The sequence below is a fragment of the Mycobacterium szulgai genome, from assembly GCF_002116635.1.
In the GTDB taxonomy this organism is placed as follows: Bacteria; Actinomycetota; Actinomycetes; order Mycobacteriales; family Mycobacteriaceae; genus Mycobacterium; species Mycobacterium szulgai.
The window spans coordinates 1-56238 of record NZ_LQPW01000086.1; the positions used below are offsets into that span (position 1 = coordinate 1).

At 65.3% G+C, this 56238-nt stretch carries 55 protein-coding genes and 2 pseudogenes; 28 read left to right on the top strand and 29 right to left on the bottom strand.

The window, feature by feature from the left end:
* Together AWC27_RS31090 and AWC27_RS13400 are read left to right on the top strand one after the other, a co-directional pair.
* A partial coding sequence (locus AWC27_RS31090) for a PE family protein (protein WP_169726782.1) occupies positions 1-1249 on the top strand: 1249 nt, incomplete at its 5' end.
* Positions 1250-1348: 99 nt separating this feature from the next.
* Positions 1349-1882, top strand: a complete 534-nt coding sequence (locus tag AWC27_RS13400) for an Rv2253 family sensor-like surface protein (RefSeq protein ID WP_085670929.1) — start codon at positions 1349-1351, stop codon at positions 1880-1882.
* Positions 1883-1885: 3 nt separating this feature from the next.
* On the opposite strand, the gene AWC27_RS13405 is transcribed toward AWC27_RS13400, so the two are convergent.
* The 3 genes from AWC27_RS13405 to AWC27_RS13415 all read right to left on the bottom strand — a co-directional run bounded on the left by AWC27_RS13405 (position 1886) and on the right by AWC27_RS13415 (position 4406).
* Positions 1886-2398: a DUF3145 domain-containing protein gene (locus AWC27_RS13405; protein ID WP_083113573.1), complete on the bottom strand. Its 513-nt coding sequence runs from the start codon at positions 2396-2398 to the stop codon at positions 1886-1888.
* A 125-nt stretch (positions 2399-2523) separates the two neighbouring features.
* The gene (locus AWC27_RS13410; protein ID WP_085670930.1) at positions 2524-3348 is read right to left on the bottom strand and encodes a serine hydrolase domain-containing protein; all 825 of its coding nucleotides are present in this window, start codon (positions 3346-3348) and stop codon (positions 2524-2526) included.
* The gene (locus tag AWC27_RS13415; protein WP_085670931.1) at positions 3348-4406 is read right to left on the bottom strand and encodes a class I SAM-dependent methyltransferase; all 1059 of its coding nucleotides are present in this window, start codon (positions 4404-4406) and stop codon (positions 3348-3350) included. The genes AWC27_RS13410 and AWC27_RS13415 overlap by 1 nt, the downstream gene beginning before the upstream one ends.
* Before the next feature lie 101 nt (positions 4407-4507).
* On the opposite strand from AWC27_RS13415, the gene AWC27_RS13420 reads away from it, so the two are divergent.
* Together AWC27_RS13420 and AWC27_RS13425 are read left to right on the top strand one after the other, a co-directional pair.
* Positions 4508-5605: an S-(hydroxymethyl)mycothiol dehydrogenase gene (locus AWC27_RS13420; protein WP_085670932.1), complete on the top strand. Its 1098-nt coding sequence runs from the start codon at positions 4508-4510 to the stop codon at positions 5603-5605.
* Positions 5605-6228: an MBL fold metallo-hydrolase gene (locus tag AWC27_RS13425; RefSeq protein WP_085670933.1), complete on the top strand. Its 624-nt coding sequence runs from the start codon at positions 5605-5607 to the stop codon at positions 6226-6228. Before AWC27_RS13420 ends, AWC27_RS13425 begins: the two co-directional genes overlap by 1 nt.
* Positions 6229-6287: 59 nt before the next feature.
* Here AWC27_RS13425 and AWC27_RS13430 read toward each other — a convergent pair whose 3' ends face one another.
* Entirely contained in the window at positions 6288-7025 is a 738-nt protein-coding gene (locus AWC27_RS13430) for an SHOCT domain-containing protein (protein ID WP_085670934.1), read from the bottom strand.
* 89 nt (positions 7026-7114) lie between these two features.
* Between AWC27_RS13430 and AWC27_RS13435 the strand changes: the two genes are divergently transcribed.
* The 3 genes from AWC27_RS13435 to AWC27_RS13445 all read left to right on the top strand — a co-directional run bounded on the left by AWC27_RS13435 (position 7115) and on the right by AWC27_RS13445 (position 9756).
* Positions 7115-8062 (top strand): SDR family oxidoreductase, encoded by a 948-nt coding sequence (locus AWC27_RS13435; RefSeq protein ID WP_085670935.1) that lies wholly within the window; start codon positions 7115-7117, stop codon positions 8060-8062.
* Positions 8063-8064: 2 nt separating this feature from the next.
* Positions 8065-9156 carry a class I SAM-dependent methyltransferase gene (locus AWC27_RS13440; RefSeq protein WP_085670936.1) on the top strand — a complete coding sequence of 364 codons (1092 nt, stop codon included), beginning with the start codon at positions 8065-8067 and terminating at the stop codon, positions 9154-9156.
* Between the two features lie 81 nt (positions 9157-9237).
* Positions 9238-9756, top strand: coding sequence for a hypothetical protein (locus AWC27_RS13445; protein ID WP_085670937.1), 519 nt, complete (start codon positions 9238-9240; stop codon positions 9754-9756).
* 33 nt (positions 9757-9789) lie between these two features.
* Here AWC27_RS13445 and AWC27_RS13450 read toward each other — a convergent pair whose 3' ends face one another.
* Positions 9790-11634, bottom strand: a complete 1845-nt coding sequence (locus tag AWC27_RS13450; protein ID WP_085670938.1) for an Hsp70 family protein — start codon at positions 11632-11634, stop codon at positions 9790-9792.
* Between the two features lie 107 nt (positions 11635-11741).
* Complete coding sequence (locus AWC27_RS13455; protein WP_085671051.1) at positions 11742-12770, bottom strand: NAD(P)H-dependent amine dehydrogenase family protein; 1029 nt, start codon at positions 12768-12770, stop codon at positions 11742-11744.
* A gap of 119 nt (positions 12771-12889) precedes the next feature.
* On the opposite strand from AWC27_RS13455, the gene AWC27_RS13460 reads away from it, so the two are divergent.
* The 4 genes from AWC27_RS13460 to AWC27_RS13475 all read left to right on the top strand — a co-directional run bounded on the left by AWC27_RS13460 (position 12890) and on the right by AWC27_RS13475 (position 17321).
* Positions 12890-14089, top strand: a complete 1200-nt coding sequence (locus AWC27_RS13460) for an MFS transporter (RefSeq protein ID WP_139836982.1) — start codon at positions 12890-12892, stop codon at positions 14087-14089.
* A gap of 44 nt (positions 14090-14133) precedes the next feature.
* Positions 14134-14472, top strand: a complete 339-nt coding sequence (locus AWC27_RS13465; RefSeq protein WP_085670940.1) for an MmpS family transport accessory protein — start codon at positions 14134-14136, stop codon at positions 14470-14472.
* Between the two features lie 21 nt (positions 14473-14493).
* Positions 14494-15786, top strand: a complete 1293-nt coding sequence (locus tag AWC27_RS13470) for a cytochrome P450 (RefSeq protein ID WP_085670941.1) — start codon at positions 14494-14496, stop codon at positions 15784-15786.
* 149 nt (positions 15787-15935) lie between these two features.
* Entirely contained in the window at positions 15936-17321 is a 1386-nt protein-coding gene (locus tag AWC27_RS13475) for a flavin monoamine oxidase family protein (RefSeq protein WP_085670942.1), read from the top strand.
* Here the strand turns inward: AWC27_RS13475 and AWC27_RS13480 are convergent.
* Positions 17303-17908 (bottom strand): methyltransferase domain-containing protein, encoded by a 606-nt coding sequence (locus tag AWC27_RS13480; protein WP_245847049.1) that lies wholly within the window; start codon positions 17906-17908, stop codon positions 17303-17305. The two genes, AWC27_RS13475 and AWC27_RS13480, sit on opposite strands and share 19 nt — an antisense overlap.
* Before the next feature lie 54 nt (positions 17909-17962).
* On the opposite strand from AWC27_RS13480, the gene AWC27_RS13485 reads away from it, so the two are divergent.
* The 3 genes from AWC27_RS13485 (at position 17963) to AWC27_RS13495 (ending at position 20414) form a co-directional block, all read left to right on the top strand.
* The gene (locus AWC27_RS13485; protein ID WP_085670943.1) at positions 17963-18523 is read left to right on the top strand and encodes an ester cyclase; all 561 of its coding nucleotides are present in this window, start codon (positions 17963-17965) and stop codon (positions 18521-18523) included.
* A gap of 10 nt (positions 18524-18533) precedes the next feature.
* On the top strand, positions 18534-19043 hold the full coding sequence (locus AWC27_RS13490) for a hypothetical protein (protein ID WP_085670944.1): 510 nt from the start codon (positions 18534-18536) through the stop codon (positions 19041-19043).
* A gap of 105 nt (positions 19044-19148) precedes the next feature.
* Complete coding sequence (locus tag AWC27_RS13495; RefSeq protein ID WP_085670945.1) at positions 19149-20414, top strand: MFS transporter; 1266 nt, start codon at positions 19149-19151, stop codon at positions 20412-20414.
* On the opposite strand, the gene AWC27_RS13500 is transcribed toward AWC27_RS13495, so the two are convergent.
* Entirely contained in the window at positions 20409-21542 is a 1134-nt protein-coding gene (locus tag AWC27_RS13500) for a sulfotransferase family protein (protein ID WP_245847051.1), read from the bottom strand. The genes AWC27_RS13495 and AWC27_RS13500 overlap by 6 nt on opposite strands.
* Positions 21543-21553: 11 nt before the next feature.
* Positions 21554-22954, bottom strand: coding sequence for a cytochrome P450 (locus AWC27_RS13505; RefSeq protein ID WP_085670947.1), 1401 nt, complete (start codon positions 22952-22954; stop codon positions 21554-21556).
* A gap of 203 nt (positions 22955-23157) precedes the next feature.
* On the opposite strand from AWC27_RS13505, the gene AWC27_RS13510 reads away from it, so the two are divergent.
* Positions 23158-23457 (top strand): DUF2695 domain-containing protein, encoded by a 300-nt coding sequence (locus AWC27_RS13510; RefSeq protein ID WP_085670948.1) that lies wholly within the window; start codon positions 23158-23160, stop codon positions 23455-23457.
* Here AWC27_RS13510 and AWC27_RS13515 read toward each other — a convergent pair.
* The 5 genes from AWC27_RS13515 to AWC27_RS13535 form a co-directional block, all read right to left on the bottom strand.
* On the bottom strand, positions 23454-24188 hold the full coding sequence (locus tag AWC27_RS13515) for a potassium channel family protein (RefSeq protein ID WP_085670949.1): 735 nt from the start codon (positions 24186-24188) through the stop codon (positions 23454-23456). The genes AWC27_RS13510 and AWC27_RS13515 overlap by 4 nt on opposite strands.
* 40 nt (positions 24189-24228) lie before the next feature.
* A complete protein-coding gene (locus tag AWC27_RS13520; RefSeq protein ID WP_085670950.1) occupies positions 24229-24933 on the bottom strand; it encodes a haloacid dehalogenase type II in 705 nt (234 codons plus the stop codon).
* A 7-nt stretch (positions 24934-24940) separates the two neighbouring features.
* Positions 24941-26437: a PE family protein gene (locus tag AWC27_RS13525; protein WP_085670951.1), complete on the bottom strand. Its 1497-nt coding sequence runs from the start codon at positions 26435-26437 to the stop codon at positions 24941-24943.
* Between the two features lie 371 nt (positions 26438-26808).
* A complete protein-coding gene (locus tag AWC27_RS13530) occupies positions 26809-27588 on the bottom strand; it encodes an Rv3717 family N-acetylmuramoyl-L-alanine amidase (protein ID WP_085670952.1) in 780 nt (259 codons plus the stop codon).
* Positions 27589-27604: 16 nt separating this feature from the next.
* The gene (locus tag AWC27_RS13535; protein WP_085670953.1) at positions 27605-27931 is read right to left on the bottom strand and encodes a hypothetical protein; all 327 of its coding nucleotides are present in this window, start codon (positions 27929-27931) and stop codon (positions 27605-27607) included.
* A 128-nt stretch (positions 27932-28059) separates the two neighbouring features.
* Between AWC27_RS13535 and AWC27_RS13540 the strand changes: the two genes are divergently transcribed.
* The 5 genes from AWC27_RS13540 (at position 28060) to AWC27_RS13560 (ending at position 35854) form a co-directional block, all read left to right on the top strand.
* On the top strand, positions 28060-28482 hold the full coding sequence (locus AWC27_RS13540; RefSeq protein ID WP_085670954.1) for a DUF6636 domain-containing protein: 423 nt from the start codon (positions 28060-28062) through the stop codon (positions 28480-28482).
* Positions 28483-28681: 199 nt separating this feature from the next.
* Positions 28682-28846 (top strand): LuxR C-terminal-related transcriptional regulator, encoded by a 165-nt coding sequence (locus tag AWC27_RS13545; protein WP_085670955.1) that lies wholly within the window; start codon positions 28682-28684, stop codon positions 28844-28846.
* An 85-nt stretch (positions 28847-28931) separates the two neighbouring features.
* Entirely contained in the window at positions 28932-32228 is a 3297-nt protein-coding gene (locus tag AWC27_RS13550) for a LuxR family transcriptional regulator (protein ID WP_085671053.1), read from the top strand.
* Between the two features lie 145 nt (positions 32229-32373).
* On the top strand, positions 32374-34248 hold the full coding sequence (locus AWC27_RS13555) for a serine/threonine-protein kinase PknD (protein ID WP_085670956.1): 1875 nt from the start codon (positions 32374-32376) through the stop codon (positions 34246-34248).
* Positions 34249-34459: 211 nt separating this feature from the next.
* Positions 34460-35854: a wax ester/triacylglycerol synthase family O-acyltransferase gene (locus tag AWC27_RS13560; protein WP_085670957.1), complete on the top strand. Its 1395-nt coding sequence runs from the start codon at positions 34460-34462 to the stop codon at positions 35852-35854.
* Between the two features lie 23 nt (positions 35855-35877).
* On the opposite strand, the gene AWC27_RS13565 is transcribed toward AWC27_RS13560, so the two are convergent.
* The 3 genes from AWC27_RS13565 to AWC27_RS13575 all read right to left on the bottom strand — a co-directional run bounded on the left by AWC27_RS13565 (position 35878) and on the right by AWC27_RS13575 (position 38181).
* Complete coding sequence (locus AWC27_RS13565; RefSeq protein ID WP_085670958.1) at positions 35878-37266, bottom strand: WS/DGAT/MGAT family O-acyltransferase; 1389 nt, start codon at positions 37264-37266, stop codon at positions 35878-35880.
* A 75-nt stretch (positions 37267-37341) separates the two neighbouring features.
* Positions 37342-37797 (bottom strand): VOC family protein, encoded by a 456-nt coding sequence (locus AWC27_RS13570; protein ID WP_085670959.1) that lies wholly within the window; start codon positions 37795-37797, stop codon positions 37342-37344.
* Between the two features lie 15 nt (positions 37798-37812).
* On the bottom strand, positions 37813-38181 hold the full coding sequence (locus AWC27_RS13575) for a SpoIIAA family protein (protein ID WP_085670960.1): 369 nt from the start codon (positions 38179-38181) through the stop codon (positions 37813-37815).
* Positions 38182-38295: 114 nt separating this feature from the next.
* On the opposite strand from AWC27_RS13575, the pseudogene AWC27_RS13580 reads away from it, so the two are divergent.
* Positions 38296-39677, top strand: a pseudogene (locus AWC27_RS13580) (FAD-binding oxidoreductase).
* A 3-nt stretch (positions 39678-39680) separates the two neighbouring features.
* Here AWC27_RS13580 and AWC27_RS13585 read toward each other — a convergent pair.
* The 3 genes from AWC27_RS13585 to AWC27_RS13595 form a co-directional block, all read right to left on the bottom strand.
* Positions 39681-40934 carry a serine/threonine-protein kinase gene (locus AWC27_RS13585; RefSeq protein ID WP_245847053.1) on the bottom strand — a complete coding sequence of 418 codons (1254 nt, stop codon included), beginning with the start codon at positions 40932-40934 and terminating at the stop codon, positions 39681-39683.
* A gap of 63 nt (positions 40935-40997) precedes the next feature.
* Positions 40998-42134 carry a protein kinase domain-containing protein gene (locus AWC27_RS13590; protein ID WP_245847055.1) on the bottom strand — a complete coding sequence of 379 codons (1137 nt, stop codon included), beginning with the start codon at positions 42132-42134 and terminating at the stop codon, positions 40998-41000.
* Positions 42135-42214: 80 nt separating this feature from the next.
* The gene (locus AWC27_RS13595) at positions 42215-42805 is read right to left on the bottom strand and encodes a TetR/AcrR family transcriptional regulator (protein ID WP_085670962.1); all 591 of its coding nucleotides are present in this window, start codon (positions 42803-42805) and stop codon (positions 42215-42217) included.
* 61 nt (positions 42806-42866) lie between these two features.
* On the opposite strand from AWC27_RS13595, the gene AWC27_RS13600 reads away from it, so the two are divergent.
* Both AWC27_RS13600 and AWC27_RS13605 read left to right on the top strand, forming a co-directional pair.
* On the top strand, positions 42867-43295 hold the full coding sequence (locus tag AWC27_RS13600) for a DUF1707 SHOCT-like domain-containing protein (RefSeq protein WP_085670963.1): 429 nt from the start codon (positions 42867-42869) through the stop codon (positions 43293-43295).
* Between the two features lie 155 nt (positions 43296-43450).
* Positions 43451-43679: pseudogene (locus tag AWC27_RS13605) on the top strand (acyl-CoA dehydrogenase family protein); the annotation flags it as partial.
* Here the strand turns inward: AWC27_RS13605 and AWC27_RS13610 are convergent.
* The 3 genes from AWC27_RS13610 to AWC27_RS13620 are packed head-to-tail and all read right to left on the bottom strand — an operon-like array spanning position 43676 to position 45053.
* Positions 43676-44371, bottom strand: coding sequence for a mycothiol-dependent nitroreductase Rv2466c family protein (locus tag AWC27_RS13610; protein WP_085670964.1), 696 nt, complete (start codon positions 44369-44371; stop codon positions 43676-43678). The pseudogene AWC27_RS13605 and the gene AWC27_RS13610 overlap by 4 nt on opposite strands.
* Positions 44372-44397: 26 nt before the next feature.
* On the bottom strand, positions 44398-44616 hold the full coding sequence (locus tag AWC27_RS13615) for a hypothetical protein (RefSeq protein ID WP_085670965.1): 219 nt from the start codon (positions 44614-44616) through the stop codon (positions 44398-44400).
* Positions 44616-45053 carry a protease inhibitor I42 family protein gene (locus AWC27_RS13620; protein ID WP_139836983.1) on the bottom strand — a complete coding sequence of 146 codons (438 nt, stop codon included), beginning with the start codon at positions 45051-45053 and terminating at the stop codon, positions 44616-44618. The genes AWC27_RS13615 and AWC27_RS13620 overlap by 1 nt, the downstream gene beginning before the upstream one ends.
* 120 nt (positions 45054-45173) lie before the next feature.
* Between AWC27_RS13620 and AWC27_RS13625 the strand changes: the two genes are divergently transcribed.
* Both AWC27_RS13625 and AWC27_RS13630 read left to right on the top strand, forming a co-directional pair.
* Positions 45174-46250, top strand: a complete 1077-nt coding sequence (locus AWC27_RS13625) for a DUF5685 family protein (protein ID WP_085670967.1) — start codon at positions 45174-45176, stop codon at positions 46248-46250.
* A gap of 122 nt (positions 46251-46372) precedes the next feature.
* Positions 46373-47980, top strand: a complete 1608-nt coding sequence (locus AWC27_RS13630; RefSeq protein ID WP_085670968.1) for a Na+/H+ antiporter — start codon at positions 46373-46375, stop codon at positions 47978-47980.
* Between the two features lie 7 nt (positions 47981-47987).
* Here AWC27_RS13630 and AWC27_RS13635 read toward each other — a convergent pair whose 3' ends face one another.
* Both AWC27_RS13635 and AWC27_RS13640 read right to left on the bottom strand, forming a co-directional pair.
* Complete coding sequence (locus AWC27_RS13635; protein ID WP_085670969.1) at positions 47988-49238, bottom strand: cytochrome P450; 1251 nt, start codon at positions 49236-49238, stop codon at positions 47988-47990.
* Positions 49235-49771: a TetR family transcriptional regulator gene (locus tag AWC27_RS13640; protein WP_085670970.1), complete on the bottom strand. Its 537-nt coding sequence runs from the start codon at positions 49769-49771 to the stop codon at positions 49235-49237. Before AWC27_RS13640 ends, AWC27_RS13635 begins: the two co-directional genes overlap by 4 nt.
* A gap of 68 nt (positions 49772-49839) precedes the next feature.
* Between AWC27_RS13640 and AWC27_RS13645 the strand changes: the two genes are divergently transcribed.
* Positions 49840-50688 (top strand): TIGR03619 family F420-dependent LLM class oxidoreductase, encoded by an 849-nt coding sequence (locus AWC27_RS13645; protein WP_085670971.1) that lies wholly within the window; start codon positions 49840-49842, stop codon positions 50686-50688.
* Positions 50688-51401 (top strand): hypothetical protein, encoded by a 714-nt coding sequence (locus AWC27_RS13650; RefSeq protein ID WP_085670972.1) that lies wholly within the window; start codon positions 50688-50690, stop codon positions 51399-51401. Before AWC27_RS13645 ends, AWC27_RS13650 begins: the two co-directional genes overlap by 1 nt.
* Positions 51402-51468: 67 nt before the next feature.
* On the opposite strand, the gene AWC27_RS13655 is transcribed toward AWC27_RS13650, so the two are convergent.
* From AWC27_RS13655 to AWC27_RS13665, 3 genes are all read right to left on the bottom strand, one after another.
* Positions 51469-52035: an MPT63 family protein gene (locus AWC27_RS13655; protein WP_085671055.1), complete on the bottom strand. Its 567-nt coding sequence runs from the start codon at positions 52033-52035 to the stop codon at positions 51469-51471.
* A 213-nt stretch (positions 52036-52248) separates the two neighbouring features.
* Positions 52249-53616 carry an HNH endonuclease signature motif containing protein gene (locus AWC27_RS13660; protein ID WP_085670973.1) on the bottom strand — a complete coding sequence of 456 codons (1368 nt, stop codon included), beginning with the start codon at positions 53614-53616 and terminating at the stop codon, positions 52249-52251.
* A gap of 85 nt (positions 53617-53701) precedes the next feature.
* On the bottom strand, positions 53702-54181 hold the full coding sequence (locus AWC27_RS13665; RefSeq protein WP_245847057.1) for a hypothetical protein: 480 nt from the start codon (positions 54179-54181) through the stop codon (positions 53702-53704).
* Between the two features lie 88 nt (positions 54182-54269).
* Here AWC27_RS13665 and AWC27_RS13670 point away from each other — a divergent pair, with 88 nt between their 5' ends.
* Positions 54270-55118 carry a sulfurtransferase gene (locus tag AWC27_RS13670; RefSeq protein ID WP_085670974.1) on the top strand — a complete coding sequence of 283 codons (849 nt, stop codon included), beginning with the start codon at positions 54270-54272 and terminating at the stop codon, positions 55116-55118.
* Between the two features lie 21 nt (positions 55119-55139).
* Here the strand turns inward: AWC27_RS13670 and AWC27_RS13675 are convergent, their stop codons facing one another.
* Entirely contained in the window at positions 55140-56084 is a 945-nt protein-coding gene (locus AWC27_RS13675) for a phosphorylase family protein (RefSeq protein WP_245847060.1), read from the bottom strand.
* Between the last annotated feature and the right edge of the window lie 154 nt (positions 56085-56238).

The following is a 56238-nucleotide window of genomic DNA, read 5'->3' on the forward strand; positions in this document are numbered from 1 at the left end:
GGGCGGGGTCGGGGCGGTCGGCGGCAACGGCGGCACCGGTGGCCAACTGGCTGGCGATGGCGGCAACGGCGGAGCGGGTGGAGCCGGTGTGGCCGGCGGTGGCACCGGCGGCGCGGGCGGCGCCGGCGGCAATGCGGTTGGGCTGTGGGGAACGGGCGGCGCCGGCGGTGCCGGCGGCGCCGGCGGCACCGGTGCCGCGGGCACCAACCCCACCCTCGCGCCCCCGGTGACCACGGCCACCAACGGTGTCGACAACAGCGGCAACCCCGGGGTGCCCGGCGGCGATGCCGCCAGTGGCACCATCGCCGGTCAGGCCGGTGGTGTCGGCGGCAACGGCGGCTCGACCACCAATAATGCTGGTACCGCGATCGGCGCCGCCGGCGGCCAAGGCGGCAACGGTGGCGACGGAGCGCCCGGCGGCGTCGGCGGGACCGGCGGCCCAGCCAACGGATTAATAGCCACCGGCGGCGACGGCGGCGACGGTGGGAAGGGCGGTGTTGGAGCGCCCGGCGGCTCCGGCGGTGCCGGCGGCGTTGCCAACGGCATCAACACCGCCGGTGGCGGCGGGACCGGCGGCGACGGCGGCCAGGGCGGCACCGGCGCGCCCGGCGGCGCGGGGGGGCCGGGCGGCGCAGGTGTGACAGATGCCCCAGGCGGCCACGGCGGTGGCGGCGGGAACGGCGGCCAGGGCGTTGCTGGCAGCACCGGCGGCGTCGGCGGGAAAGGCGGCGCCGGGGGGCACGGCGGGATTCTGGTCGGCGACGGCGGCATCGGCGGTGCTGGGGGCGCCGGCGGGACGGGCGGTGCCGGCGCACCCGGCGCCTCAGGCGGTGCCGGCGGAACCGGCGGCAGTGCCGTCCAGTCGAATATTCAGGGTGGCGACGGTGGGACGGGCGGCGAGGGAGGTCTCGGCGGAGACGGCGGCCTTGGCGGCGACGGCGCAGACGGCGGCGCGGGCGGCGCGGGCGGACTGTTTGGCCACGCGGGTAGCACTGGAGCCGGTGGCATGGGCGGCACCGGCGGAGCAGGCGGCCCCGGCGGAAACGGCGGCGCCGGCGGCAACGGCGGCCCCTCCCGCGGCAGCGCCCCCGCGGGCTATGGCGGCGCGGGTGGCGCTGGGGCAGATGGCGGCAACGGCGGCGGCGGGGGCGTCGGCGCCGCCCTAAGCGCGGGTACGGGAGCGACCGGCCTCGCGGGCGCACACGGCATCGATGGTGCGCACGGGTCGGGGCGGTTACCGCCGCCCTAAAGGCCGGTACCGGCTGTGCGGGATCGATGAATCGGCCGACCGTGTAACGACTGGTGCACTAACTGCGACATCCTTTTAGGCCTGTCACCAGGAGGAAAGATGCCCCGACTTCGCAGCACCGCATTGGCTGCTCTGCTGGCGGCGTCGCTCGGCGCATCGCTCGGTCTGGCGGCTGCGGCCCACGCCGGCGACACCGCGACCTGGAATGGGGACTACATACTGACGCTTTCCGCCAATGCCAAGACCGGTACCAGCATCGCGGCCAGTCAACCCGAACCTGCTAAGCAAATCAGCGTTTCCATGAGTTCGACCTGCGCGACCGGCGTCTGCATCGCCACCGTGAACAACCCTCCCCCACCCAAGAACGACTCAATGCCGACATCGATCGAATTCGTTTGGAACGGTGCGCAGTGGGTTCGGAAAATTGAGTGGAAGTGGGACTGCCTATTGCCCGATGGCACCGTCGAATACGACCCGGCTAAATCGACTTCGGTCTACACGCCCGGGCCGAACGGCAGCTTCACCGGCCTGTTTCACACCGACATCTTCAGTGGCGCATGCGAAGGCAATGTCGACATGCCGCTGTCGGCCAAACCGGCCCCGTCGGCGACCAGTCAAATACCAGTCAACTAACGGCTAACCCACGCCGCGGCTGAGCCAGGTCACTTCACCGGCGTCGCCGCCGTCCCGGTACACCTCGAGCGCGTCATCCCACGCCGTGCCCAGGACCGAATCCAGTTCGGCGGCAAGGGTATCGGCACCCTGGGCCATCAGGGTCCGCAGCCGCATTTCGCCCACCATGATGTCGCCGTTGGCGCTCATCGCCCCGCTCCACAACCCGAGCTGCGGGGTGTGGCTGAACCGCTGGCCGTCGACTCCGGGGCTGGGGTCCTCGGTGACCTCGAACCGCAGCACCGACCAGGACCGCAACGCGTTGGCCAGCCGGGCGCCGGTTCCCACGGGGCCGACCCAATTGGTGACCGCGCGCAGTTGGCCAGGCATGGCCGGCTGCGGCGTCCAAACCAGGTTCGCCTTGGACTGCAGGGTCGACGACAACGCCCACTCGACATGCGGGCACACCGCCGCTGGCGAGGCGTGCACGTATACGACGCCGGTCGTCACGTCGGCGAATTGATTCGACGCATGCATCTGTTGCTCCTTCGGTTCCACGAGGGACGTCTTCCCCAACGACCTGGTGGACCGGCAGAACAGGATGCCTGCATCAATTGTTTGTGTCTTGCGTGTCTATTGTGCCTTGTGATGCCTGTGTTGCGCTAGTGTGCATTTTCCGCGGCGATCACCCGGTCTGAGACGGCCGGCCACAGATCCAGCGCCCACTCGCCGAAATCGCGGTCGGTGAGCACCACCAGCGCCAGGTCAACCTCGGGATCGGCCCAGATGAAGCCGCCTGCCTGGCCAAAATGGCCGAAGGTGCGCGCCGAGTTGCGCGTACCCGTCCAGTGCGGTGATTTCGAGTCCCGGATTTCGAAGCCCAGCCCCCAGTCGTTGGGACGCTGGACCCCGTAGCCTGGCAACACTCCGTCCAGGCCCGGAAACTGCACCGTCGTGGCCTCGGCGTGCAGCTGCGCCGAGACCGTCGACGGACTCAGCAGGTCCGCTGCGAACGCGGCCAGGTCGCCGACCGTCGAGGTTGCCCCGAACCCGGCGGTGGCGGCGCCGCCCTCTAGCCGGGTGGTCCCCATGCCCAGCGGTTCGAACACCGCCTCGCGCAGATAGCTGCCGAACTCGATTCCCGACTCCCGCTGCACGGTTTCGGCCAGCACCGCAAAACCGTAGTTGGAATACATCCGGCGGGTGCCGGGTCGGGCCAGCACCTGATCGGAGTGCATCGCCAAGCCCGAGGCGTGGGCCAACAAGTGCCGAATCGTGGAGTCCGGTGGGCCGGCCGCGGTTTCGAGTTCGACGACGCCTTCCTCGATCGCCACCTGCACCGCCCGGGCCACCAGCGGCTTGGTCACCGACGCCAGGGTGAAAACTTTCGCGGTGTCGCCATGTGTCGCCAGCACGCCGGCAGGCCCGACCACCGCCGCGGCCGCGGCCGGGACCGGCCAGTCGCACAAGGCGTCCAGAGCCGGCATTACTTGGTGGCGATGTAGTAGTTGTTCAGCGGATCCGAGTCGATCTCGGCCACCCGCACCGCGGTGAACCCGGCGTCGTTCAGCATCGACACGGCCAGCTGCGTGCCCCACGCCGTGCCCAGTCCGGCGCCGCCGAGGGCCAACGACACCGTCATGCAGTGCATCAGTGAAGTCGTGTAGAGGTAAGTGCTCATCGGCCGGCCGACGTTCTCCTCTAGGCGGCTCGACGCCTTGATGTCGGCCATCAACAGCACACCCCCGGGTCGCAGCGCACGGTAAATGTTTTCCAGCACCTGCGCCGGGTGCGCCTGATCGTGGATCGCGTCGAACACCGTGATGACGTCGTAGGCCGAGTCTTTGTCCAAATGCGCCAGATTGTGGCTTTCGAAGCCGGCGTTCGTCAGGTGCAGGCGTGCCGCCTCCTGGATGCCCGTCGCGACCGCCTCGTCGGAAAAGTCGATCCCGGTGAACCGGCTCGCCGGAAACGCCTGCGCCATCACGTTGATCGCATGGCCGCTGCCGCAGCCGAGATCGGCCACGTCCGCGCCGGCGCGCAGGCGCTCGGGCAGACCCTCGACCAATGGCAGCACGACGTCAACGAGTGCGGCATCGAAAACGGCGCCGCTCTGCTCTGCCATCAGTGTGTGGAAGCGCGGGTATTCGCTGTAGGACAGGCCGCCACCCGTCCGGAAGCAGCCGACGATCTTCTGCTCGACTTGGCCGAGTAGTGGCATGAACTGCGCCACTACCGCGAGATTGTCCGGTCCGGCGGCTCGGGTCAGCACGGCCGCACGATGGGCGGGCAGCGCATAAGTCCCGGCCGCGGCGTCGTACTCGACGACGTGCCCCGTCGTAGCCCCACCCAGCCACTCCCGGACGTAGCGCTCGTTGAGCCCCGCAGCATCGGCGATCTGGGTGCTGGTGGACGGCGGCAGGCCGGCCATGGCGTCCAGCAGACCGGTCTGATGTCCAATGCTTAACAGCAGCGCGAGACTGGCGCCGTCGAATGTCGCGACGATCCGCTCGCTGAACGCTTCGGTGGTTTCAGGGGCCGTCATGCTCAGGCACTCTATCCCCCCGACACCGCATCCACTGCCGGCATTTAACCCGCATGGGCGCGCTGAGCGCAGGCTGGGCGGCGCACCGTAGGTTGGAGCCCATGAGTCAGACAGTGCGCGGCGTGATCTCACGAAAAAAGGGCGAGCCCGTCGAATTGGTGGACGTCGTCATACCGGACCCGGGACCCGGCGAGGCCGTCGTCGACATCACCGCCTGCGGGGTGTGCCACACCGATCTGACCTACCGCGACGGTGGCATCAACGACGAGTACCCGTTCCTGCTCGGCCACGAGGCCGCGGGCAGGGTCGAAGCCGTCGGCCCCGGTGTCACCGAAGTCGAGCCCGGCGACTTCGTGATCCTGAACTGGCGCGCGGTGTGCGGCCAGTGCCGGGCCTGCAAACGCGGCCGGCCGCATCTCTGCTTCGACACCTTCAACGCCACCCAGAAGATGACGCTGACCGATGGCACTGAACTGACTCCGGCCCTTGGCATTGGCGCGTTTGCCGATAAGACGCTGGTCGCCGCGGGCCAATGCACCAAGGTCAACCCCGAGGCCGACCCGGCCGTCGCGGGCCTGCTGGGCTGCGGAGTGATGGCGGGCATCGGCGCCGCGATCAATACCGGTGGCGTTACCCGTGACGACACGGTCGCGGTGATCGGCTGCGGCGGCGTGGGCGATGCCGCGATCGCCGGGGCCGCTTTGGTCGGCGCCCGGCGCATCATCGCCGTCGACACCGACAACACCAAGCTGGAGTGGGCGCGCAAGTTCGGCGCCACCCACACCGTCAACGCCCGCGAGTTCGACGACGAAATGGGTGTGGTGAAAACCATTCAAGACCTCACCGACGGCTTCGGCGCTAACGTGGTGATCGACGCCGTCGGCCGGCCCGAAACATGGAAGCAGGCCTTCTACGCCCGTGATCTGGCCGGAACCGTTGTGCTGGTTGGTGTTCCGACGCCCGACATGCGTCTGGACATGCCTTTGGTGGACTTCTTCTCGCACGGCGGGGCCCTGAAGTCATCCTGGTATGGCGATTGCCTGCCCGAACGCGACTTCCCCACCCTTATCGATCTCTACCTGCAGGGCCGGCTGCCGCTGGACGAGTTCGTGTCCGAACGCATCGGGCTGGGCGACATCGACGAAGCATTTCACAAGATGCATCAGGGCAAGGTGCTGCGCTCGGTGGTGCTCCTGTAATGGCCGCCATCGACCGGGTGATAACCCACGGCACGTTCGAACTCGACGGCGGCAGTTGGGAAGTCGACAACAACATCTGGCTGGTCGGCGACGATTCTGAGGTGGTGGTTTTCGACGCCGCCCACGACGCGGCCCCGATCGTGGCCGCAGTCAACGGCCGCAACGTGATCGCGGTGGTGTGCACCCACGGCCACAACGATCACGTGACGGTGGCTCCCGAACTCGGCCGGGCGCTGGACGCACCGGTGCTATTACACCCTGGCGACGACGTACTGTGGCGAATGACTCACCCGGAAAAGAACTTTCGCGCCGTATCCGACGGAGACACGTTGCGCGTCGCCGGCACCGAGTTGCGGGCACAGCACACACCCGGGCACTCACCGGGATCAGTCTGTTGGCATGCCCCGGAGCTCAACGTCGTGTTCAGCGGCGACACGCTGTTTTCCGGCGGGCCGGGCGCAACCGGTCGCTCCTACTCAGACTTCCCGACGATCCTGCAGTCCATATCCGGGCGACTGGGCTCGCTGCCCGGCGAGACCGTCGTGCACACCGGCCATGGTGACAGTACGACGGTCGGCGACGAGATCGTGCACTACGAAGAATGGGTGGCCCGAGGGCACTGAGATGCCCTAGTCACAGAGACGCATGTGACGGCTGAGCATTAGCGACCGGAGCCCAGCGCTCACTGCCCATCCAAAATCCGCCGCTTCTCGGCCTGAAATTCCTCTTCGGTCAGCGCCCCCGAATCCCGCAGTGCCGCTAAGGTTTTGAGTCGCTCTAGTCGGACGCCGTCGTCAGTGGGTTCGTAGGCCGCGACCGGCTGCGGCGGCGACAGGTCGTGCAGGTATGGGCTGGCCGCCGGCCGGGCGACGGCGGCCGATACGGCCGTGCGCCGGGTGCGTGACAGCCACATCACCGACAAGGCCAAATCGATCAGGCCGAGGACGAACACGGCGACGAACACCCAGACCAGATAGCCGTATGAACTCTGGTGACCGAAAGCCAGACGCGGGTTGATGTATCCGTTGACTTGGCCGTCTGTGGTGACGTCGTAGGTTCCTTCGGCGGGAACATGCACCATCCATACCCGCACATGTGCGTCGTTGTTGACCGTCGTTGTGCTGCCGATACTTTCCGTCACCGCGGGTTGCGGCATGCCCTCGGGGGGCTTGATCGTGATCCCCAATGGCGGCACCGGCAGGCCACTGCCATCGCCGATCACCAACGTATGCAGGCTGACGGTAACCTCACCGGCGGGCAGGTGCACGCTGCCCGTCCCGGGGATCGGCACCTCGCCGTAGGCGTTGTACTTATCGAGAAAGAAAGCATTGAGCACCAGGGTGACGATGAAGCCGCCCACCGCTACCACCAGCGTCACCACCGCCACAGCCAGCGACACCTTTGCCAGCCGTCTACTCATCCACGCAGTGTAGAAGGCGACTGCACTGCAGCGGCAGCGAGGCAAGGCGCACACTGGGAAACAAAGCGACCGGAAATGGAGTGATACGCATGGCTAACGATCTTGTCGCCACGGTGCCCGATCTGACCGGCAAGCTTGCGATCGTGACCGGAGCCAACAGCGGTCTGGGGTTCGGATTGGCCCGCCGGCTGGCGGCGGCCGGCGCGGACGTCGCGATGGCGATTCGCAATCGCGCCAAGGGCGAGGCAGCGATCAAGGAAATCCGCTCCACGATTCCCGCGGCAAAACTCACCATCAAAGCCCTCGACCTGTCATCGCTGGCGTCGGTTGCCGCCCTGGGGGAAGAACTCAACGCCGAAGGCCGCCCGATCGATATCCTGATCAACAACGCCGGCGTGATGACTCCACCCGAACGCGACACTACAGCCGACGGCTTCGAATTACAGTTCGGCAGTAACCATCTCGGACACTTCGCGCTCACCGCACACGTCCTGCCGCTGTTGCGGGCCGCACAGCACCCGCGCGTCGTCTCGCTGAGCAGCCTGGCGGCCCGCCGCGGCCAGATCCATTTCGACGACCTGCAGTTCGAGAAGTCCTACAATCCGATGGCGGCCTATGGTCAGTCGAAACTGGCGGTGTTGATGTTCGCCCGGGAGTTGGATCGCCGCAGTCGTAAAGCCGGCTGGGGCATCGTGTCCAATGCCGCCCACCCCGGCCTTACCAAAACCAACCTGCAAATCGCCGGACCGTCGCGCGGCCGCGAAAAGCCGGCGCTGATGGAGCGGCTGTACAAGACCTCATGGCGCTTTACGCCGTTCCTCTGGCAGGAAATCGACGAAGGCATCCTGCCGGCGTTGTATGCGGCCGCCACACCGCAAGCCGAGGGCGGCGTGTTCTATGGCCCCCGCGGCTTCTACGAGACCGCCGGCGGTGGCGTGACCGAGGCCAAGGTCCCCGCCCGGGCCGCCAATGACGCTGACAGCCAACGGCTTTGGGAGATATCTGAGCAGCTCACCGGTGTGAGTTTCGCTAGCTAGCCATGGAACCCGATATGCGCGTGCCGCAATCGAGCATCGTGGTGCGCCCGGAGCCGATGGACAGCGCGACCTACACACAGTCGTCGCGGCTGCAGGCCGCGGGTTTGACGCCGGCCGTCGCGCTTTTTGAGCTTGCCGCCCAACAGGTTCCGCTGCCCCAGCCCCCGCAACCGATCGTCATCGCCGATTACGGCGCGGCCACCGGCCACAATTCACTCAAGCCGATGTCCGCGGCAATCGACGTGCTGCGCAAGCGCACCCGCGACGACCACGCAATCCTGTTGGCACACACCGACGTACCCGAAAACGACTTCACCGCACTGTTCCAGACACTGGCCGAGGACCCGGACAGTTACCTGCAAAAGGACAGCGCGAGTTTCCCGTCGGCGATCGGCCGATCGTTCTACACCCAGATTCTGCCGACCAACACCGTCAACCTCGGCTGGACGTCCTGGGCGGTCCAGTGGCTGAGCAAGATCCCTGCGCCGCTCCCCGACCACGTACAAGTCGCCTACAGCAATGACGAGCAGGCCCGCGCGGCCTATGCCCGCCAGGCGGCCACGGATTGGCAGGATTTCCTGGCCTTCCGCGGACGCGAGTTCTGTCCGGCTGGACGTCTGGTGGTGCTGACGATGGCCGTCCAGGAAGACGGCGAGTTCGGCTACCGGCCCTTGAATGAGGCCATCATGGCGGGTCTGCACGATCAGGTGCGGCAGGGCTTGTTGCGCGCCGAAGAGGTACAACGCATGGCGCTTCCCATTGTTGCGCGCAGCGAGAAGGACTTTCGCGCTCCTTTTGCGCCACGCGGGCGGTTTGAGGGCCTGGCGATCGATCACCTGGAGGTGTTCGATGCCCAAGACCGATTCTGGGCTCGCTTCCAAACAGATGGTGACGCAGAAGCTTTCGGTGCGCAGTGGGCAGCATTCGCGCGGGCCGCCCTCTTCCCCACCCTGGCGGCCGCTTTGGACATCCCGCGCCGCGCTGAATTCACGCAGCGCCTGCAGGTCGCCGTCGCACAACGGCTGGCCGCCGCGCCGGAGCCGATGCGGCTTCCGCTGGCCGCGATTGTGCTGGTCAAAAGCGGGTCGGGGTAACGAGCGTTTCGACATTGCGCCGCAGTGGTACCCCCTGCCCAGGGTCGGCTCAAAAATTGCAACTCCACAGGGGGCGAGAGCATGGGCGAGCAGGACAGCGAACCGGACCAAGAACCGGTCGACAAAGCCGACAGCGACCGCACAAACGAGAAACCAGAGCCCGACGACGAAGCCAAAGAAAAGGCCGCCGAGATGATGACGGCCTACGAATACCGCCCGACGCTGATTCTTCCCGGCACCGGTGGAGCGGTTTCCGGCACCGCGGTGGGTGATTGGCTCGACGACGACGGTAATCCCAAGTACGCCGATGACGAGGATTCCCCGGCGAACAAGGCCAAGATGTCGCAGGACGACGAAGCCAAGGATGACACCGCGACCGAAAAGCCCTCCGAGGAAGAGGATTCCGGCGGCAGGGCCTCCCATGTTGAGACGAGCAAGGGCGAGGACGGCAAGACCCGCGGCGAGGCGGCCGAGGAGCGGGAGAAGCAGAAGAGCGAACGCTCGATGGAAGAAATGGCCAAAGACGACAAAGAGTTCAACAAGAAAGCCATGGAGCTGGCTGGGGAAAAAACCGGGGCCGGGAAAGCCGAAGCTAAATAAGGTGCTGAGTGCTTGAGACTGCCGTGAGACTGGCTAAGGCAACGGCGGTGCTGGGACTTTTGGTATCCCCGGAAGCGAAATGCCGGGAATCTGCGGGATCCCCGGAATCTGCGGGATCGGGGGCGGATTCGGCGGCGCGGGTACCTGCGGAGCCGGCGGTTGTGTGGTCGCTGGCGGCTGAGTGGTCGCCGGCGGCTGGGTGGTTACCGGGGGTGTGGTGGTGACGGGCGGTGGTGTGGTGGTCGCCGGTGGCGGGGTCGTCTCGGTCGTCGGAGGCGGGGTCTCCGATGACGGCGTTTCCGAAGGCGGTGTTTCCGACGGCGGTGGTACGGGCGCTTGCTGCGTGGGCGGCGCGGGCTGACCGGTATCAGGAGTCTGCGACGGCGGGGCGGGCTCGCTCGACGGCGCGGGCGGGGCCGAGGTTGCCGACGCGCTGGTCACGCCCGGGGTCGTGGGCTTGTTTTCGGTCGGCTTGTTTTCGGCACTGCGCAATCCGATGACCACCGCGGCGCCCACCAGCAGCACGGCCACGACGGTACTGACAATGATCACCGCGGGCAGGCGGTACCAGGGAATGATCTTCGGTGCCGGCTCGGGCTCGGGGCGAGCGTCATGGTCGAAGCTCAATTGCGGGCGGGCTGACGTGAAGCCGCTACCGCCGGCAGGCAGGACACGGGAGTCGTCGTCAGCTTCCGACCAGGCCAACGCCGGTTGCATCACCGACACCGGAGCATCGTCGTGGCCATTCGCCACGGCAGCAGGCGCCAGGGCCAGTGCCGTCGCCGTGGCAGACGCTGCCGGGGTCACCAGCGTCGCGCTGGCCTCGCCGGGCCCGCGCGCGGCCCGCAACGCACCGCCGATCGCCGCCGTCAACTGCGGACGCGGCGTCGTGATCACCGGAACACCGAAGCGTCCGGACAGCGTCGTGATGACTGCCGGGATGTTGGCGCCGCCGCCCACCGCAACGATCGCCACCAGATTCGTGGCGTGAATTCCGCTGCGCGCGATGGTCTGTTCCATAGCCTGGACAACGCCGTTCAAGGAATCGCGGATCGCCTCCTCGAGCTCGTTTCTGGTGAGCCGCAGATCGCCGCGACCGCCCTGCAACACATCGCTCAGCGTGGCCACGGTGCTCGACGAGAGCTGATGCTTGGCATTGCGGCATTCCGTCCGCAGCCGTGCCAGCGACCCGATCGCCGAGGTGCTTTGCGGGTCGAACGAGCCGGTGTTCGGCAATTCGGACATCAGGTAGGTCAACAATGCCTGGTCGATCAAATCGCCGGAGAAGTCGTGGTGCCGCACGGTCGGTGCGACGGGCTGATACTCGCCGTCGGCATCTACCAACGTGATGCTGGTGCCGCTGCCGCCGAAGTCGCACACTGCGACTATCCCGCGGGCCGGGATGCCGGGGTTAGCCCGCGCAGCGAACAGGGCTGCCGCGGCGTCCGGGATCAGCGTGAGTGGGTGGTCCCCATGCGACCATTCCGTCACCCGGCTCAACGCAGCGCCCAGCGCGTCCACCGCGGCCGGCGCCCAGTGGGCGGGATAGGTCACCGCGACACTTTCCGGCAAGGCGCGGCCACCGCTAGCGGCATAGGCCAACGCCCGCAATGCGTCGGCGACCAGTGCCTCGCTGCGGTGCATCGAACCGTCGGCCGCCACAATGCCCACTGGGTCTCCGACCCGGTCCACGAAGTCGGCGATCACCAAGCCGGGCTCGTCCAGCCGCGGATTCTCCGACGGGACACCCACCTCGGGTGGGCGCTGCCGATACAGCGTGAGCACGGGTTTGCGGGTGAGGGCATGATCGGCCGTGACGGCCGCCAGGTTGGTGGCACCGATAGACAGCCCCAGTGCCGGCCGTGCTCCTTCAGCCATGTAGTCCAATCCCCACTGTGCAGCGGCACGTCCCGGTCATGCCGCCTACCCGAATTCTCTCGGTTATACCTATAGCCAATCTCTGCGTCAGCTATGCGTGAGCTGTATCAGCGGATGGTGCCCGCCCCCGGGATCAGCGGCAGATCGAGTGCGGTGACCCAGCCCGGCGGCAAGTCGTTGACGGCCGCGACGGCATTGAGCGCCCGCATCCCGGTGGCCAGGCAGCCGGCGGCCGCGGCGTCGCGACCGGAGCCGTCGGTGAACCGGAACGCGGTTTCCTGGAAGATGCTCGGCGTCCCCTCGACGTCGACCCGGTAGACGTCGTTGTCGTGGCCGGTTGGCCAGTCGGGAGCGGCGTCGAGTCCGATGCGGTTGACGTGTTCCAGCTGGATCCGGGTTTCGCCCTGGTAGATGCCGTTGATGGTGAACCGGACCGCGGCGACGTGGCCGGCTTTGATAACGCCCTTGGCCGACTTTCGTTCAGTGGGCGTCACCCACTTGTCCCAGGTCGTGGTGATTTCGTCGAGCATGATGCCCGCGGCGTAGGCGATCATGGGCACGGTGGCACCCCAGGCGAAGATCAACACGTCGCGGTTTTCCAGCAACGGGCTGAACTCGGGTTCCCGGCCGATCCCCATCTCGTGTTCGTAGTCGCCTTCGTAGTTGGTGTAGTCGAGCAGCTCCGAGGCACGCACTTTGCGAACTTCCGAACACAGGCCCATCAGCGTCATGGGAAACAGGTCGTTGGCGAATCCCGGATCGATGCCGGTGGTGAAGCATGACGACTCGCCCAGCTCGCAGGCTTCGGTGATCGGGGTGATCCAGTTCGGTGGGTTCAGGTGCATGGTGGGCCAGATCCAGGGCGTCATCGCGGTCGAACACACGTCGATGCCGGCCCGCAGAAACCGCGTGATCAGCAGGATGTTGTCCTTGGCGTGCATTGCGGTCGGGCCGTAGTGCACCAGCGCGTCGGGCTTCAGCGCGATCAGGGCGTCGACGTCGTCGGTGGCGGTGATGCCCACGGGTTCGGCCAGCCCGCAGATTTCGGCCACGTCGAGCCCGACTTTTTCCGGGTTGCTGACCCCGACGCCCACCAACTCGAACAGTGGATGCTTGACGATCTCGGTGAGCACCATTTTCCCCACGAAGCCGGTTCCCCAGACCACGACGCGTTTACTCTTATCCAACCCAGCCACCTCCTGCTCAACCCCGTATCCCGGCTTCACCCTAAGGGCGGCGCACCGGGATCTAGCATCTGAGGGTGCGATCGGCATCCTCGCCGCCGGCGTTGAGCGCCTGGCGATTCGTCGCGGTGTTCGGCGTGGTCAGCCTGCTCGCCGATTTCGTCTACGAAGGTGCTCGCTCGGTCACCGGGCCGTTGTTGGCCTCGTTGGGAGCGACAGGCCTGGTGGTCGGAGTGGTCACCGGCATCGGCGAGGCCGCCGCCCTGGGGCTGCGTCTGGTCTCGGGTCCGTTAGCCGATCGCACGAAGCGCTTCTGGGCTTACGCCATCGCCGGCTATGCGCTGACGGTGATCACGGTTCCCCTGCTCGGTGTAGCGGGCAGCTTATGGCTTGTCTGCGCGCTGGTGATCGGCGAGCGGGTCGGCAAGGCGGTACGCAGCCCGGCCAAAGACACACTGTTGTCGCACGCCACCACCGTCACGGGCCGCGGCCGCGGGTTCGCGGTGCACGAGGCCCTCGACCAGGTAGGTGCGGTGCTGGGACCCCTGACCGTAGCCGCGGTACTCGGGTTCACCGGTAACGACTACGCTCCCGCACTCGGCGTGCTGGCCCTGCCCGGCGCTGCGGCGCTAATGCTGCTGGTGTGGCTGCGATTCCGGGTGCGGCATCCCGAATCCTATGAGCCCGAAACATCCAATCAGCCCGGCCATGTTGTCGCGCAGAGATTTTGGGCCCTTCCAGCGAAATTCTGGTGGTACTGCGGATTCACCTCGCTGACTATGGCCGGCTTCGCCACATTCGGCTTGTTGTCCTATCACATGGTCACGCACAGGGTCGTGACGCCGGCCGCGGTACCGGTGGTCTATGCGGCCGCGATGGGCGCAGATGCGTTGGCGGCGTTGGCGTCAGGCTGGAGCTATGACCGGTTCGGCGCCAAAACCCTTGCCGCCCTGCCGATCCTGTCGATGCTGGTTGTTTTGTCCGCGTTCGGCGGGAATGTAACGCTGGTCGTAGTGGGGGCGCTGTTGTGGGGTGCCGCGGTGGGAATCCAGGAGTCGACGCTGCGAGCGGTGGTCGCCGACCTGGTCAGCACACCCCGCCGAGCCAGCGCGTATGGGGTGTTCGCCGCCGGCTTGGGAGTAGCGGCCGCGGGCGGGGGCGCTCTCATCGGCTGGCTCTACGATGTCTCGACCGCCACATTGGTCGTGGTGGTGGTCGCACTTCAGGTCGTCGCGCTGGGCACGATGTTCGCGATCCGGCTGCCGGAGTAGAAACCCCTGGTGCGCCGACGTGCGTGGTGACAACATGAAGAACCATGAAGCTCCTCAGCGGACCCTCGATTCTGTTGGCTCTCGGCATCGGCTTCACCGCCACCTGCGGGTTGGCTAACGCGGACCCAACGCCGAAAGCCCGCTACGAAGTGAGCGGCAGCGGTATGGCTGAATACATCTCGTATCAAACGGTCGAAGGCCAGCAGCACGCAGTCAACGTGCCGCTGCCCTGGTCCACTGAGTTCACTTCGTTCGGGGGCCAGGTATTCGTGCTCAGCGCACAGGGGCCGGGGTCCATTACCTGCAAGATTTCACTCGACGGCAATGTAGTGAGTCAGCAGACCGCGACCGGGGTGCCGGGTCACACAGTCTGTACTCACTGAGCCACGCGGAGGAGGATCGCCGTGGACCTCAAGACCGGTATTGCTCGCGTGAACGGGCAGCCCCCACCCGAGGTCAAGCTCGGTGACTTCGATCTGGGCTCGCTGGATTTCTGGGGACTCGACGACGATATTCGCGACGGGGCTTTCGCCACCTTGCGCCGCGAAGCGCCGATCTCGTTCTGGCCCGCACTCGAGCTTCCCGGCTTCACCGCAGGCAACGGGCACTGGGCGCTGACCCGTCATGACGACGTCTTCTATGCCAGCCGTCATCCAGATGTCTTCAGCTCCAATCCCAACATCACGATCAACGACCAAACACCGGAGGTGGCTGAGTATTTCGGCTCGATGATCGTGCTCGACGATCCACGCCATCAGCGTCTGCGTTCCATCGTCAGCAGGGCGTTCACGCCGAAAGTGGTGGCCCGCATCGAAGCATCGGTGCGAAATCGCGCCCACCGGCTGGTCACGTCGATGATCGCCAACCATCCCGATGGGCAGGCCGACGTGGTCAGCGAACTCGCCGGACCACTGCCGTTGCAGATCATCTGCGACATGATGGGCATACCCGAGGAGGACCATCAGCGCGTATTCCATTGGACCAATGTGATTCTCGGCTTCGGCGACCCCGATCTGGCGACCGATTTCGACGAATTCGTCCACGTTTCGATGGAAATCGGCGCCTACGCCAGCGCGCTGACCGAGGATCGACGAGTCAATCACCACGACGATCTGACGAGCAGCCTGGTCGAAGCCGAAGTCGACGGCGAGCGGCTGTCGTCGTCGGAGATCGCCTCGTTCTTCATTCTCTTGGTGGTGGCCGGCAACGAAACAACGCGCAATGCGATCAGCCACGGCGTGCTGGCGCTGTCGCGCTATCCCGAGCAGCGCGAGAGGTGGTGGTCGGATTTCGACCGTCTGGCGCCCACCGCGGTCGAGGAGATTGTTCGCTGGGCCTCGCCGGTGGTCTACATGCGCCGCACCTTGACCCGTGACATCGAACTCAGTGGCACCAAGATGGCAGCTGGCGACAAGGTTTCGCTGTGGTACTGCTCGGCCAACCGGGATGAGTCAAAGTTCGTTAATCCGTGGATGTTCGACGTGGCCCGCGACCCCAATCCCCATCTCGGTTTCGGTGGCGGCGGCGCCCATTTCTGTCTGGGCGCCAACCTCGCCCGTCGGGAAATCCGGGTTGTCTTCGACGAGTTGCGCCGCGAAATGCCCGACATCGTTGCAACCGAGGAGCCCGCCCGGCTGCTCTCGCAGTTCATCCACGGCATCAAAAAGTTGCCCGTCGCCTGGACTCCGGCCGGCTGATATCACCTGCGATATCGCATTCCAGAACGCATGCATGATCCAGACAGGCCCGGCTCAGGGCATGACCCCCTTTCAAATGCGATAGCGCATTCGATATCACCAACCGCTGCCCGTTGACTGGTCGGCCCACTGCGGGTAGGCCTTTCAGCATGGCTGATGTCGACGTTTGCGTGGTGGGTGCCGGCTTCGCGGGTTTGACCGCAGCCCTTCGACTCAACCAGGCAGGCCATTCGGTGGCTTTGCTCGAGGCCCGGGACCGGGTCGGCGGCCGCACCTACACCGTTACACGCGACGACGGGTCGTGGATAGACAAGGGCGGCGCCTGGGTTGGGCCGACCCAGGACCGCATCTATGCGCTGATGGATGAGTTCGGCGTCAAAACCTTCAAGCAGTACCACGACGGCGACGCCATGATGGTGGTCGACGGCAAGCAGCACCGCTACGCCGGCACGATCCCGTGGACCATGAGCCCATGGGCGTCGCTGAATCTCGGTGCGGGCTTCCTCGAACTCGGCCAGATGTGCAAGTCGATCCCGCTCGAGGCGCCGTGGGAGGCCAAAAAGGCACACAAGTGGGATCGCATGACATTGGCCCAATGGTTGGAGCGCAATATCAAGTCCAAGGCCGCGCACGACCTGCTCGATACGGCGATCTCGGGCTGCTACACGTCGGCGGCCTCGGAGGTGTCGATGCTGTTCATGCTCTATCAGATGGGATCGGCCGGCGGCCCGGCCTTCGTGCTCGGCGGCAAGGGTGGCTCGCAGGACGCCCGGGTGGTCGGCGGTATGGGTGCGATCTACGGGCCGATGGCCGCCGAGCTGGGTGAGGCCATCCGGCTGTCCCAGCCGGTTCGGTCCATCGAACAAGATGCCGACGGCATCACCGTGCGCTCAGATCGCGACAGCGTCCGGGCAGGCCGCGTCGTCGTCGCTGTACCGATCGCCATCGCCAGCCAAATCGTTTACGAGCCAATGCTTCCCACGGATCGGTCGTTTCTGCACCAGCGGATGCCCAGCGGCGCGATCGTCAAGATCTCAATCGTTTACGACGCGCCGTTCTGGCGCGCCGACGGTCTGTGCGGCCAAAGCGCCGCCCCGGGATCGTTGGCTACGGTCACCATCGATGCCTGCCCCGACACGGGGTCCCCGGGCATCCTGTGTGTGATCATCGAGGGCCCGACTGCCCGGCAGTACGAGCGCCTCGACTTCGCCGGGCGCCGTCAGGCGGTGCTCGACGCGTTGGTGGAACGGTTCGGCCCCAAGGCAGGCCGGCCCGTCGACTACGTCGAACAGAATTGGAGCCGCGAGCGTTACTCAGGCGGCGGAATGCTCAGCCACGCCCCGCCCGGGGTACTCACCCAGTTCGGACACGCGCTGCGCCGGCCCTGTGGGCGAATTCATTGGGCCGGAACCGAAACCTCGGCGCAGATGTGCGGCTGGATCGACGGCGCTATTCGCTCCGGCGAGCGCGCCGCCCGGGAAGTCATGGCCAATCAAGCGCTGCCTTCCCATGACGTCTACTCCTCAAGGCCGTAGACCAGCAACACCCGCGGATACACGGTGAACCATTCCGGTGGCTGCGGAATTCGGGTGATGCGCTTGGCGTTGTCGTCCAGCCAGCGCAGTGCCGCGCGGTAGGCGCCGATGCGCGCCGGGCGAAACGGATAGCGGTAGTACCGGGCGAACAGCTCCACATGGAGATAAAGGACAAGCTTTCCGACCAGCCCGTCGGGCAGATCCTCGAACACGATGATGCTGCGCCGCGCCACTCGGTGGCACTGCTTGATCAACGCCATCGGGTCATGACTGTGATGAAGTACCTCACTGACGACGACGTGATCGAATGCCTTGTCCGGAAACGGAATTGAGGTGCCGTCGAACTCGCGGAACGGGATCTGTGTCCGGCGGAAGTCCTTGACATCCAACCCACTTGGGTCCACGCGATACTTCTCTTGCAAGTACGCCGAGAGGAGTCCGGTTCCACACCCAACATCGAGCAGGCTCTCGCCGCGGCCGAGGTAGCCGGCCAGTGCCTCGGCTTGGTCGCGCAATCTGGCCGCCGGCTTCATGACGTGCAGCGCTTCGGCAACGCGTTGCCGGTGGTCCCGTAGTTTGATGCGCACCCAGTGACCTCCTAGTCGAGGATTTTGAGAGGATTTCGAGAGATATTGTCAAGCATGCCCATCCCAGCGTTTCCCCCTCCCGACGTGTTGGCCGCCCGGCAGAAGCTGGTGCTCGACCACTTTCATGACGAGGTCCGACAAGACTGGGACGACGTATTGTCGACGTTCCCGCATCCGCACTACGAGCTCATTCCGCAGATGACGGTTCACGACGGGGATCGAGCCGTCCGCGGCTACTACAACTACACGCGGACTGCGTTTCCCGACCAGGACCACGAAATCATTGCGTTGCGGCACAGCGCCGACGCGGTGATCGTCGAGTTCTGGCTGATGGGCACCCACCGGGGATATCTGGGCAAGGTGCCCCCCACCGGCAGCCGCTTCCGGGTGCGGATGACGGCATACTTTGTCTTCGATGAATCCGAAACCCTTGTCTGCGAACGGATTTACTTCGACACCCTGACCATGATCAAGCAGCTCTTGGGAGGCCTGGACAAACGCAAGCCGGCCAATTGGCTACTGCTTGTCCGTTGTGTGCGTGGCCTGCTGACGATGTCGGCGGACCCGCCGGACCCCGCACTCACCAATACCGTGCCGCCGATCTTCGGTGACTAGACTTCCTGCCATGGGCGTCCCACGGGCGTTTTGCGGCCTGGCAGCAACGGCACTGCTGGCGGGCTGCAGCACCGACAGTGTCCATACGGGCAGTACTGCGCCAGCGGCACCACCGACAACAGCGGCAGCCACGGCCGTCACCGCCACACCACGGCCCGCTGCCCCGGGTACGCAGAAGTGGATCGATCTTCAGGTCGGCGATTGCGTGACCGACCTTCCGCCGGCCGACCTCAGCCGCATCACCGTCACGGTGGCCGATTGCGCGGCACCGCATTTGGCGGAGGTATACCTACGCGCACCGGTGGCCGTCGATTCTGCCGTCGCAGCCGTCGCCAATCAGGCGTGCGCCGCCGGGTTTGCGCCCTACACGGGACAGGCTCCAGCGTCCAGCCCCTACTCGATAACCTGGCTCATCGATTCCCATCAAGATAGAACCGGCGCCGACCCCACCCCGAGCATCGTCATCTGCATGTTGCAAGCGGCCAACGGTCAACTCGTCAGCGGATCCGCGCGTCGCTGAGCACCCGTGGGTTGTGCGCCAGCTCATACCGGAGGGGCTCAAATCCCTTAATAAAATTACGTGGTGCTACGTTCCCAGTACCCCAAGCGAATCGCACTCGCGTGCATGGTAGGTACCACCGTCGAGTTCTACGACTTCTATATCTATGGCACCGCGGCGGCGTTGACGTTTCCCAGTGTCTTCTTCCCGAACCTCAGCCCCGGGATGGCGACTATCGCCTCGATGAGCACCTTCGCCGCCGCGTTCTTGTCCCGGCCGCTGGGCGGGGCGGTGTTCGGCCATTTCGGTGACCGCCTGGGCCGCAAAGCGACTTTGGTTGCCACGCTGCTGATTATGGGTTTGTCTACGGTAGCGGTGGGACTGACGCCCGGCGCGGCCACGATCGGCCTGGCGGCGCCGTTGATCGTGTTGGTCTTAAGGCTGTTGCAGGGGTTTGCCGTCGGCGGCGAATGGGCGGGCTCAGCGCTGTTAGCCGCCGAACACGCACCGGGAACCGAGCGTGGCCGGTACGGCATGTTCACCGCTGTGGGCGCCGGCATCGCAATGTTGTTGACTAGCTTGACATTTCTGGTGGTCAATTTCACCATCGGTGAAACCAGTGCGGCGTTCATCAGCTGGGGGTGGCGCGTCCCGTTCCTGCTGAGCGGGCTGCTGATCGCCATCGCGTTGTACGTCCGGATCAACATCGACGAAACTCCCGTTTTCACAGAGCATTTGGCCACCGGCGCGCGCCCTCGGGTGCCGCTCGCCGAGGTGCTGCGCCGCCAACCCACCAACGTCATTTTGGCTTCGGGCAGCTTCGTGGCCGTCTTCGCCTTCGTTTTCATGGCCGGCAGCTATCTGATGAGTTATGCCCATGGCCATGTCGGGTTGTCCAGGAACGCAATCTTGTTCGCCGGGATGCTCGGTGGGCTGGCGTGGATCGCGATTGTGCCGATCTCGGCGACGATTTGCGACCGGGTCGGGCGCCGCCCGGTGATCCTGTTCGGGTGGACGCTGGGTCTGCCTTGGTCGTTTGTCGTCATTCCGCTTGTTGACGCCGACAGCCCGGCCCTGTTTACCGTCGCGATTGTCGGCACTTACGTCATCGCGGCGCTGGCTTACGCGCCCATGACATCGTTCGTGCCGGAACTGTTCAGAACTCGGTATCGCTACACCGGCGCCGGCTTGGCGCTCAACATTGCTGGCATTTTCGGCGGCGCTCTGCCACCGCTGATCGCCGGACCACTAATCGCCCACTACGGCACCTGGACCATCGGCGCCATGATGGCCGCACTCGTCGTAATCAGCTTGGTGGCGACCTATCTGCTGCCGGAAACCCACGGTAGTTCGATAGACAGCCCGAACGAGTACGCGGTCGCGGCGCTATAGGCCACACTCGACACTGCCCTGGCGCGAATAGCCGTAGCGGTCCATGACCTCGCTCCAGTGTTCGTCGACGATCGCGCGCTGCTCGTCTGTCAGCCGGTAGGTGTTGGTTTTGTAGTGTTCCCGTTCGGCGAAGTACTGGCGCAGTCGCGGCCGGAACCGCTCGAAGTCGCCGAGGCCCAGGTGGTCGTACAGCCGGCTCAGTTCCCCTTCGGGATCGCTGATCAGATCCTCGTACCGCAATTCGTAAAAGCGTGCCGGATCTACGAGTTCACGCCCTTCGTCTATCTTTCGGTACAGGTCCACGTAGGTGGACAGCACCCTTTCGTCCAACCCCTCGAACGTCGGTCGCTGCAGGCCGTGGATGCGGTACAGCGCCTTGTGCAAATTGATGGTCGACGGATAGACGACGTAGGGATCCCGGACGATATGGATGAACCGCGCCTGCGGAAAGATGTCCTGCAGCACCTTGATTCGGAAGCTGTGCGTCGGGTTCTTGAGTACCACCGCCTTGCGATGACGAAAGTACACCTGCTGCACGAACCGGTACAGGGTCCGTTTCCACGCTTCCAGCTCACGCGAGGTCAACTGCTCCAAATCCAGATACCGCTGGTCCTGAAGTGGCCGGTTCGGGAACGCGATGCTCAGATACGGCGACGGCTGGCCCAGCATGCACCACACGAATTCGTCTTCTTGCGGGTGATGCAGGCTCAAATCCATGTTGTCCATGGCTCGGTGCTTCGATACCAGGAACTCGACGTAAGGTGCGAACCACTCGGTCAGCAGAAAGTGGTGCGGCGCAAGGCATTCGTAGCCGGTGGGACCGGTGTGGTGCTCGTCGAGGGCCAATAGTTCGTGCAACAGCGTGGTACCGGTCCGCCAGTGACCGACGATGAAGATCGGCGGATCGGCGATAGGTGTTTTGGCGACACGTTTACCGAACCAGATCTTCTGCCAAAAACCCAGATACGAGTTGACGACACTGAGAAACGTGTAGAGGACCGCGAAGTGCCATCGACTCCAGTGCACCGCGAAGCGGTTACGGATCAGCAGGCGGATCCAGGCCGAGAAGCTGCAACCGATCCACAGCGGCGCCGCCCACTCATGCCACCAGGAAAGGCGATTGGACATCCCGGGAACGTTCATCGCACTGCGGCTTCCTGTGCCCGCGGTGTCACGGCGACCTGCAACCGGGTCAGGCCGCGAAGATTGGCGTTGGTCGTCCACTCCGGCTGCCCGAGGATCTCGATCCGGTCGATGTTGGTGACGATCTCGCGCAGCACCGCCTGTCCCTCAATCCGCGCCAGCTGGGCTCCGGGGCACAGATGGATGCCGGAGCCGAACGCCAGGTGGCCGACCGGATTGCGTGCTGCGCGGAAGGCGTCGGGGGCGTCATACTGGCGCGGATCCCGATTGGCCGCTCCCCATGCCAACAGCACCAGCGAGCCTTTCGGAATCATCGCGCTTCCTACTGAATAGTCGACTCGTGTGGTACGGCAGATGTTTTGGATCGGCGTCACGAATCGCAGTTGCTCCTCGATTGCCGACGGGATCAAATCTGGCCGCTGCCTGAGGAGTTCGAGCTGATCCGGGTAGTCGGCAAGGGTGAGGAACAAGGTGCTGATCATGTTCGCGGAGCTCTCGTAGCCCGCAACCAGCAACAAGACCGCAAAGAAGAACAATTCCTCACTGGTGAGCCGGCCGCCGTCGGCCTGCGCGGCGAGGCGCCCCAGGATGGTGCACTCGCCCAGCAGCCCATTGTCAAGCCAATGAGTGAACAGCGCGCGCAATCGCCGAAATCCGGTGAAGCCCTGGACGAGTGAGGTTAGCCCGGACGCCGACAACCGGACATCGGTGATACGTATCGCCTGGCTCGACAAGCGGCAGAAATCAGCGACGTCAGGCCCCGATATGCCCAAGACGTTGGTGATGGTGCGCATCGGCATGGGCGCGGAAACGGTGGACACCACGTCCGCCGGTGCCTGAGTCAGCAGCCGGCCGATGAACTCGCGCGCGAGCTCATCGATCATCGGGCGCCAGGCCTCCAACGCGCCACGCGCGACACCCGGCGCCAGCTGCTTGCGCATCCGGGTGTGCGCCGGCGGATCGGAGGTAGGCAGGAAAGGCAGACATATCCGGGAGAAGGTGACTCCGCGGGCGCTGGACAGCGCGTCATGATTTCGCGCGGCCTCCCGGACATCGGCGAAGCGGCTCAGGATGTAAACGTCTCGTTTGGCGTTGTAATGCACTCGTTCGCCGGCCAGCAGCTCCCGGTAATGCGGGTACGGATTGGCCGCCGTTGCGGGGTCGAATGGATCGAAGTCGGTGAGCTGCACGCCCTTTCGGGCGCGTTTGCCAAGGATGCGGGAACGGGTCTTAGCGGCGAGCCTCAGTGCGAGCGACTTGGCAACGTCGGGTCCATACGTCCCGACCGTCTGCGCATCGCGCCAGACGGTTGATGTCGCGGGCTCGGGCATCCTGTGCTCATAGGGACATCGCCCCTCGGATGCCGTCAGCTCATCGGTGAACTGCGTCGCTGTCATCGCCCTCCCGTTTCAGGCAGCGAACGTTTTTAAACACCTGTAGGGTAGCGGCGCTGTTGGCCCTCACGCGGCAGGTTGGGCAAAGTGTCTTGCAAAGGTGTTTTGCAGTCGCCACGCCAGCAACCGTTTGACCGGTCGCCGTTTAACCACTAGAACCGCGTTCAATTTCGTTGAGCGCGAACGCAACTGCTATCTTGCACGCCATGGCCACGTCATCCGATAAGGAGCGGCGCAAGCAACTGCGCGATGCCTACAAGCAAGCTGAGCGCGAAGCCGGCCCGAAGCTGACTCGGATCGACTACGAGCAGCTGGAGGATCTGCTCGATTACCTCGAAGAACAGTTCGACGAGGAGCCGTGCGACCACTCGGCCCGGCACGCCCAACGGTGGGCCGAGTCGCGCCACATCGCGTGGGCCGGACTGGCGCCGGAGCTGCAGGAGTTCGGGGGCTACTGCGACTGCGAGATCGTCATGAATGTCGTACCCGAAGAGGTATTCGGCTAGGCGTTCTGAACGCTGCCCTGCACCCGCAATTGCTCGGCCAGCGAGCGGATTTCGCGTCGCAGCTCATCGATTTCGAACGCCGTCGCGGCCTGGTTCTCGGTGTCGGTTTCCGAGACCCGTTGCACGATCCAGGAGGCCAGCGATGCGGTCACCACGCCGACGAGTGTGATGCCGCCGACCATCAACAGCACGGCAACCACTCGACCGGCGACGGTCACCGGATACAGGTGCCCGTAGCCGATGGTGGTCACGGTGCAGATGGACCACCACACGGCCTGCCCGAAGGTGTTGATCGTCGCGCCGGGCTGATCGCGCTCGGTGTCGAGGATGGCCAGCGACGCCACATAGATCAGCAGCAGCACGGCGGAAATCGTGTACGTCAGGATGCGGCCGCGAACGGCGTTACCGATGGCTTTCTGCAGCACTCCGACCAGCACGACCAACCGCAACAGCCGCAGCGGCCGCATCAGCGGCAGCGCCACGATGAGCAGATCGAACAGGTGTAGCAGGAACCATTGCCGGCGATCGGACGCCAGGCTCAGCCGCACGAAGTAGTCGATGACGAACAGGCTCCATGCGGCCCAGCTCGCCATCCACAGGATGCGTGCCTCCTCACCCAGCGGGCGGGTGAGCACCTGCACCGAGTACATGACCAGCAAGACGATGGCGACCAGGGCCAATGGCCACTCGGTCCGCTGCTCCCAGAGCTGTTCCTTGGTTTTCTTAGCCACGCGGCATTGCCTCCGATGAGATGAGTTCCTGCCGAAATTTCTAGCAGCCAAGCTGTGTGGCCAGGTCGCCGATGTCGGCGGCGTTCACATCGAACTCATCTTCATAGGCCACGTCCGCCGCGCCCCCGACGCCGAATTCCAGCGGACGCGCAATGAACGCGGTGCGGAATCCGATCCGGGCCGCGGCGCGGATGTCGTATTTGTGGCTGGCCACCATCATGATCTCGGCAGGTTCCAGGCCCAGATAGGTCGCGGCCATCCGATAGACCGCCGGGTCGGGCTTGAACACCCCGGCCATCTCCGCCGCGAAGATGGCATCCCAGGGCATTTGGGCGCGCTTGGAGATGTTGATGACGGTGCTGACGTCGGCGTTGGACAGGGTGGCGACGGTGAATACGGTTTTCAGCCGGGTCAGTCCGGGCACCGTATCCGGCCATGGTTTGAGGCGCTGCCAGGCCAGCGTGAGTTCGTCGCGTTCGGCGGCGCTGAGCCCGGTGGCTGCGCATTCCTCCAGCACAGCGTCGAGCACCCGACGGTAAACCGATGACACTGAAACCCATCCACCCTGGCTCGGCGTGTTGTCCAGGGCGGTGAAATAGCCTGCCCGCCAACGTGTTACCACGTCGGCCCAATCGACATCGGGGTGGCGTCCGGCGCTGATCCGCGCCGCTTCCTCGCAGACCGTCGAATGAAAGTCCGTCGCGGTGCCTTGCACGTCGAATAGCAATGCCGTGGGCTTCGCCATTACGCCATCATGCAGGGCTTTGCGGTGGTCCGGTAATCCCGTTCATGCCGGCTTGACCCAACAGCCAGCCGCCGCGGCCGCCCGCGCCGCCGGCGCCGTCGATGAACCCGCCGTCTCCGCCATTGCCGCCATTACCGCCGGTCCCGATCATTCCGGCGTCTCCGCCCTGTCCGCCGCTGCCGCCCTTGACTCCGCCGACGCCGCCGTCGCCTCCGCTGCCGCCGCTGCCGATCAGTCCGGCGTTGCCGCCGTTTCCGCCCGCGCCGCCGTCGTTGCCGAACCCTTGCCCGCCGGCGCCGCCGGCACCACCGCTTCCGATCAACCGGCCGCCGTCGCCGCCCGCACCGCCGTTGCCCCCGTTGCCCGGACCGAATCCGCCGGAACCTCCGGCACCGCCGTCACCCGAGAGCCAGCCCGCGCTGCCACCATTGCCGCCGTTGCCCCCGTCGAGGGTGCCGCCGGCGCCGCCCGCACCACCACCACCGCCGTTACCGTAGAGCCAGCTGCCGTCGCCGCCGGCCCCGCCGTTGCCGCCGCTGTTGTTGCCGAATCCGCCGACGCCGCCGTTGCCGCCGTCGCCGGCGAACACACCGGCGTTGCCGCCGGCACCGCCCGCACCGCCGTTGTGCACGATGCCCGTGCCGCCGGCGCCGCCCGCACCGCCGTCGCCGGACAGCCAGCCCGCGTTACCGCCTGCACCGCCCGCGCCACCGGAGCCGGAGTTGCCGCCTGCCCCACCTGCGCCGCCCGCGCCGCCGTCACCGGAAAGCCAGCCGTTGCCACCAGCGCCGCCGGCCCCACCGTTGCCCAGCCCAGCCCCGCCGGTGCCACCCGCGCCGCCGGTGCCGAACAGACCGCCCGTGCCGCCGGCGCCACCGGCGCCGCCCGCACCGCTCAGCGAAGTGCCGCCCGCTCCGCCGACGCCGCCGCTGCCGAACAAGCCGCCGGCGCCGCCGGCCCCGCCGGCGCCGCCAGTGCCGTTCACCGAGCCCCCGCCGGCACCACCAGCCCCACCGTTACCGAATATCCCTGCGTTGCCACCGTTTCCGCCTGCTTGGCCGGCAGCACCCGATCCTCCGTTACCCCCGTTGCCCCAGAGGATGCCACCATTCCCTCCGTTTTGACCGGTTCCCGGTATACCGTTGGCGCCGTTGCCGATCAGTGGGCGGCCGAACAGATATTCGGTGGGCGCGTTGAGCGCATTCCAGGCGTTCTGCTCGGCATTTTGCAGCTCTGTCTCCACGTAAGCGACGGCGCTGCCGTCTAATAGCTGCACGAACTGCTGGTGAAATTCCGCGGCGGCTCTACTGAGCGCCTGATAGACCTCGCCGTGCTCGGAGAATAGCGCCGCGATCATGACGGATACCTCGTCCGCGCCGGCGGCCAGTATTCCCGTCGTGGAACCTGCCGCAGCGACGGCGGCCTCATCGATCGCTTCGCCGATACTCGTCAAATCGATTGCCGCGACCGCTAATGCGTCTGGGACGGCAGCCAGGTACGACACGTAGGTCTCCTAATATTTCTCGAAAACACTTGCTGCGCAAGCTGGTTCTGCTCTGCCACCGAGCGCTGGAGCTCGGATTGGCCGTCAGAGTAGCGGGCCGGACGGCTAAGCGCAGCACCGCAGAATCCTGCTAATAATTGAAATTGTGCGGATTCTATTGCCGCAAAACGCTTTTCAGCGATACTTCGGATTTCCTGAGCATTTGCAGGCAGATCACCTAAGAGCGCTCAGATATGACCTACGATATCGTAGGTTAGCCCATAGCGCGAGTTATCAAGACACACAGCACATTCGGCACTATGTACCCTTGTGAAAAACAGCCCGCGCTGCTACCGCGCAATAGAACTGGATTCGCTTTTCCTGAACGGGCGCTACGCCGCAGCGGCTTTGGCGTTAAGGTAGGCGACTATTCCTTGGGTGACGGCCACGGCATACCGCGCCCGGCCGTCGGCGCTTTGCATCAGGGCGGCATCGTCGGCGTTCTTCAAGTTGCCGAGTTCGACCAGGACCGCCGGGTACTGGGCCAGATTCAGTCCGGCGAGATCCGCGCGGCCGTAGAGACCGTCGGAGCCGCGGTAGGTCGACGGCTGAAAGCCGGCTGCGGCCAGCGCGTCGCGCATCAGGTGTGCGAGCTGGAGTGCCGGACCTTTTTGGGCGTCGTTGGACGGCGGGCTGGAGTAGTTCACGTGGAATCCCCGGCCGGATGCCGGTCCGCCGTCGGCGTGGATGCTCACAATCGCGTCGGGATGCATCGCGTTGGCCATAGCGGCGCGTTGATCGACGCACGGGCCGGCGGCGTTGTCGCTGTCCCGGGAGAACTGCGTGCTGACGCCTTCCTGGTTGAGGGCAGCGCCGATCAGCCGGACTACGTCCAGGGTGAAGGCATGCTCTGGATAGCCGTCGTCTGCTGCGGCGCCTACGGTGTTGCACGGCTTGGTTCCGCCCCGACCATTGGGGACCTGTCGGTCGATCGAGGAGTCGTAGACACCACCGTGTCCTGGATCCAGAAATACCGACATTCCAGCGAAGCCGGCGGCGGCCCGTGGGGCGCCCAAAAGCGGGCCGAGGCCGAGCACTGCCGGCGCGGCTGCCGCGTATTTCAGGACGCCACGCCGGGAGAAGGAACGCTTACCCTCCCCCGGATCCCTCATCGCGCGATGGTAACAATCAGCGCATAGGCCCGCCCTTCCCCCGATTGGGAAATATGTAGTGCATGAGTTGGGCACCTTGGGTTCCGTAGATCCCGCGGTCGTCGCCGCGCAACACCCAGTTGTGCTGTTGGTCGGCACGAGCGGCAAGCCCGTGCCGATAACGCGCATCAGCAGCCAAGCGCCGGCTGTACCGACGATGGATTGCCCGCCCGAGGAAACCGAGCGCAACGAGCGCCGCCGCACCAAGGATCCACCAGATGAACTTGACGATGATCGCGGCGATCACCAGCAACACAATCAATCCGGCGAACCCACCACCGGAGTTCGAACCCGACGAAGCCATGCCCCGCAAATTACTCAACCGCACCGACAAGCAACTTGTGCCGAGCGAACACAGATCAGCACCACGCGGCCCTCGGGCATGCGATTCTGTGTTGTTCAGCATCCGATCCCATCCGGCTAGGACACTCGATGAAACTTTCGGCACTCGCTCTGGTCGGGGCCGCTGCGGTTGCCGCGGCGATCGCCTTCCCACCGTCGGCGCATGCGGATCCGCAAAATTTCCAATCGCCGTCAGGAAACATCTACTGCACCTTGGACAGCATGGGCGCCGCTTGCGATATCAGCGAGTACAACTATCAGCCCCCGCCGCCGCCCGAGTGCGGCAAACACCTCGCCTGGGGTAGTCGGTTCACGCTGTCGTCCGGCGCGGCGGGAGCCATCGCCTGCCACGGCGACACCTTGCGGGTTCCGGGCGAGCCGACCCTCAACTACGGCCAGACCGCCACCGCGGGCACCATTACCTGCGCCAGCGAAATGTCGGGGATGAAGTGCAGCGACAGCAGCACCGGTCACTTCTTCCGCGTTTCCAAGGACTCCTATCAGCTGGGCTGACGGGCCAGGGAGCTCTCGGCGGCCCCACCCCGATTTCAAATGCGATAGCGCCGGTGATATCGCATTTCAGAAGGCATCACACCCTCGGACGCGGCCTGGGCACCGAAAGACCGTTGACGCGCGATCGACACGGCCGTGGAAACCGAACCCCCATGACAGCAGTACGGGAGGTGTTGGGGCTCAGCGATTTTGAAGCCGCGTGCGCTGCCGGGGCCGCATTGTCCGCAGAGGAAGCTTGGGCAACAACAGGATTGGTGAGCGGCTGTTCATCTCACCGCGAACGATACAACGGCATCTATGGCACGTCTATGTCAAGCTTGGGATCACTTCACGGCTGCAGCTCATGCGAGAGGCAGGCCGCTGACCGCCTAGGTGTACGCGTGCCACGGCAGCAAGTTTGCGCGTTTGTGCCGATGTTTTATGCGTCGGCGGCAGCAAAGCTGGCTACCATGAGCCAACACGCGGAAATGCCGCCGCTGACCTGGAGCGAATTGGGCGTGAGCGAGTTGCTGCCGACCGGAACGGTGACGCTGCTGCTTGCTGACGTAGAGGGCTCGACGCGGCTGTGGGAAGCCCAGCCCGAGAAGATGACTGCCGCACTGGCGCAGCTGAACCGGACGGTGAACCAGTCCGTCGCCGCCCATGACGGCGTGCGACCGCTGGAACAGGGCGAAGGTGACAGTTTCGTGGCGGCGTTCGCCAGGGCATCCGACGCCGTTTCATGCGCGCTGGCGTTGCAGCGCGCCGCGCTAAGCCCCATCCGGCTGCGCATCGGAATACACACCGGTGAGATACAGCTGCGCGACGACGCCAACTACGCCGGTCCCACGGTCAATCGAACCGCCCGGCTGCGTGATCTGGCGCACGGCGGGCAAACCCTCCTTTCGGGGGCGACCGAACCGCTGGTCATTGATCGTCTCCCGGATGGTGTCTGGCTCGCCGATCTAGGTAGCTATCCGCTGCGCGACCTGCCGCGTCCTGAGCGCGTCGTGCAGCTGTGCCATCCCGACCTGGACAACGAGTTTCCACCGCTTCGCGTCCGCCAGGCTGCCGCGTCGCACAACCTGCCCGCCCAGCTGACGAGTTTTGTAGGGCGGCAAGCCCAAATGGCCGAACTCCGCCAGATGGTCAGCAGCCAGCGGCTTGTCACATTGACGGGTGCTGGCGGTTCGGGAAAGACCCGGCTTGCCGTCGAAGTCGCGTCGCAACTCGTGACCGAATTCGCCGAGGGGATCTGGTACGTCGATCTTGCACCGATCACCAACACGGCAGTGGCACCGCTGACCGTCGCGCGCACACTTGGCCTGCCCGATCAGCCGGGCCGCTCCACCACGGACACGCTGGTGCGGTTCTTCGGCGACAAGGTGATGCTGCTGGTGCTCGACAATTGCGAGCATCTGCTCGACGCGTGCGGCAGTTTGGTGGTCGCGCTGCTGGCGGCCTGCCCGCACCTGGCGGTGCTGGCCACCAGTCGCGAACCGCTCGGCGTGCCCGGCGAATTAAGCTGGCGGGTACCGTCATTGCCGCTTGCTGACGAGGCCGTCGAGCTGTTCACCGACCGCGCCCGACGGGCTCGGCCCGAATTCGTCGTCGGACAGGCCGATGCGGCGTTAGTGACCGAAATCTGTGAGCGCCTGGACGGTATGCCGTTGGCCATCGAACTTGCCGCTGCGCGGGTTCGGGCGCTGTCGCTGCGCCAGATCGTGGACAGCCTGCACGACCGGTTCCGGCTACTCACCGGCGGGGCACGCACGGCGGTACGCCGCCAACAGACGCTGCGCGCCTCGGTGGATTGGTCGCACGCGCTGCTCACCGAGCCCGAACAGGTCTTGTTCCGGCGCCTATCGGTGTTTGCCGGCGGGTTCGATCTCGACGCCGCCCAAGCCGTCGGCGCCAGCAGCGCGGTCGAAAGCTATCAGCTGCTCGACCAACTCAGCCTGCTGGTGGACAAATCTCTGGTGCTCGCCTACGAAACCGGCGACGTCATGCGGTACCGGTTGCTGGAAACCGTGCGCCAGTATGCGTTGGAAAAGCTCGGTGAGTCCGGTGAGGCCGACGAGGTGCGCACCCGACATCGTGACCATTACACGGCAACGGCCGTCGAGTTGTATTCCCGCGAGCTGGCCGGCCTGGAGTCGTTACTGCAGTGGGTGCGCGTCGAGATCGACAACCTGCGTGCCGCGTTCACCTGGAGCAGAGAGACCGGCGACCGCGAGGCGGCGTTGCGTCTGGCTTCCTCCTTGGTCCATTTCTGGTTGCGCTGCGGCAGTTTCCGCGAAGCGGTAGCGGCGTTCGACGCGGTCCTGACCGACAAGTGCCCCGAGACGGTTGCGCCGAGCGTGTGGACACGTGCCGTGGCCGACCAGGGCACCATCGCAGCTTGGGTGGCGCTCCCCACGAACGCAGATCGCGCCAAGGAGGCCCTGGCCGTTGCCCGCCAACTCGATGACCTGGAGTTAATGCTCCGAACGCTCAACGCCTGCGGAATGATCGCCTTCTACGATGCCGAGGTAGCCGAGCCGTACCTCGCTGAGGCGATCGACCTCGCGCGTGCCATGGGTGACGACTGGAGCCTGTGCCAGATTCTCAGCTATCGGGCGGCCACCGGTGCGATTGCGGGCGAACTGGGCGCAGCGCGCGCTGCCGCGCAAGAGGGATATGAACTCAGCGAGGCACTTGGCGACCAATTCGTCTCCCGCGGTTGCCGAGCATGGCTGGGCGTGACGCTCTTTCTGTCGGGCGAGCTCAAAGATGCCGCTGAGGTGCTTCATTGCCTGGCCGAAGAGGCCGAAGCCGCCGGGGAGCTGCCCATGCAGACGTTTGCGTATGTGGGCTACGGCTACCCGCTGGCACACCAGGGTCAGGTGGCCGCTGCACATGCGGCTGCGCGCGCTGCGCAGAGGTGCGCCGAAGCGATGGGCGGGGTGTACGCCGACTCGGTGTGCGCGACGTTGTCCACCGCCGCACTCGCCGCTGGTGACGCCGCGGCCGCCAGACGGGCAGCCGAGGATGCCTTTCAGGCGGCGATTCCGGTTCGCATGCTCTTCACCTGCAGCGTCACCCCGGCCGCCGAGGCCGCACTGGCGTGTGGCGATCTAGCCGGGGCTCGTGATTTGGCCGACAAGATCGTCGCGGTAGTTCCGGGCTGCCATCAAGTGGCCGCGCTGACGGCTCGCGCTTATGTCGCACTAGCGCAAGGTGAACCAGAGCAAGCCACGCGCGACGCGTATGAGGCGCTTGCCGCCGCCGCCGAAACACGGGGCTACGTGCGGGTTCCTTACACACTTGAGTGTCTTGCCGGCATTACCGCCGAAGCCGGTAATTGCTCGTACGCGGCGCGATTGTTAGGCGCGGCCGCCGCGATGCGGCGACGGCAGGGCGATGTCCGGTTTCCGATGTATCAAGCCGGATACGAGGCGGTGGTGGCTTTGGTACGGGAGGCGTTGGGGCCGAGCGATTTTGATGCCTCCTGGGGAGAAGGTGCCGCTTTGTCGACCGAAGAGGCAATCGCGTATGCGCGTCGAGGCCGGGGCGAGCAAAAGCGCCCGCGAAGCGGGTGGGGATCCCTGACACCGATGGAAAACGACGTCGTACGCCTGGTGCGGGAAGGCTTGGGCAACAAGGAAATTGGTGAGCGGCTGTTTGTCTCACCGCGCACAGTACAAACGCATTTGACGCATGTATTCGCGAAACTAGGGTTGGCGTCGCGCGTTCAGTTGATGCAAGAGGCGAACCGTCGCCGCTGAACTCTTATCGGGTGGTCTGTCAATAGCGCGGCGTCAGCCGGGGTGCGCCCGACGCGCCCGAGTGAGCAGGCAAAATGGTTCACAGCGCAGCGTTGGCGCGTTATGGTCTGGCCAGTTACTGACAGATTGTCGATGGGAGGGCTCGTTGGAGGGAACTTCGTTCGGCAATTACTGGCTGCTCGAATTGCTGGGCCGCGGCGGCATGGGTGAAGTGTGGCGGGCATACGACACCGTCACCGAGCGTGTGGTCGCGCTCAAGATTCTGCCCACCCAGATTTCCGACGACGAAGTTTTCCAGCAGCGGTTCCGCCGCGAAGCCCATACGGCCGCGCGATTGAGCGACCCGCATCTGATCCCGATTCATACCTACGGGGAAATCAACGGGCAGCTGTTCGTGGACATGCGGTTGATCGAGGGCCACGACCTACAGTCGGTGCTGAGCCGGGGGCCGCTACCCGCGGCGCGGGCGGTGCGCATTACCGAACAAGTCGCCAAGGCACTGCACGCCGCCCACCGGGGCGGACTGTTGCACCGGGATGTCAAGCCCGCCAACATCTTGCTCGACGCAGACGACTTCGCCTACCTGATAGATTTCGGCATAGCAAGCGCGGCAGGCGAATTGGGCTTGACCGCGGCCGGCGATGTGATTGGCACCTCGCATTACATGGCCCCCGAACGGTTCAGCACTGGACAGGTCGACGCCCGCTCGGACATCTACTCGCTGGCCTGTGTGCTCTATGAGTGCTTGACCGCGCGATACCCCTTCCCTGGCGACACGCTGGATCAACAGATCACCAGCCACCTCACCGCTCCGCCGCCGCGGCCGTCGAATACCAACCCCGGGCTGCCCGGGGGTCTCGACAATGTCATCGCAAAGGCGATGGCCAAGAATCCCGGCGATCGCTACGGCACGGCGCTGGATTTGGCGCGTGCTGCACACGACGCCCTCAGCACGCCGCCGCTGCGGCCTTCTGGATGGGTTCAGTCGGCAAGCCGAATCGATGCCCACGCCCGTCCGGAATTTGGCCAGCCGCAGCCCCCGTCACCGCGGAACCCCTCCGGCCCGATTACCGTCCCGCGGCCGCTGCCGCCGGTGTTGCCGCCCCCGGGGCGCGAAGCCCCTAGACCGGTGATCGCTGCGATGCGGCCGCCGCCGCCGTGGTGGCGACGCAAGGTCCCGCTTATTTCGGCCGCCATTCTGGCCGCTGTCGCTGTCGCTATTGGGGTCACGGTCGCCGTCGGCAATTCCCATCCCGCCGGCGAACAATATCAGCAGGTGACGCTGCCTTTCACCGGGCTGCGCGACCCCCAGGGTTTGTCGGTCGACATTGGCGGCACCGTCTACGTCGGCGACACCATGCACAACCGGATCCTGGCTTTGTCCGCGGGCGCGACCACACCGGCCGTGCTGCCGTTCGAGGGCCTCAGCTATCCGACGGGTGTGACCGCCGACAACACCGGCACCGTCTACGTCAACGACGCCGGCAATAAACGGGTACTGGTGCTTCGTCCCGGCTCGACCACACCAACCGCCCTGCCGTTTACCGACCTGAGCAATCCGACCGGTCTGACCGTGGACAGTAGCCGCACCGTCTACGTCACCGACACGGGCAAGAATCGCGTGGTGGCGCTGCCCGCCGGTTCCACCACGCAAACCGAGCTGTCCTTCAGCGGCCTCAACGGACCCACCGGTTTGGTGGTCAACAGCAGCGGCACCGTCTACGTCGCCGACGGCGGCAACAATCGGGTGCTTAAATTGCTCGCCGGCTCGAATGTGCCAGTCACGCTGCCGTTTACCGGGCTCAACCAACCCGGCGGTGTCACCCTGGACAACGACGGCGCCGTGTACGTCACCGACAGTGGGAACAACCGGACGCTGAAGTTGCCGCCGGGCTCGTCAAAGCAAGAAGTGCTGCCGTTCAAGGGGCTGAACTATCCGTGGGGCTTGGCTGTCGACAACAACGGCACGGTCTATGTCGGTGGCCGGAACGATCAGATCGTGGCGTTGCGGCAGAAGTAGGTTGTGGACCCTACATCAAGACTCTTTGAGCATTCAGCGTGCTTGAAGTCGGTGGCGTAATGACTCCCCCCACCCCCCGAGGGACCTACGACTACCCCACCAGTGCCCTTATGCCCTGGCCGCCACACCCCTCCCCGCGACACCATCCACTTACGAAGTCTGCGAGCGCCCGACCTGGACAGCGACCCAGACTTCGGATGGGAGAAGCAAAGTGACCAAACCAATTCCGCCACTTGACCTTTCATGGCTATTGATCGAGTCGCCGGCCGGTACCACCCACGTTGGCGCGATGCTGCTGTTCAAGAAGCCCAAAGGCCAGGAACCCGTCGCCGAGATCGTGCAGACCTACCGGGAGTGCACGCCTGAGCCGCCGTTCAATTATGTGCCGGAACTCTTGGTCCGCGGCGCGCCCCACTTCCGGGAGGTGACGAGTTGGGACCCGCATTACCACGTCGGGCACCTGTCGCTTCCCGCAAATGCCACCTACGACGACCTGCTGCGCCTGGTCGCCGATCTACACGAGGCTCAACTGGATCGCCACCGGCCACTGTTTCGCTGCTGGGTCATCGACGGCCTACCGGATGACATGTTCGCGATCTACACCAAGACCCATCACTCGATCATCGACGGCGAATCGGGCCTCAAACGGCTCTACGCCGGCCTGAGCACCACCGACCTCCCCGGCATTCCCAAACCAGCCTTCGCGCTCGGCCTGCCGGCACCCGAACCGCACCCGCACACGCCACTGATTGAAAAGGTCGCCGACTCGATCCGCGGGACCTTGACGCAGTTCTCTGCACTGAATCAGATCGCCCTAACCGCGCTGCGCAAGGTGCTCACCGGCCTACTCGGATCCCATCTCGAGGGCAGCCTGCCATTTGTCGCACAGCACGCGCCAACCAACGTGCCGCTGGAGATCGGGCGCCGATTCGGCACACTTTCCCTTCCGCTGGCCGAGATGCGCGAGGTCGGCCACCACTTCGGCGCGACCCTCAACGATGTGGCGGCTGCCGTCATCGACGGCGGACTGCATGCATACCTGCGCGCCACCGACCGCGAGTTCGCGCACCCGTTCATCGCGATGTGCCCGGTGTCGCTGCGCGCCGAAGACGACACGACGATCGGCACCCGGGTGTCGGCGATGTTCGTGCGGCTCGGCGAGCCCCGCGCCAGCACGCCCGAGCGAATCCACCAGGTGGTGGACTCGGTCGCGACCGCCAAAAAAGAGCTCGGCGGCATGTCCAAAGAAGCGGCATTGACCTATGCGGTCGGCCTCGTCGCACTCGCCGGCCTGGGCGCCTCCACACACCTGGACCGCATCACACATCCGGCCTGCAACCTCGTCATCTCCAACGTGGCAGGCGCCCAGGAGACCCGGTACCTCAACGGCGCCCGCCTACTTGGCATCTATCCCGTCTCCGCACTCGCCGCCTCGATCGGGCTCAACGCCACGCTGGCGTCCTACCACGACGACATGAATTTCGGCTTCGTCGCAAACGCCGCCGCGATCGACGACGCGACGCTGCTAGCCCAGCTGACGCTGCAGGCCTACGAGGAGCTGAAGGAAGCGGCGGGAACGCGGACTCCGGCCCGCGCGTCGTCCTGAAACGACGGCCCCTGAAAAGAGCGTTACCCGGCCGACCGGCGCCTGGAACCGCGCCGTGCCCGGCTCGCCCCAACCAGCCGCGCCACCCCTTCTTCGATTCCGGTGGCGAGCGCCTGAATGTCGGGCGCGGTTGCGTAGTCAGCAGTGATGCCGAACACGAAGCTGTCGGCGTAGCTGACCATAGCAACGCCGGTGCGCAACTGCAGCGCGATCGGCGGGATGGGCAGCATCTCCAGCACCCGCCGACCCATCAAGTGCTGTTGTCTGCGCGGACCGGGAACGTTGGTCGCCACGGCGACCACCGCCTTCTGCGGCAGACGACTCAACAAGCGAACTCCCCACGCCGAGAAGGCAAATGGAACATTTTTGGCGGCTGCAGCCAACGCACTGCCTCCTTGGCGCTGGCCGCTGCCTTTGGCCGTGACCAGCCGGCTGTGTACCAGCTGCAGCTGCTTCACCGGGTCCGGCTCGTCCACGGGCAATAGCGGCAGCATCGCCGAGACTCGATTGTCGGTCTTGTTGAAGTGATTGGTGCCGCGCACCGAAACCGGAACCAGGGTGCGCAGCGAACTGTGCCCGGGCTGTTCGCCGCGGTTGAGCAGAATGCGTCGGTAGCTATCGGTAATCGCCGCTAGCGCAACGTCATTGAGCGTCACATCGAAGGCCTTCGCAACTTCATTCAGGTCGGCCAGACGCACCCGCGCCGCATGGTAGCGGCGCAACGTGGTGACGGGACCGTGCAATGACGATTCCGGGGCCGGATTCAACAGACTGGCCGTCAACTCGGCTGCACCCAGGGCGGCGTGCTCGGCTGCGACGGCCACCCCAAAGGCGCTGCGTACCAACCCGCTTACCACGCTGAACGGGTTCAGGCTGAACTTGATGGGCAGCCCAAATCGGCGCTGCTGCGCGGCGCGAATGTCGGTTGCGTAGCTGCCGCCACCTTCGTCGTCGCTGAACTTCGCCAACATCTGAGTGGTCGCGATGCCATCGGCAATGCAGTGATGCAGCTTGGTCAGCACCGCCCACCGGTCATCACTCAACCCCTCGATGAAGAAGCAATCCCACAGCGGGCGTTCCCGGTCGAGCCGGCGCTCCATCACGGTCGCCACCATTTCGAACAATTCCGGATCCCCACCCGGATGCGGCACGGCGACGCGGTGCAGATGACGGGAGATGTCGAAGTGCGGATCCTCCACCCATTCGGGTGAACCGAGATCGAGCGGATGAGTCCGCAGCACCTGCCGGCACCGCGGAATCGACGAAGCCCGATCGGCGAACGACGCGACGAACTCCTCGTAGGTCGGCGGCGGCCCCTCCATGATCGACACCCCACCGATCGCCAGACTCACATGCGGATCGGCATCTTCGACCTCAAGAAAAGTCGCGTCGAGCGGCGTCAAATGCTCCATTCGGTAACTGTCCGCCCCGCACGCACCAGGCCGTCAGAGTAAGAAGTCATATCCTCGAGGGCCAAACGGCAAAAATCACGCCGGCCGGGGCGGCAGTGCCCGAAGCCACTTCTCGGTAAGCAACTCCAGCAGCTGCCCATCCGGATCACGGATCATCGCAGAATGCGCAGACACCGTTCCTTCGACCACCACTCCCCCAAATCCCTCGACCTTCTCCAACACGCCACCGAGATCGGACACCCAGAACGAAATATGGGTCAGCCCCACCTGATCCATGGCGCGCTGCGAACCGGCGTGAACGGCACGCCGGGAGTAGTCGATGAGTTCGAGTACAAACCCGTCGCGTACCAGATACGTCGCATGCACGCCGAGCGGCTCGGGCAGTTGCACCAGCTGAGAAGTGCGGTCGTCGGGCGGTTCGATCTCCCACCAGAACTCGAATCCGAGTAGGCCTTCATAGAAGCGGCGCGAGCGCTCCCGATCCGCCACGCATAGTCCGACATGATTGAAACCCGTTCGGTGACTGCCCATTTCGGCGCCGTATCTTCAGCCCGCGGCCCACTCCTTGGCCCGCTCGAGCTCGTCGAGTTTGAACAAGGCGATCTCGCCGGGAACCATCCACGCCAGCGCATGCAGCGTGTGGGTGACCCACTCCTTATCGGTTACTACCGCGATCCGCTTGAAGGCCGAATGATGCTGGAACAGCGCGCCGAAGCCCAGCTTGAGGTCCTCGACGAACCCGCCGGGGCCGAAGCCCTCGTAGTCGGACGCGATGACCTCGACAATCCTGAGTTCGCCGGTTTCCAGCGCTTGCTCCATCGCCGGCTTGACCGCGCGCAGGTCGTCACCGAGCAACCGGCCGGAGACGCGAATGCCGGTCACCCCCTGAGGCATGTCGGACAGCATTTCGATCATCGAATTCCCCTTTCTCCTCGATGAGCCCGGTCCGCAATTTACGCGCGCGGCGCGCGCTTCGGCCAGCTAGCTACAGTGAATCGCTGAGCGGCACGGTCGAAAGGTGAGGTCTTCATGAGCGACGCTACGGCGCGGTTCGCAGAAATCGTCGGCGATGGCAACCTGCTAACCGGCGACGCGATCCCCGAAGACTATTCACACGACGAGGAACTGACGAGCCCACCACAGAAACCGCCTACGTCGCCAAGCCGCACAGCGCCGAAGAAGTCGCCGAACTACTCAAAGCAGCCACCGAGCACAAGGTGCCCGTCACGGCCCGCGGATCCGGCAGCGGCCTATCCGGCGGCGCGCGGCCGCGGAAAGACGGGCTGCTGATCTCGTTCGAGCGGATGAACCAAGTCCTGGAGGTCGACACCACCAACCAAGTGGCCGTCGTGCAGCCCGGAGTGACGTTGACCGAGCTGGACCACGCGACCCTGGATGCCGGGCTGAGCTACATGGTCCACCCGGGCGAGCTGTCCTCCAGCGTGGGCGGCAACGTCGGAACAAACGCCGGCGGAATGCGCGCGGTCAAATACGGCGTGGCCCGACACAACGTGCTCGGACTGCAGGCCGTGCTGCCGACCGGCGAGATCATCCGAACCGGCGGCAAGATCGCCAAGGTATCCACCGGCTACGACCTGACCCAGCTCATCGTCGGCTCCGAAGGCACCCTGGCCCTGGCCACGGAGGTGATCGTCAAGCTGCATCCGCGCCTGGCCCACAGCGCCACCGTGCTCGCCCCCTTCGCCGACTTCGACCAAGTAATGGCCGCGGTACCCAAGGTTCTTGCCGCGGGACTGGTGCCCTACATCCTCGAGTACATCGACAACATGACGATGGCCGCACTCATCCACACGCAGAACCTCGAACTGGGAATCCCAGACCGGATCCGCGACAGCTGCCAGGCCTACCTTGTTGTGGCACTTGAGAACCGAACCGCAAGCCGGCTCGAAGAGGATGTCGACACCACCGGCGAATTACTTGCCGAACTGGGTGCCGTCGACGCCTATGTGCTCGAAGGCGGCTCGGCACGCAGGCTGATCGAAGCGCGCGAGAAGGCATTCTGGACGCTCAAGGCCATCGGCGCCGACGACCTGATCGACACCGTGGTACCGCGCGCGGCGATGCCGAAATTCATTGCCGCAGCTCGCGGTTTGGCATCGGCGGCCGGTGGTGCCGCGGCCGGCTGCGGCCACGCCGGCGACGGCAACGTGCACCTGGCCATCATCTGCAAAGACCCGGATAAAAGGAAGCAGCTGATGACCGACATCTTCGCGCTGGCAATGGAATTGGGCGGTGCGATCTCCGGCGAACACGGCCTTGGCCGAGCCAAGACCCCTTACTTCGTGGAACTCGAAGATCCAGCCAAAGTTGCGCTGATGCGCCGCATCAAGCAAAGCTTCGATCCCGCCGGCATCCTCAACCCCGATGTTGTCTTCGTCGCGCCCGACTGAAACTCAGTGTCCGCCTTTGTGTTTCTTGCCCGGATGATTCGGCGCCGGCGCCGGCGCCGGGAGAACCGGGGAGCTGCTGGGCAAGGGCGTTGTTTCGACGACGGCGCTCGTCGGCGGCGGCATCGGCGTGGTGGTGGTTACCGGGGTCGGCGGCCCCGACGACGATGAGTCCACCACGAGCAGAATGATCGCCAATACCAGGGCGGCAAGGATGGCCGCCGCCCAGAGTCTGCGCCGGGGTTCCCCTGCGGACTTGAGTTCCGCGGCAGCCGGCGTGTAGGTCTGCACGGGGGGCAGCGGCACTTCCATGATTCGAGTGCCGTTCGAAGAGAAGGGATTTGGCCGCGTATCAGCTCCGGCAAGCGCGGCGCGCATCGCATTGGCGTGAGCGAATCGTTGTTTTGGATCGCGCGCCATCGCGCGTTCGATCGCTGCGGCAAGATTCGGCGGCACGTCCGGACGCAACGCGGCAAGCGGCGGCGGTGTCTCGTTCAAGATCGCACGCGCCAACGCGCCCAGCTCTTCCTGCGGGAACGGCCGCCGCCCGGTCAGCGCCTCATAACCCACCACGCCTACGGCATACAGGTCGTCGGCCTCATTCGCCGGTTTGGACGCCAACCGGTCCGGACTCAAATAGGCCATGCTGCCGATGATTTCGCCGGTCTTCGTATATGCGCCGCCGGATGTCTTGGCGATACCGAAATCGGCCAGTTTAGGTTCCCCGGTGGCGGTGAACAAAATGTTGGCCGGCTTGACGTCGCGATGGAGTATGCCGATGCTGTGCGCCTCGGCAAGGGCACTCAGAATTCCGTCGAGAATGCACTGCACGAACGGCACCGATAGCGGTCCCCGAGCGATGTGGTCAGCCAGCGTCACCCCGGGCAGTCGCTCCATCACGATGAACGGCAGCCCTTCGTGCTCGCCGACGTCGTGCACAACTACGACATGCGGGCCGGTCAGCTGCGCGGCCGCATGCGCCTCGGTCTCGAACCGCAGGCGGCCATCGGCCCTGGCACCACCCACCGGGTAGAGCAGCTTGATCGCAACCGGGCGTCCCAATCGCAGGTCCCACCCGTCCCGCACCTCGGCCATCGCGCCCCGGCCCAACACTCCGCCCAGTTCGTAACGACCGTTGCCCAGAACGGATCCCGACGACGTCGGCACTCGGTCAGTGCACGGCTCGCGCCGACTCTGAGTGTCTTGAATGGTCGTGTGGATCGCCGCCTCTCGGAAGCTGAACTGGGCAGTGCTTGCCACATCGGTTATCCAACTTCTGTGAACCGAAACGTAAAAAGCCCCGCTTGTTGACCCGCTGGTCGACTAAGAACCAGCCGAGGCGTATTGCAATACCGGCTCCGCCGAGTCGACGTGGCCGTTGCTCACTATGGTCAGCCGCTCGGGCCGCACCTGATACCGGACGCCGTTTGCTGGATTGGTCACATCGAACCCACCCGAGGCGCGCACGGCGTTGGTGAGTTCGATGTTGGCCCCATCACGGAGCCGCTCGCCGCGGTAGTAAAAGCTGCCGGGCCCGGCCTGACACACCACCGCGAGCGACTGGGCGGTTCGTACCACTGCCGCCGGCGGATTTCCCGGGTCGCAACGCGCCGAATGACCGACGAATCCGAGTCCGTCGGCGCCCTGCACGGGGCGCGAGAGCGACGGCATCGTCGTCGTGGGAGCCGGTACCGCCGGCGGCGCGGCCGGCGCCGCTTCCGGGCGGTGGGCCATCTGGCCGATCGCCGCTATCACCGCCAGGACAACCGCGACGCCCAGGATCAGCACCGCCGCCGCGGTCAGTATCAGTGGTATCCGCCCAGATCGCGCCCGCCGCGGCAGCAGCGCTCCCGGCAAATACGGGCCGTAACCGGTGTCATCGGGGGTCTGCTGCACGGTCTCCAACGGGCGAGTGTCGGTCGGCCCCGATGAGGCCGCCGCGCGAGCCGCGGCAGCCAGCTCACCCGCCGACGAAAACCTCTCCGCCGGATCTTTGGCCAGACCGTGCGCAATCACGTCATTGAAGGCCCGACCGATTCCCCGGCGCATGATGCTCGGCCGCGGCGGCGGTGCGAACAAGTGCGCGTCAATCACCTCTTGCGGGTGCTCACCCCGAAACGGCGGCCAGCCGGTAAGGCACTCGTAGAGCACGCAGGCCAGTGCGTAGACGTCGGTTTGCGGCCCAACGCGCCCGCCCACGAACCATTCGGGCGCCAGGTAGCTCGGGTAGCCACCGGGGTGCGCACTGCCGAACTCGACGAGATGGGCCAACCCGTCGGCGCTGAACCGGATGTTCTCTGGCCTGACGTTGCGGTGCAGCTGCCCCGCGGCATGCGCGGCATCCAAGGCGGCCGCTACCTGCGCGATGATCCACACCGCCCGCGCGGGGTCAAGCGGGCCGTGCTCGCGTAGCTGATCCTTCAGGCTGGCGCCGTGGACTCGCCCGAACGGCGACGACATTGACATTCCTCTCGTTGCTTTCTGAGACAATCGGGCGCTCCCAGGGTTCCCGAATCACCCGATCGCCTAACCCGCGGGATTCAGGCAAGCAATTGCGTAACGACGCCGGCAATGATGTCTTGCGGGTCCTGCTCGATGCCGACACCGCGCAGCTCGCCACCGATGGCAAGAGCCGCGACGCCGTGCACCAGCGACCACAACGGCGCGGCCGCCTCTCGCGGGTCCTGTCCCTCGAAGATCCCCGATTCCTGGCACTTTGTCACCGCGTCCAGGAGGTCACCGAACGCCTGCTGGGCGGCCGACGCCAGCGCCGCGTGGTCGGCTTTGGTGAGCTCGGCGCCGAACATGACCCGGTAGTGGTCGGGGTGGCCGATCGCCCAGCGCACATAGGCCGCCCCGAGCTCGATGACCCGGCACTTAGGATCCGCCGCCGCCCGGGCGGCGGCGTCGAGCTCGGTGTGCAGATCGTGAAATCCCTGCTCGGCGACGGTGGCCAGTAGCTCAGCCTTGTCAGCGAAGTGCCGGTAGGGCGCCGCGGCGCTCACACCGGCGCGCCGTGCCGCCTCGGTGAGCGTGAAGCCCTTCGGTCCCTTCTCGGCCACCAATGACAATGCCGCGTCGGTAAGCGCGCGTTTGAGATCGCCGTGGTGGTAGCTGTCCCGGGCTGCCATGTTGACGACATTAACATTGCGGTATATGTTAATGCTATTAACATCTTTGAGTGGGGTTGCCATGAATAAACAACTTCAAGCCGAATCGACCCGCGCCGGCGACCATGACCGGCAAAAGACCGCCGCGTTGCTGGGCCAGGCACTGGCACAGGGCTATCTGCAGCTGGACGAATACGAGGAGCGTCTGCAACGCGCATTCCAGACACAGGTAACCGGCGAACTACGCGGCGTTCTCGCCGATCTGCCCCTCGATCGCATCCGGCGTGCCGATCCGCGCCGTCGCGCCGCGCGGGTGGCCGCGGCCCGCCGGGCGGTCCGCATCCATCTGGGCGCCTACCTCGCGATGGTCGCGGTCGTGCTCGCGGTCTGGGCCGCGGTTGCCGCGACGACGGATGCCACCTACTTCTGGCCGATATGGCCGATTCTCGGTGGCGCTATCGGATTCATCAGCCACGCGTGTTGCCCGCCAAGACAATTCGTCGCACGTTGACCGATGACCGTCTACATTCGCGACACCACACCGCGTCCGTGACCATACCTAAAGTCATGTTTGGCGGATGACCGCCATCGTGGCCGGCATCACCGACGCACTCGTTCACCGTCTCGCCGAGCGGGCGCAGGAGGCCGAGGAGCTGCGCAGGCTGCGCGGTCCGCGCTGATGCTCGCCTGGCCGCCGCCCGTATCGTCAGGGAATCACGCGCCGTCATCGGCCTATTGCTGGAGGCGTCTGGCGCTAGCGCACACTTCCTGAGCAGCCCGCTGCAACGAGCCAAAAGCGACGTCGACGTGCTCAGCCGGGGATGACGACGTCAGCCGAGAACTGGCCGGCGCCTTGGCAATTGGGCTCAAGATTTCACCCACCACAGTGGTCTAGCGCCCGCTGGTCAGCCGCTCCACATCGACGACCTCACCACGATTGATGCTCACCCAATCGCGTCCATCGAGGTAGGGCCGCAGGCTGCGGCCGATGAGTTCGGCGTCGGCCGCGGTCTTGGGCCGCTGCAGCTCGTAAACGTGCGGCAGCGCGGCCATGCCCGTGACGACATCCCACAGTTTCAAGGCGGCGGGCCCGGTCGGCGGGTCCACCAGCACCGGCCCAAACAGGCACTGCCCGTCCATGAACAGCGTCGGCACCCCGAAGCCGGCCGCATCGACGACGCGCTGATGCTCGGTGCGCACCTCATCGTGGGTGGTCGAATCCGCAAGTGCCGCATCAAGAATCGCCGCATCGACGCCGATATCGCCCAGCAGGCGGCGTGCCACCTCAGGATCGTGGGGCTTGCCGCCCAGGGTGTGCAGTTCGCGACCGATCACGGCGTACCACCGGTCGAGCAACGCCATATCCCTGCGGCGCAATAGCACGCCGATGCGCATCAGGGACCAGCCGTAGGACCAGTCTCGCTCCCAAGGGTGTTTCTTGCCTTCGACGCGGTTGATCTCCTCCAGGCTGAAGAAGCGCCAATTGATGGTGATGCCCAACTGCTCGCGCACATCGCGAATCCAAAGCGACGTTTGATACGCGAACGGGCACATCGGGTCGAAGTGGAAATCCACGCTGCTGCTCATCAGGTTATTGTGCTCCCGCTCAGCGGTTAGGAAGCCGACTTGCGGCGGACTCCGGGGGCGCGGTAGACGAAGACCGGCTCGACCGGAAAGGCGAGCTTCGTGGTGGGCCGCACGGTGAGCACCTCGTCGGGGACCTTGCGTTTGTAGTTCAGCTTGCTGGTGCCGCTATAGGCGCGGTCCACCGCGGCCAGGTTGATCAGGCCCTTGCATGTAATGGTCGCGATTCCCGGCCAGCGCGGTCCCACTACTTGACCGTGACGTTCGCGGTGAACGTACACGTCGGCGTGGGGTCGCTGCCCACGATGCTGGCGTAGTCCGCAGAGATCGTCGTCGTCCCGGTTTTCACTACGTTGAACGTCCACACCTCGTTGCCGGGTGCTCCCATCCGATCGGTGTGTTCGTGCTGGTACTCGTGGCTGTACTGCTTGAGGATCGCCGGATCCCCGATCTTCGGGTCAGCCGTCCAGCGGTAGGGAGTGCTGTGATTCGACCCCAACGAAATCTTGAGCGTATCGCCGACCGACAGCGTGACGTCTCTGCTGATCGAACGCTGATTCAACACATCGTCCATCGACACGTCGATGGATTTGGTCGCCGCGTGGCCTTTGCTGGAGCAGCCGATCACCCCCACTGCAACCAGTGCGATGAACATGGCGACGGCAACGATGAGCCTTGTCTTCACGGGGATCTAATATTCCACGTCCACCAAGGAGATTGGAGGTGAACACGCGCTGCGGCCGACGCGTCGCGACTTTCCCCCGACCAGCCCCATTTCTGCGCAGCTGTCCGGTAGCTTCTAGGCGTGTTTGGCATCATCCGGCCCTGCCGGCACCGGCTCGGCGGCGAACTCACCGCGGCCTGGCGAGCGCAATTGTGCGGCCTGTGCCTGGCCCTGCGCGACGAATACGGCCAGACCGCGCGCATCGCCACGAACTACGACGGGCTGGTGGTCTCGCTGCTGGTCGAGGCGCAGTCGCAGGCAGAGCCCGGGCGACGGACGGCCGGGCCGTGCCCGTTGCGCGGGATGAAACGCGCCGACGTGGCAACCGGTGAGTGCGTGCGACTGGCCGCGGTGGTGTCGTTGGCGCTTGCCGCGGCGCGGGTGCGCGATCACGTCGACGACCGCGACGGCCTGGTCGGTGCGGTCGGGGTGCGGCCCGCGGCCCGGCGCGTCGCCGAGCGTTGGGTGCGCCAGGGCACCGAAACCGGTCATAGCCTGGGGTTCGACACCGGCGTGCTGGTGGCCGCGATGGACCGCCAAACCGGACTCGAATCCACTGCGGGGCCGGGCACTTCGCTATTGGCGGTCACCGAGCCGACCGAGACGGCCGTCGCCGCGGCGTTCGCCCACACCGCCGTATTGGCCGGCCGCCCGGCCAATGAGGCGCCGCTGCGCGAGGTCGGGCAACTGTTCGGGCGGGTGGCGCACCTTCTTGACGCGGTCGAGGACTACCACGACGACGTCGCCCACGGAAAGTGGAATCCGTTGGCCGCCACCGAAACTCCCATCGCCGAAGTTCGTGCGCTATGCGACGACGCGGTGCTCGGCATCGAACTGGCACTGGCCGACGTGGACTTCACCGACGGCCGTCTGCCCCACCGGCTGCTGACGCGTGAGGTGCGCCGCGCGGTTGCTCGCACTTTCACTGCGCGCGAAGGAACACCGCACGGCCAGCAGGAGGGCATCAACTTCGGCGCGCCGGCGATGGGCGCCTACCCGGGGGCTCCCGGCGAGATCCCGGCCGAGCCGCAACGCAAACAGGGATGCTGGAACACCTGCACCGACGCCTGCTGCTGTGACTGCGAATGTGATTGCTGCTGTGACAGCTGCTGCGATGGCGATTGCTGTGACTGCGGAGACTGCTGCGACTGTTCGTAACCGGCCCGGCCACAGCCCCGGGTTGGCGTGATACCGCGTTTCAGCTTCGGCTCAGGCCTCATGCCGCGGGGCCAATGTGACCGCAAGCCGGTGCCGAACTCCGCGTACGGCAGGATGGTCGAGTGTTTGGGCTAGTCGTAATCGTTGCGCTGGTCGCCACCGTGGTCGTTGGCACCATCTTGGGCCGGCGCTATCGCGTGGGTCCCCCGGTCCTGCTCATCTTCCTGGGCGCGCTGCTGGGCCTTATCCCCCGGTTCGGCCACGTGGAAATCGACGGCGAAATCGTGCTGCTGCTGTTCCTGCCGGCCATCCTCTACTGGGAAAGCCTGAACACCAGCTTCCGCGAGATCCGCTGGAACATGCGCGTCATCGTGATGTTCAGCATCGGCTTGGTGATTGCCACCGCGGTCGCGGTGTCCTGGACCGCGCGGGCACTCGGGATGGAGTCGCACGCCGCCGCGGTCCTCGGTGCCGTGCTCTCTCCCACCGACGCGGCCGCCGTGGCCGGTCTGGCCAAGAAGTTGCCCCGCCGCTCGCTCACCGTGTTGCGCGGCGAGAGCCTCATCAACGACGGCACCGCGCTGGTGCTGTTCGGGGTGACGGTGTCGGTGGCGGTTGGCGGCGCGGCCGTCGGTCCGGCGGATCTGACCGGCCGGTTCATCCTGTCCTATCTCGGCGGCATCGCCGCCGGACTGGCTGTCGGCGCGATCGTGACCCTGATCCGCCGCCGGCTCGACGCGCCACTGGAGGAAGGAGCACTGAGCCTGGTCACGCCCTTCGCGGCGTTCTTGCTTGCCGAGACCTTTCACTGCAGCGGTGTCGTCGCGGTCCTGGTGTCAGCTCTCGTACTCACCTACGTCGGGCCGAAGGTGATCCGCGCCCGTTCCCGGCTCGAGTCCTACGCATTCTGGGACATCTCGACGTTCCTGATCAACGGCTCGCTGTGGGTCTTTGTCGGAGTTCAGCTTCCCGGTGCGCTGCAACATATTTCGGACGCCGGCGGCGGCCTGCGCCACGCCACCATCCTGGCACTGGCAGTCACCGGCGTCGTCATCGCGACCCGGGTCGTCTGGGTGGAGCTCAGCACCGTGCTGGGGCGGATTGTCGACTGGTGTTTCAAAAAGCCCGGGCGTCCCGCCACATTCCGTCAGCGCTGCGTGACCGGCTGGGCCGGCTTCCGGGGCGCGGTATCGCTGGCCGCGGCGCTGGCCGTCCCGTTGACCACGGGCAGCGGCGCGCCGTTCCCTGATCGCAACCTGATCATCTTCGTGGTGTCGGTGGTCATTCTCGTCACCGTATTGGTGCAAGGAAGCACCCTGCCGGCCGTCGTGCGCTGGGCCCGGATGCCCGAAGATATCGCCCGGGCCGACGAACTGCACCTGGCCCGGACCCGCAGCGCCGAAGCAGCCCTCGAGGTCCTGCCGGAAATCGCCGGCGAGCTGGAGGTGGGCCCCGAGGTGCTCAAGCGGTTGACCAAGGAATACGAAGAACGCGTCGCTCTGGTTCACGAAAACGACGACGACTCCGCGACAAACGATCTGGCCGAACGCAACGATCTGCTGCGGCGGGTGCGGCTGCGTGTGCTCCAGCATCAGCGCAACGCCGTGACGACCTTGCGCAACCAGAATCTGATCGACGACATCGTGTTGCGCGAGTTGCAACGCGAGATGGATTTCGAGGAAGTGCAGCTGCTCGATCCGGCCGAAACCGAGGCTTACGAAGGGGGCTAGCCGGGGGCTAGCCTGTGCTGCACGGCAGGCGTTTGATGCCGTGAAAAAACGAGGAGCGCAGCCGGTCTGGTGGCCCAATCACCTTCAGGCCGGGTATGTTTGGGTACAGCTCTTCGAGCATCACCTTGAGCTCCAGCCGGGCCAGCTGCGCGCCCAGGCAGAAGTGCACTCCCCCGCCGCCGAATGCGGCGTGACCCGCATCCACGCGTGTCACGTCGAACTCGTCGGCTCTGTCGAACACGTCCTCGTCCCGGTTGGCCGAAAGATAGTGCATCAGCACCCAATCGCCGTTGGGGATGTGCCGGCCGCGAATCTCGACGTCGCGGGTTACCGTGCGGCGGAAATGCATTACCGGTGTGGCCCAACGCAAAAGCTCTTCGACGGCGGGCTTGACCGCTTGGGGATCCATTGCCAGCATAGCTTGCTGTTGCGGGTGCTCTGAGAGCGCTAAGATGCCGTGGCTCAGCGTGTTTCGCGTGGTTTCGTTGCCCGCGATGGCTAGCAACAGGAAGAATTCGTTGAGCTGGTCGCGGTTGAGCTTTTCACCGTCGACTTCCGCGGCCAGCAATGCCGAGAGGATGTCATCGGTGAGCCCGTGCTTGCGCCGGTGCTTGACCAGCTGGTTGCAGTAGCTGAACATTTCGGCGGCGGCCTGCCCGAGGGCCTGGGGTGTGGGTGCGTAGTCGGGGTCCTCGATCCCCAGGGTGCCGATGGCGTTGCTCCAGCGGAAAACCTCCATGCGGTCCTCAGCGGGAACGCCAAGCACGTCGGCGATGACTTGCAGCGACATCTCCGCAGAAATGTCTGTGACAGCATCGAATTCGTGCTTGTCTCGGATATCGGCGACGATGTTGCGGGCGACTTGGCGCATCTTCGGTTCCAGGCGCTGCACGTTGCGCACGGTGAAACCCTGGTTGATGAGCTTGCGGAAGTGGATGTGACGCGGCGGATCGATGCCGGGCAACATCGCCGAGTTGGGTCCCGCCTCCGCCTCGACCAAGGTGTTGCCCTTGCTGCTGGTGAAGGTTTCGGTGTCGCGGCTGACCAATCGCACATCGGCGTGGCGGGTCAGCAGCCACGCCCTGGGCAGTCCGGTGAGCTGTACGGGATGCACTGGCGAGTCGGCTCTCAACCGGGCCAGCGCTTCGAATGGCGCACCGACGGTATAGGTGTCGGGGTTGAGCACCGCCGCGGCGTCGCGGCCGGCGGGACTGTCCTGGTTCTCGACGATGATGGCACCCAGCATCGGCACGTTCATGACGCCTTGATCCCCGCGACGATCACGTCGAGTCCGGCCCGAAATCTCGCGGCTTGGCGTTTACCGCCACGCGACTCTTCCAGGCCGACCGAACCCAGCAGATAGGTGTACAGCACCGTATGTGCCGCAGTGACAACGGGTTTGGCCAGCTCCGCTTCGGCCAGCAGTGAGCGGCTGAGCCGGTCCAGACGCCGGGCACATTCGCCGCCGCCACGGGTTTGCAGGACGTGCACGATGCCGGGAACGCCGAGCATAACCTCGCGAGCTGAGCAGTACAGCTCGGTGAGCCGCACGTCCCAGGGGCCGGCTTCGGGAACCGGGATGCCGGCCAGCACCGACTCGGCGAGCAGGTCCAGAGCAGCTTGTTTGCCCGGTACGTGGTAGTAGACCGACGGCACTGCGGCGCCGACTTCGGCGGCGAGCTCGCGCATCGTCACCTGCTGTACGCCAACGCGGCGAGCCAGGGTGTGCAGCGAGGCCACCACCTGATCGCGGTCGAGCTCGCCGTAGCGGCGGCGCACCTGCGACGTCATTCCGGCTTCATTCCGCTCTCATTCGAGCGCTGTTCGATTCAATTCGAGCACTGTTAGAATCTACCGCGATGACCAAGCTGTCGCTAGCCACGCCCGTGGTGACGATGTTCCCGTGGGCCAGCGCCGACTGGGAGAAAACCGCGTCGATCGAGCAGCTCGCCCAGATCGCTGAAGCCGCCGACCAATTCGGCTATCACCACTTGACCTGCAGCGAGCACATCGCGTTGCCGGCCGCCGAGCGAGGGCAGCGCGGAACCCGGTATTGGGATCCGCTGGCCACCTTCGGCTATCTGGCCGCGCGCACGCAGCGAATCCGGTTGGCCACCAACGTGTTGGTGCTGGGCTATCACCATCCGCTGGAGATCGCCAAGCGTTACGGAACCCTGGACGCCGTGAGCAACGGCCGGCTCATCCTTGGGGTAGGCGTGGGGTCGCTCAAGGAAGAATTCGAGCTCATCGGTGCGGACTTCGAGCATCGCGGGGTCCGGGGCGACGACGCTTTGCGGGCGCTGCGCGCCGCGCTGTCGGTTTCCGAGCCCGTCTATCACGGCGAGTTCTATTCGTTCAGCGACCTGGTCGTCGATCCGTGTGCGGTCCAGGAACGCGTGCCCATCTGGATCGGCGGGCGCACCTTGCGCTCACTGCGCCGTGCGGTAACCCTCGCCGACGGATGGGCGCCGTTTGCCGTGAGCCTGCCGCAAGCACGAGAGTGGTTGGCCCGCTTCGAACTTAAGCCCGGATTCGAGGTCGTCCTTGGCCCGTCGGCACCGCTGGACCCCATCAACGAACCGGAGCAGACCCGCGATCTCGTCGGCCAGACCGTGGCGCATGGCGCGACCATCGTCAGCGCCTATTTCCGGCACAACTCCCTGCAGCGCTATTTGGAGAATCTGCAGGCACTTGCGGAGCTGACGTGATGCGGGTCAAGGCAGGCATTTTCAGCCTCACCGCTCCCGCTGAGCCCGACGATGACGGCAGTTATCTGCGTTGGCATCTGCTGGACCACATGCCCGAGCAATACCAGCTGCCCGGCATCGTTCACGGACTGCGCTGGATTGCCGACGGGACCTATCCCGATCATCGACTCATCACGGGCGGTCCAGCGATAGGCAATGCCGTCCACTATCTCGTCGGCGACCCGGTAGCAGAGACGTTCAACGACTTCGTGGCGCTCGGCCGAAGGTTGCGGGATGCAGGTCGCTTCCCCGTCTGGCGGCCGTTACTGCAAATATCCGGGCTGCAACTGCTGCAGTGGCATTCGTCCTTCGTGTCGGCCGAAGTGGTGCCATTCCGGCCGCACCGCGGCGTCCTGCTGATCATCGAGGAACCGGTCGCAGATCTTCCCCTCGCATGGCTGGAATGGCTTCGCACCGAACACTATTTGGCGCTGATGTCTGCATCGGGTGTGGCGGGCGCCTGGATGTTCGGCCCGACGGACGCCTGGAACCCCGCACCCCGAGGCTGGCGCACCTATGCGCAATACATCACCGTCGTCTATCTCGACGAGGACCCGCTTGCGACCACCGCGGCTCTGGCGTTTGCCATCGAAGAACGATGGCGCACTGCGGCAGTGCGGCCCGTATTCGCCGGGCCGCTGCGCACGATGATCAGCTGGGAAGCGTGGCCCTGATGGCCTGGCCTAAGACGCACATCTCCCCACGCCACGAGGTGTGGCGCGGGGAGATGTGCAAACGGGATTACGAATTCGGTGCAGGCGCGGGAAGCCCGCCGGGAGCCGGAGCCGGACTCGAGTTCGGCACCTCACCCGGACCCGCGGTACCCGGCACGTTCGACGTCCAGATCAGAATGTCCTGGAATCCGTCGTTATAGACGACGCCGTTCGGCGGCGCGCCCGTCACGTCGAAGTACAAGGTGCCCCTCGACTCGTTGCCCTGCGGGATAGGCGCCGGGTTGAGGCCGTTGGGGACCTGAACCTTGTCGATCAGCTTGTAGGTCTGGCCGTTGGGCCCACGCGCGCTGAAGTCACGCACCATCGGGGTGACGGTTCCGGCGTCCGACCTGGCGACGACGTCTGCCTGGTAGAGCGTTCCTTTAGGGGTGTAGCCGGGAATCGTCACAGTGCTCTGCTGCAAATTACTCACCGTGTAAGAGGTGATCATCGGCCCGTCGATCAGCTGTTCGGTTTCGCCGAACCCCTGAATGTTGGGCGGTGCGGCCGAGGCAGGTACTGCGGCGAACAGGCTTACCGCGGCTATTCCCGCGGCGCCGATGGCCGTCTTGACACTGGTCGCTGTGAACTTCACGTTGCGCTCCTTTATCTTTCTTCCCGTGTTGTTGGGGCGGTCACCCAATGCACGGGCCAAACCGCAATAAAACTGCGCATAGCCATGCCGCGGCGACCTCAAACGTGATGGCTTCACCTGAATACCCCTGCGCAGGCGGCTACCTGCGCAAAGCGGACTGAATTATTTCGCACCACAACATGGCTTGAAATAACTTCTTTAACATTGGCATCACTAATCCCCGTCGTCGTCATCCCCGTCACGCAGCAGCTTCTCCGGGTGGTGAAAGGTATTGATGCGGGGCTGCCCGCGATCAAGTTGTGGCGGGGGTGTCCATTCGGTGGCACCGTTTTGTCGTTTTCGGGTAGACCAGCCGCCCGGTCGAAGCATTCGGTGGTGCGGGCCACAGGCGAAAGTAAGGCCCTCGATATCGGTGGCGCGACACTTTGCATAGTCGGTGACGTGCTGGACTTCGCAGTAGTAGCCCCCAACCTCGCATCCGGGCGCCGAGCAGCCACGGTCTTTGGCGTACAGGACGATCCGCTGGCCCGGCGAAGCCAGTCGCTTGGTGTGATACAACGTCAGCACCTCGCCCTTGTCGAAGACTGCAAGGTAGTGATGCGAATGCCGCCCGATCCGAATCACATCCGACATGGGTAACAGGGTGCCGCCCCCGGTGAGTCCGCTACCGGCCGCGGCTTCTAGCTCCTGCAGGGTGGTGGTCACGATGATGGAAGCCGGTAACCCGTTGTGTTTTCCTAATTCTCCCGATGCCAGCATCGCACGCAGCCCGGCGTTAAGACCGTCGTGATTGCGCTGGGGTTGGCTGCGTGTGTCACCTTCGATCGCCTCATGGCTCGGCGCACCGTCTACACACGCGGTGTCATCGTTGGGATTGCACATGCCCGGCGCCGCCAGCTTGGCCAACACGGCTTCTATGGTGGCCCGCAGTTCAGGGGTGATCACTGCGCGCAACTCCGACATGCCATCGCATTGTTGCTTTCCTAACGTCAATCCGCGCCGCCGAGCCCGATCCTCGTCACTGTAGGTGCCGTCGGGATTGACGCAATTCATGAGCCGCGCGGCCAGCTCGGCCAACTGCTCGGGCCGAAACTGCGTTCCCTCCTTGGCCAAACGCTCTTCGGCGCTCTCGCGGGTCGCATGATCGACCGAGACTGGCAACTTTTGGAAGAAGCGGCGAATCACCGCAACTTGGCCGTCCCCCAGCTTTCCGTCGCGTTGGGCCGCAGCAGTGGCGCCTAAGATCGGCGCAAGGGGTTCACCGGTGAGCGCCCGTCGATCACCCAGATCGGCAGCTTCCCGGATCCGCCGGCCGGCCTCGGCGCGACTGGTCAATGTCCACTCGGCTACGGCGTGAGAAAGCCTGCCGCACAACTCTTCAGCGGTAGCCTGGCGGGCCAGCAGGTTGATCGCTCCATGCTCTGCTGCGGGTAAGCGCCGCCGCACCCGCTCGATTCGCTCCAAGTGCGCCAACAACTCCTGCGTGTTCAACCCCTCGAGATCAAGCGCTAGAACAGCATCGAGCGCGGAATCCAACGCATCGTAGGCCGCTCGCACGCCGGCAATCCCGCTGTAACTCACACCCTGAAACTATCGGAGGCCACTGACAAAAAAGGCCGTCCTGATATCGCTGCAACTACTGTGACGCAAGGGATTTGGCGCCGTTCTAATACGACGAGGCGGCCCAGCTACCTTCCGGATACGGCGGCACCCGACCCGCAAGCGCGCCATCGGTGATGCTACACAGCGTGTCGGAAACCGTTCCCGCGTTGGCCAATACCCGCGGCGCACCGCTCGGCTCCAGCCGCGCGATCACGGCCTGCCAGAAGTAGCCGATGCCACCATGCTCGTACCAAACGAACCAGTCGGCGCCGCGGGACCCAGCACGAATTAGGCGGCGAAAAGGCAAGTTTGGGTCGTTGACCGAATCCGTCGCATTGAACGGCGCACCGACGTCAGCGATGGGTGGAAGCAGCCGGATCAACTCCGGCGGCAATTCGGACACGCTCTTTATCTCGCGAACCGGCGTCGTCAGCGTGCACTTCGTATCAGGCACCGCGCCCGCCGGCGCCACCGCCGCCCCGGCCAACGCCACAGTGAAGCAGACCGCAGTCCCCACGTGCACTATCCGATACCTGCTGCCCATACCGGCTCCCGTCGACGGCTCCTGCCCGGGGCACTGCGCCTTTGCTCAAGTTAGTTAGGCTCGCCGAAGACCACAAGGAGGAATACCGGTGAATGCACGCGCCCAGGTCCTGATCACCGCCGCGGAGTTGGCCGAACTCATCCGGGCCGAAGAGCCGGTAACGATCTTGGATGTGCGCTGGCGGCTCGACGCTCCCGACGGACGCGCGGCGTACGAGCAAGGCCACATACCCGCAGCGGTGTATGTGTCACTCGACGACGAACTCAGCGACCACACTGTCTCCGGCCGTGGCCGTCACCCGCTGCCAAACGGACGCGCTCTACAATCCGCCGCCCGCCGGTGGGGCGTTCGTCAGGCCGTTCCGGTTGTGGTGTACGACGACTGGAATCGGGCCGGTTCCGGCCGAGCGTGGTGGGTGTTGACCGCGGCCGGGATTTCCGGCGTCCGGATTCTAGACGGCGGCCTGGCGGCATGGCAGGCTGCCGGCGGCGACCTGGAGACGGGTTCGGTTACGCCCGAGCCGGGGAATGTGATTGTGCCGCAACATGACTTGTACGCCGGAAGCCGAGCGACGCTGTCAGCGGCCCAAGCACAAAGCGTCACCCTGCTTGACGCACGCGCACCCGACCGGTTCCGCGGCGACGCTGAGCCCGTCGACGCGGTTGCGGGTCACATCCCCGGAGCGAAGAACCTTCCGTTCGGCGCCGTATTGACCGAAGACGGTACGTTTCGCGATGATGCCGCCCTGGTCGAGCTGCTGTCCGACCGCGGCGTCGAAAGTGGTGCTGCCATCGGCAGCTATTGCGGTTCCGGAGTAACTGCAACCGTCGTCATAGCAGCCCTCGAGGCAGTGGGTCACGAGGTCGCGCTGTTCCCGGGCTCCTGGTCCGAGTGGGTCTCAGATACAAACCGCCCCGTTGGCAGCGGCCCCGAATAGGTCCGGGATAGTCGCGAAACGTTAAGCGCCAGGCCAGCTTTGCAGGAAAGCCTCGGTGACCAAAGCGGCGTTGTCGGCCGCGATCTGCTTGTAGAAGAAGAACTGGAACGGAAAGTCCGGCAGATGCAACGGATCGCCCGGGCCATCCGAAATGCCGCGGATACCCAGGAACGGGACACCGTGCGCATTCGCGACCGCCTGCGCTGCAGCCGTCTCCTGGTCCACCGCATCGAACGCCGGATTCTGGCCCGTCTGAATGTTCAGATTGCTCAGCAGACCGTGCAGTATCCAGGGCCCGATCGCCTGAAAGAAGTTGCCGGTATACAACAGTGAGCGATCCGGCGCGGTGCACGGCTGACACCCAAAGACGTTGCCGCTGTTCGGTACACACGGAAATGCTTGGCCATTGTTGTTGTCGCTGCTCATGCCGTCGCCACCGACGAAAAGCTGCGGCTGACGATGCAGATCGGCGATCACGAATTTCGGGGTGTGCCGGCACAGGCACAGCGGATCCCCGAGGTAGTTGACCGGGCTCAGGGTGACCGCCAGTGTCTGCGCCGTGGCCAGCATCCCGGGATCGACGGGCATGAATGTCTTGCCCTTGTCGAGGGTCCACTGCGCGGGTATCGCGACATCCCCGATGCTGGTTCGAGCGGCGCCGCCGGCCACTCCGGAAAACACCACTGCGCCAATGCTGATACCCGAGGCACAGGTGAAGGTGGCCAACGCGGTTTCGGTGGCGTCGGTCGCGTTGACCATGCCGATGAAAGTCATCGCCACGATCACCTTCTTGCCGGCAATCGAGCCGAGATAGAAGTGCCGACGATTGGCGATCCGGACCGGGTTCGGGTCCAATGTGGTGTGCGCCAGCACGGCATCGGCCTCGGCGGGAAATGCGGATAAGACCAATGTGCGCTGTTCGCAGGAGCTCATGGCGACCACGTTCTGGGAATCGGCAATAGCCACACCGCATCCCAGTGCAAACGCGGCGAGCACCATGAGAGCGGCCCGGAATCGGCGCAGCACGATCCCCCTATCTCTGGCGCACGTTCGTCAGTCATGTGATGCCAGAATTCGCTGTCCCATAGGCCCAAGGCGCTGCCGAAGTTGCTTGGCCATG

Excerpts from the sequence above, each read along its gene's own strand:
- AWC27_RS13425 (WP_085670933.1), top strand. The coding sequence starts at position 5,605 with ATGGCCGCCATCGACCGGGTGATAACCCACGGCACGTTCGAACTCGAC.
- AWC27_RS13435 (WP_085670935.1), top strand. The coding sequence starts at position 7,115 with ATGGCTAACGATCTTGTCGCCACGGTGCCCGATCTGACCGGCAAGCTT.
- AWC27_RS13665 (WP_245847057.1), bottom strand. The coding sequence starts at position 54,181 with ATGGGCAGCAGGTATCGGATAGTGCACGTGGGGACTGCGGTCTGCTTC.
- AWC27_RS13465 (WP_085670940.1), top strand. The coding sequence starts at position 14,134 with ATGAAGCTCCTCAGCGGACCCTCGATTCTGTTGGCTCTCGGCATCGGC.
- AWC27_RS13415 (WP_085670931.1), bottom strand. The coding sequence starts at position 4,406 with ATGACGGCCCCTGAAACCACCGAAGCGTTCAGCGAGCGGATCGTCGCG.
- AWC27_RS13550 (WP_085671053.1), top strand. The coding sequence starts at position 28,932 with ATGAGCCAACACGCGGAAATGCCGCCGCTGACCTGGAGCGAATTGGGC.
- AWC27_RS13595 (WP_085670962.1), bottom strand. The coding sequence starts at position 42,805 with ATGGCAGCCCGGGACAGCTACCACCACGGCGATCTCAAACGCGCGCTT.
- AWC27_RS13455 (WP_085671051.1), bottom strand. The coding sequence starts at position 12,770 with ATGGTGCTCACCGAGATCGTCAAGCATCCACTGTTCGAGTTGGTGGGC.
- AWC27_RS13510 (WP_085670948.1), top strand. The coding sequence starts at position 23,158 with ATGGCCACGTCATCCGATAAGGAGCGGCGCAAGCAACTGCGCGATGCC.
- AWC27_RS13570 (WP_085670959.1), bottom strand. The coding sequence starts at position 37,797 with ATGGGCAGTCACCGAACGGGTTTCAATCATGTCGGACTATGCGTGGCG.
- AWC27_RS13485 (WP_085670943.1), top strand. The coding sequence starts at position 17,963 with ATGCCCATCCCAGCGTTTCCCCCTCCCGACGTGTTGGCCGCCCGGCAG.
- AWC27_RS13445 (WP_085670937.1), top strand. The coding sequence starts at position 9,238 with ATGGGCGAGCAGGACAGCGAACCGGACCAAGAACCGGTCGACAAAGCC.
- AWC27_RS13495 (WP_085670945.1), top strand. The coding sequence starts at position 19,149 with ATGGTAGGTACCACCGTCGAGTTCTACGACTTCTATATCTATGGCACC.
- AWC27_RS13400 (WP_085670929.1), top strand. The coding sequence starts at position 1,349 with ATGCCCCGACTTCGCAGCACCGCATTGGCTGCTCTGCTGGCGGCGTCG.
- AWC27_RS13650 (WP_085670972.1), top strand. The coding sequence starts at position 50,688 with ATGCGGGTCAAGGCAGGCATTTTCAGCCTCACCGCTCCCGCTGAGCCC.
- AWC27_RS13440 (WP_085670936.1), top strand. The coding sequence starts at position 8,065 with ATGGAACCCGATATGCGCGTGCCGCAATCGAGCATCGTGGTGCGCCCG.
- AWC27_RS13610 (WP_085670964.1), bottom strand. The coding sequence starts at position 44,371 with ATGAGCAGCAGCGTGGATTTCCACTTCGACCCGATGTGCCCGTTCGCG.
- AWC27_RS13530 (WP_085670952.1), bottom strand. The coding sequence starts at position 27,588 with ATGAGGGATCCGGGGGAGGGTAAGCGTTCCTTCTCCCGGCGTGGCGTC.
- AWC27_RS13635 (WP_085670969.1), bottom strand. The coding sequence starts at position 49,238 with ATGAACGTGCCGATGCTGGGTGCCATCATCGTCGAGAACCAGGACAGT.
- AWC27_RS13475 (WP_085670942.1), top strand. The coding sequence starts at position 15,936 with ATGGCTGATGTCGACGTTTGCGTGGTGGGTGCCGGCTTCGCGGGTTTG.
- AWC27_RS13405 (WP_083113573.1), bottom strand. The coding sequence starts at position 2,398 with ATGCATGCGTCGAATCAATTCGCCGACGTGACGACCGGCGTCGTATAC.
- AWC27_RS13590 (WP_245847055.1), bottom strand. The coding sequence starts at position 42,134 with ATGTCGTCGCCGTTCGGGCGAGTCCACGGCGCCAGCCTGAAGGATCAG.
- AWC27_RS13500 (WP_245847051.1), bottom strand. The coding sequence starts at position 21,542 with ATGTCCAATCGCCTTTCCTGGTGGCATGAGTGGGCGGCGCCGCTGTGG.
- AWC27_RS13420 (WP_085670932.1), top strand. The coding sequence starts at position 4,508 with ATGAGTCAGACAGTGCGCGGCGTGATCTCACGAAAAAAGGGCGAGCCC.
- AWC27_RS13535 (WP_085670953.1), bottom strand. The coding sequence starts at position 27,931 with ATGGCTTCGTCGGGTTCGAACTCCGGTGGTGGGTTCGCCGGATTGATT.
- AWC27_RS13565 (WP_085670958.1), bottom strand. The coding sequence starts at position 37,266 with ATGGAGCATTTGACGCCGCTCGACGCGACTTTTCTTGAGGTCGAAGAT.
- AWC27_RS13520 (WP_085670950.1), bottom strand. The coding sequence starts at position 24,933 with ATGGCGAAGCCCACGGCATTGCTATTCGACGTGCAAGGCACCGCGACG.
- AWC27_RS13505 (WP_085670947.1), bottom strand. The coding sequence starts at position 22,954 with ATGACAGCGACGCAGTTCACCGATGAGCTGACGGCATCCGAGGGGCGA.
- AWC27_RS13600 (WP_085670963.1), top strand. The coding sequence starts at position 42,867 with ATGAATAAACAACTTCAAGCCGAATCGACCCGCGCCGGCGACCATGAC.
- AWC27_RS13410 (WP_085670930.1), bottom strand. The coding sequence starts at position 3,348 with ATGCCGGCTCTGGACGCCTTGTGCGACTGGCCGGTCCCGGCCGCGGCC.
- AWC27_RS13430 (WP_085670934.1), bottom strand. The coding sequence starts at position 7,025 with ATGAGTAGACGGCTGGCAAAGGTGTCGCTGGCTGTGGCGGTGGTGACG.
- AWC27_RS13540 (WP_085670954.1), top strand. The coding sequence starts at position 28,060 with ATGAAACTTTCGGCACTCGCTCTGGTCGGGGCCGCTGCGGTTGCCGCG.
- AWC27_RS13490 (WP_085670944.1), top strand. The coding sequence starts at position 18,534 with ATGGGCGTCCCACGGGCGTTTTGCGGCCTGGCAGCAACGGCACTGCTG.
- AWC27_RS13640 (WP_085670970.1), bottom strand. The coding sequence starts at position 49,771 with ATGACGTCGCAGGTGCGCCGCCGCTACGGCGAGCTCGACCGCGATCAG.
- AWC27_RS13450 (WP_085670938.1), bottom strand. The coding sequence starts at position 11,634 with ATGGCTGAAGGAGCACGGCCGGCACTGGGGCTGTCTATCGGTGCCACC.
- AWC27_RS13575 (WP_085670960.1), bottom strand. The coding sequence starts at position 38,181 with ATGATCGAAATGCTGTCCGACATGCCTCAGGGGGTGACCGGCATTCGC.
- AWC27_RS13645 (WP_085670971.1), top strand. The coding sequence starts at position 49,840 with ATGACCAAGCTGTCGCTAGCCACGCCCGTGGTGACGATGTTCCCGTGG.